Genomic DNA, 55,331 nt, shown 5'->3' with positions numbered 1-55,331 from the left:
GCAGCACGACCGGCTCGCCCTTGGCATCGGCGTTCTTCAGCGCGGCGTACCACGGCTTCTTCGGGTCGTAGAACAGCGGCAGGGTGATGGTCTTGGCGTTCTTGAAGGTCGGCAGCTGGACCTGGCGGCCGGTCGGGTCCTCCAACAGGGTGCCGCTCCAGTACTGCTGTTCGCCACCGGCGGTGGTCGGGTCGCCCTGCTGGTCCAGGTCGATGAAGGGGCCGGCCTTGCGCAGCACGCCGGCGCCGCTGGTGCCCGGGAACAGCACGTTGTCAGTGGTGTCCACGCCCAGCAGTTCAACGCTGCCGGTCGCGGCGGCGCCGGCGCGGGTGGCGCGGTTCTTCAGGGCCGGCCAGCCCGGCAGGTCGACCACCAGCACGTCACCGGTATCGACGCTGTTGGCGGCAACGCTGGCCAGGGCCGGATGGGCCTTGGAGACGGCAGTGGTGGCGATGGGGGTGGCAGTGACCGGTGCGAAGCCGAACTGGGTGCCCTTGGGAAGCTTGAGTGCCATGTTGCATTTCCTCGTTCTGATTGGAAAAAAAAGACCCGGCGCGAGCCGGGTCCGGGGTACGTGGAGCGGTGGAACTAGGGGTCGGGGTACCACAGCCCGATATCGAGCCGCGCCCCGTATTTGCGGATCGCCGGCTCATGGACGGCGACCGCTGCACCGAAGGATTCGGCCTTCGGCAGTCCGGCACACACCTGGTCTTCGATCCTGCGCACCAGGGTGTTTGCCTGTTCCCGGCTGTCGGCCCACACGGTCAGCTGCACGCGGGCGTGCTTCTGTTCGGGCGTGCTGCCTTCGTTGAACCACAGCGCCTGCCCGCCTGCCTGCCGGTAGACCGCGCAGGGGTAGATGACAGGCTCGGGCGGGGTGTCGGGGTAGAGGCGGCCCTGCAGCAACGGGCCGAGCAGCTGCTGCAGCTGCACTTCGTAACTCATCGTGGTGTCCTCATGGCGATCGGCTCAGGCCGTGCCGGCCCGCTGCTCGGTGAACAGCACCGCCGTCTGCCCCAGGGCATGGTCGGGGGCGACGCCGGTGATGTCGAAGGTGTGGCCGTCATGCACGATGCGCATGCCGACGGTGATGCCCGCCCGTCGCGCCGGCGGCAGGCGCACCTGGAAACGCTGGCGGCGGATGGAAGCAGGCAGGCCACTGTCCAGCAGCAGCCGCTGCCCGGCATCGGCCGGATCGGCAGCAACCGCAGCCCAGAGGTCGGCCACGGTCACCCAGGCCTCCAGCGGCTGGCCCCAGGCATCGGCACGCCCATCGCGGCGCTCGATGCGGATGCGGCGATTGAAGTGGCCGGCGTTCATGGCGTGCCTGCCAGCCGGTAGGGATCCAGCAGCGCGGCGGCGCCGAACGGCAGTTCAACGGCGATGGCCGCGGTGCCGGCCGACGGTGGCAGGGCATGCACGGACACGACCACCGCTTCGCGATGGGCATACAGGTGGCCCAGCAGCAGGCGCACCGCTGCGCGGATGCTGTCGTTGGCCGGCAGGCCCTGCAGCAGGCGTGCCCCGCGCGCGGTGGCGACGGCCAGGCGGCGGTCGGCCACATCGCGCATGGCCTTGGCCTTGGCGGCATTGCCTTCGGCCGTGGCGGCGGCAACCGCGGCATCATGCCCGGCCACCGCCGCCGCCATGTCCTGCGGGAACTGGTCCAGCGCCTGGTCCAGCGCGGTCTGGTCATCAAACAGGGAGCGACCCAGGTAGGCCGACGCCGCATCCGTGGCAGCGGCCAGCAGGTCGCCCAGGATCGCGTCGTCGTAGTCGCCATCGATACGGCAGTGCACGCGGCACTGCTCAAGTGTCAGCAGGGGCATCGAGCCCTCCTTCGTTGGTGGATGTCAGGTGCCCCGGCCCTGCGCGCACGGCAACCGCCCGCGCAGTCGGCAGGACGGCGCGGCAGCACAGGGTCGGGGCGGAAACGGATCAACCCCTGCCAGGACGGCGGGGCGGGACACGATGACGGGCAGGGGCGGAACGCCCTGACGAAAAAAGCCCCCGGGGTCGCCGGAGGCTTCTATGTCATCGTGGTTGAAAAGATACGCGGCGGGTGTGCACCCGTCAATCGGCAAACCGTCACCAGAAAAGTGACCTGCCGGACGGTGGCGGGGCGGTGGTCACAGCGGTGTCGGCGCGGCTGGCTAGAATGCATGCCATGGCCACTTCCCCTGCCCGTCCCCCGTTCTTCGATACGCGCAGCGAACAGGGCGTGCTGCGTATTTCCATCGCCTTTTCGCTCGCGGTGGCACTGGCCGGCGTGGTGTTCGGCCTGCTGGCCAATTCCTCGCTGATCATCTTCGATGGCATCTACGGGCTGATCGATGTGGTGATGACCTGGCTGTCGCTGCTGGTCGCGCGGTTGATCGCGCTGTCCACCCAGACCGATGCCCTGCAGTCGCGGCTCAACCAGCGCTTCACGATGGGTTTCTGGCATCTGGAGCCGATCGTGCTGGGGGTCAGCGGCACGCTGATGATCGGTGCGGCGCTGTACGCGCTGGTCAATGCGGTGGATGCCCTGATGTCCGGCGGCCGCCACATCGCGCTGGGGCCGGCGATCCTCTTCGGCGTGGTCTCGCTGCTGGCCGAAAGTGCGTTCGGCCTGTTCGTGCTGCGCGCGAACAGGCGCATCGGTTCGGACTTCATCGCCCTGGATGCGAAGAACTGGATCATCGCCGCCAGCATGTCCGCCTGCTACGTGGTCGCTTTCATCGGCGGCATGCTGGTGCAGGGCACGCACCTGGCCTGGGTCGGGCCGTACATCGACCCGGCCATCCTGGCGGTGGTGTGCCTGTTCGTGATGGTCGCCCCGCTGGGCACCGTGCGCCAGGCCGTGGCCGGCATCCTGCTGGTCACCCCGGCCGACCTGCAGGCGCATGTGGATGCCGTCGCGCGCGAGGTCGTGCAGCAGCATGGCTTCATCGAACACCGCAGCTATGTCGCGCAGGTCGGCCGCGGCCAGCAGATCGAACTGTTCTTCGTGGTCCGCGCCGATGACCCGCCACGGCCACTGGCCGAGTGGGACCAGCTGCGCGATGCGATCGGCCATGCGCTGGGCGAGGAATCGCCGGACCGCTGGCTGACCATCATGTTCACCACCGACCGGGAATGGGCGATCTAGCCTCCACGGCACCAATCCGTACGATGTGTCATGTTTGACGGACGCCACATCACCCTTCGTACCGATCCTTCCGGCAAAGTATCTCTCACCGGCCACCCCGGCCATTTCTGACAGGAGCACCCCGATGTCCATCGAAAAGGTTCTGTACACCGCCCAGGCCACTGCAACCGGCGGCCGCGAAGGCCGTGCCGTGTCCTCCGACAACGTGCTGGACATCCAGCTGTCGACCCCGCGCGAGCTGGGCGGCGCCGGCGGCCCGGGCACCAACCCGGAACAGCTGTTCGCTGCTGGCTACTCGGCCTGCTTCCTGGGCGCGCTGAAGTTCGTGGCCGGCCAGGCCAAGGTCGCGCTGCCGGCCGACACCACCGTCACCGGCCGCGTGGGCATCGGCCAGATTCCGACCGGTTTCGGCATCGAAGCGGAGCTGACCATCACCGTGCCGGGCGTGCCGCGCGAGCAGGTCGAAGAGCTGGTGCAGAAGGCCCACATCGTCTGCCCGTACTCCAACGCCACCCGCGGCAACATCGACGTGACGCTGATCGTTGCCTGATGGCGACGGGGTCGGCCCCCTTCTGCATGACGACAGGGGGCTGATCCCAAAAAAATGGGCGGATGCCGGCCGAAACCGGGCATCCGCCCATCCCACCCCGGGTGGGCCCCGGCACGTGGCCGGGGACGCATTCGCTTACTTCTCGCTCGCGATGAGCTGCACCACGCTGGAGAAATCCAGCTTGCCGCGACCGGCCTGGTGGTTCATCGAGTACAGGTTGCGGGCCAGTTCGCCCAGCGGGATCGAGGCGCCCACGCCCATCGCCGCCTCCACCGCCAGCCCCATGTCCTTGAGCATCAGGTCGCTGCCGAAGCCGCCGCTGTAGCCGCGCGAGGCCGGCGCATTTTCCAGCACGCCCGGCCACGGGTTGCACACTTCGGTGGCCCAGCTGCGGCCGGTGCTGACGGCCATCATCTGCGACAGCACCTTCGGGTCCAGTCCGTGCGCCACGCCCAGGGCGATGGCTTCACCGGTCACCGCCATGATCACGCCCAGCGCCATGTTGTTGCACAGCTTGGCGACCTGGCCGGCACCGCTGGCACCGACGTGGAAGATGTTCTTGCCCATCGCCTGCAGCACCGGGCGCGCGCGTTCCAGCGCATCCTCTTCGCCACCGACGATGAAGGTCAGGGTGCCGGCCTGGGCACCGGCGGTACCGCCGGACACCGGCGCGTCGATCATCTGCAGGCCGCGTGCCGCAGCGGCCTCGGACACCTTGCGCGCGCTGGCCGGCGCAATGGTGCTGCAGTCGATGACCAGGGCACCGGCTGGAATCGCGGCGAGGATGCCGTCATCGCCCAGGTACACGCCTTCGACGTGGCGGCTGGCGGGCAGCATCGAAATCACCACCTCGGCATCGGCCAGGGTGTCGCGCGCCGACGCGGCCGCGCTGGCACCGGCATCGACGGCGGCCTGCACCGCGGCCGGGACCAGATCGAACACGCGCACGGTGTGGCCGTTCCTGACCAGGTTGGCGGCCATCGGGCCACCCATGTTGCCCAACCCGATGAATGCAATGTGGCTCATGCAAGGCTCCTTTCAGCAAGGGGAGTGCCCAGGTCGGCCAGCGGATGCGCGGTGCCGGCCCAGGGGGAAGCGAAGAAGGTGTCGGCCCACGCAGCGCTGGCCTCGGCCAACGAGGCCGGGTTCCACGACGGGTTGCGGTCCTTGTCGATCAGCAGCGCGCGGATGCCTTCGGCGAAATCGCCATGGGCCGCGCAATGCAGGGCGACGATGTACTCCAGCCGGTAGACGCTGGCCAGATCCTGGCCGGCACTGCGGCGCTGCAGCTCGAAGGCCAGACGCGCCGAACCGGGGGCACCGGCGGCGAGGGTCTTCTGGGCGGCCTGCAACCAGGCATCATCGGTCTGCAGGGCGGCAATGCGCGCGACGATCGCCTCGAGGTCATCGCCTTCGCACAACGCAGTCACCTGGGCGGCGTTGGCCAGCAGCGGGCCAGTGGGCGCATCGCTGGCAAAGGACTGCAGCAGGTGCGACAGGCGCTCGTGGTTGTGCGCGGCATCGGCCGACCACGCGACCTGCAGCAACGCGTCGAACACCGCGCTGCGACGTTCTTCGGCCACGTGCACGTCGGCCAGGCCCGCGTAGATGGCATCGCCCGGGTTGAGCAGCGCGCCGGTCAGGGCCAGGAACAGGCCACCGTTGCCCGGCACGCGCGGCAGCAGCCAGCTGCCGCCGACATCCGGGAACAGGCCAACGGTGATTTCCGGGAAGGCCAGCTTGGAACGCTCGCTGACCACGCGGTGGCTGGCACCGGACATCAGGCCGATGCCGCCGCCCATCACGATGCCGTGGCCCCAGCACAGGATCGGCTTGGCGTAGGTGTGGATGAGGTAATCGACGCGGTACTCGACGTCGAAGAACTCGGCAGCGTAGTCGTTCTGGCGGATGTCGCGGTGGCCGGCCTCGCGGAAGGCGACCATGGCCTTGTACAGGCTGTGCAGGTCACCACCGGCGCAGAATGCCTTTTCGCCTGCACCCTGCAGCACCACCATCGCGATGCCGTCATCGTCGGCCCAGGCGCTCAACTGCTTCAACAGCAGGTGCGCCATCGGCAGCGAGAAACCGTTGAGCGTGCGCGGCGCGTTGAGGGTGGCGATGCCGATGCGCGTACCATTACTGGCAGCGCGCTCTTCGAACAGCACCGGCGCGTCGTCGGCAGCGGTGTCGGTGGTCATGCGTTCTTCCACTGCGCGGCGCGCTTTTCCAGGAAGGCGGTCACGCCCTCGACCTGGTCGGCGGTGTCGAACAGATCGACGAAGGCTTCACGCTCGGCCACCAGCGCCGAGGCGTGGGTACCGGTGCGGGTGGACTGCACCAGGGTCTTGCAGGCGGCGATGCTGGTCGGGCTCTGCTTGCCGGCCTTGGCCGCCCACTCAAGTGCCAGTGCCTTGGCTTCGCCCTTGCCGACCTTTTCTTCGGCCAGGCCAATGCGCAGCGCGGTCTCGGCGTTGATGCGCTCGCCCAGCAGGATCATGCGCTTGGCCCAGCCCTCGCCCACCAGGCGCGGCAGGTTCTGGGTGCCACCGGCGCACGGCAGCAGGCCGACGGTGGCCTCCGGCAGCGCGACCTGGGCGTGCTCTTCGATGATGCGCAGGTCGCAGGCCAGCGCACATTCCAGGCCGCCGCCCATCGCGTAGCCGTTGATCGCGGCAATCGACACCCCACGGAAACCGGACAGCGCTTCAAAGGCTTCGCCGAAGCGGCGCGCGGCCTCGCGTGCGGCGGCCTTGTCGCCCGAGGCGAACTGGTTGAGGTCGGCGCCGGCGGAGAAGAACTTCTCGCCGTCACCGGTGATCACCAGTGCGTAGATCTCACGGTCTGCGTTCAGCGCGCCGACCAGGTCGCGCAGCGCCGACAGGCTGTGCACGGTCCAGGTATGCGCCGGCGGGTTGTGCAGGGTGACCACGGCGGTGTGACCATCGGCCTCGACCTTCAGGCCCACGTGCTCCTGGGTACGCCAATCCTTCATCGCAGTTCCTCTTCGGTGTTGAGCAGGTGACGGGCAACGATCACCCGCATGATCTCGTTGGTGCCTTCCAGGATCTGGTGCACGCGGCAGTCGCGCAGCAGGCGCTCGATCGGGTATTCGCGGATGTAGCCGTAGCCGCCGTGGATCTGCAGGGCTTCATTGCAGACGTTGAAACCGGCATCGGTGGCAAAGCGCTTGGCCATCGCGCACCACACGTTGGCATCGCTGGCACCGGCGTCGAGCTTGCGCGCGGCGGTGTGCACCATCTGCCGGGCGGCGACCAGTTCGATGGCCATGTCGGCCAGCTTGAACTGCAGTGCCTGGAACTCGGCCAGCGCCTTGCCGAACTGGCGGCGCTCGCCCATGTAACGGCGCGCGGCATCCAGTGCACCCTGCGCGGCGCCCAGCGAGCAGGCGGCGATGTTGATGCGGCCGCCGTCGAGCCCCTTCATCGCCAGCTTGAAGCCGCCACCTTCCTCTCCCAGCAGGTGGCTGACCGGCACGCGGACGTTCTCGAAGGTGATGCCCCGGGTGGGCTGGCTGTTCCAGCCCATCTTCTCTTCCTTGCGGCCGAAGCTGATGCCCGGCAGGTCCGACGGCACGGCGATGGCACTGACACCTCCGGCACCGGGGCCACCGGTACGTGCCATCACCACCAGCAGCTCGGTGGCACCGGCGCCGGAGATGAAGGCCTTGGCGCCGTTCAGCACAAAGTGGTCACCCTCGCGCACGGCCGTGGTCTTCAACGAGGCCGCATCGGAACCGGCACCCGGCTCGGTCAGGCAGTACGAGGCCAGCTTGAGGCCGGCGGCCAGGTCCTGGCCCCACGCTTCGCGCAGGCTGTCCTGGCCCCACTTGGACACCATCCACGAGGCCATGTTGTGGATGCTGATGTAGGCCGCGGTCGACGGATCGACCGAGGCGAGCTCCTCGATGACGACGGCGGCGTCCAGGCGACTCAGGCCGCTGCCGCCGACTTCCGGGTCCATGTACAGACCGCAGAAGCCCAGTTCACCGGCCTTGGCGATCGCCTCGCGCGGAAAGATGCCCTCCGCATCCCATCGCGCGGCGTGCGGCGCCAGTTCGGCCTGTGCGAAGTCACGCGCTGCCTCGCGGTAGGCCTGCTGCGCTTCTTCCAGTTCCGTCGTCATCGAGTGGCTCATGGCGGCTCCCTGCTTACTTGAGGCTGATCGTGGTGTTGACGCCGTGGCTCAGCGTTTCGTCATCGAACCAGCGCGCGGTGACCGTCTTGGTCTGCGTGTAGAACAGCACCACCTGCTTGCCGTACGGACCCAGGTCACCCAGCTTGGAGGCGCGCGAACCGGTGAAGGAGAACAGCGGCACCGGCACCGGGATCGGCACGTTGATGCCCACCTGGCCGACGTCGATGTCTTCCTGGAACTTGCGCGCGGCCGCGCCGGACTGGGTGAACAGTGCGGTGCCGTTGCCGTTCGGGTTGCTGTTGACCATCGCGATGGCGTCTTCCAGCGTTTCCGCTTCGAGGATGACCAGCACCGGCCCGAAGATTTCCTCGCTGTAGATGCGCATGTCGGTGGTGACACCGGCAAAGATGGTCGGGCCGACGAAGTTGCCCTTCTCGAAGCCATCGACCTGCGGGTTGCGGCCGTCGAGCACCAGCTTGGCGCCCTGCTCCACGCCCGAAGCGATCAGGCCTTCCACGCGCTCGCGGGCGGCGCAGGAAATGACCGGGCCGACATCGGTGCCGGATACGGTGCCGCCGCTGACCTTCAGGGTCTTGGCCTTGCTCACCAGGTCCTGCACCCAGTTGCGTGCTTCACCGACCAGTACCAGGGTGGAGGCGGCCATGCAGCGCTGGCCAGCGGCACCGAAGGCGGCGCCGACCATCGCGTTGAGGGTCTGTTCCTTGTTGGCATCGGGCAGCACGACGGCGTGGTTCTTGGCGCCCATCATGCACTGCACGCGCTTGCCGGCCAGCGAGGCGCGGTTGTAGACGTGGGTGCCGACGCGGGTGGAACCGACGAACGACACGGCCTTGATGTCCGGGTGATCGCAGATCGCGTTGACCACCTCTTCGCCACCGTGGACGACGTTCAGCACGCCCTTGGGAATGCCCGCTTCCAGCGCCAGTTCGACCAGGCGCATGGTGACCATCGGGTCCTGCTCGGACGGCTTGAGGATGAAGGTGTTGCCGGTGGCAATCGCCATCGGGAACATCCACAGCGGGATCATCGCCGGGAAGTTGAACGGGGTGATGCCGGCGCACACGCCCAGCGGCTGCATGATGGTGTAGGTGTCCACGCCATTGGCCACGTTGTTGGCCAGTTCGCCCAGCTGCAGGTTGCCGATGGCGGCGGCATGCTCGACCACTTCCAGGCCGCGGAACACATCGCCTTCGGCGTCGGGCAGGGTCTTGCCCTGCTCGGCGGTGAGGATGTGGGCCAGCTCGCTCATGTGCTCGCGGATCAGCTGCTGGTACTTCAGGAAGATGCGCGCGCGGGTGCCGATCGGGGTCTTGCGCCAGGTCTTGAAGGCTTCCTTGGCGGCCGCAACGGCGGCATCCACTTCGCCGGTGGTGGCGAACGGCACCTTGGCCAGCACGTCCTGGGTGGCCGGATTGACCACGTCCTGCCAGTGGGAAGTGGCCGATTCGATGAACTGGCCATCGATCAGCATGCGGATACGGGGCGCTGCAACAGTCATGACGACAATCCCACGGGCTCGAAAGATGCTTGGCATTATTCACAGCGCCCACCTCGATTTCCGGGCTGAATCCGCTTAATCTGGCCAACACGCCAGACGATTCATGTTAATTCTGTGAATTATTCAGCCACCCAGCGACAACTTGGCCTGCGCCTGCTGCGGCTGCGCGAGCAGCGCGGCTACAGCCAGGCCGAACTGGCGCGGGCGCTGGGGCTCTCGGCCAGCTACCTGAACCAGATCGAGCGCAACAAGCGCCCGCTCACGCCTGCGGTGCAGAAGAAACTGGGTGAAGTGCTGGGCGATGTTTCGCCGCTGTTCGACGACGATGAGCCCGCCGCGCTGCAGGAAGCGCTGGGGGAGACGCTGCGCGACCTGGGCCTGGGCGACGTCAGTGCCACCGAGCTGCGGGCGCTGGCCGGCAACCTGCCGCAGGTCAGCCGCGCCCTGCTGGACCTGCACCGCCGCCACCGCGCCCTGCGCGAACACGCCGCCGCGCTGGAGTTCCAGCTGGGTGAGCCCGGCACCGCTGCGGGCAGCCTGCCGGCCGGTGACCAGGTGCGCGAGTTCTTCAACCGCATGCACAACCACATTCCCGAACTGGACGAACTGGCCGAGCAGCTGTTCGGCGAGTGGGGGCTGTCGCCCGGCCACGTGGCCCCGCGCCTGCGCCAGCTGCTGGCCGACCGCCACGGCGTGCTGGTGGAAGTGGCCGCGCTGCAGGCCGGCCGCGAGAAGCGCCAGTACGACGCCGCCACCCGCACCCTGTGGCTGCCCGACTACCTCGAACCGGGCCAGCAGGCGTTCCAGATGGCCGCCGAACTGGCCCTGCGCGGCTACCTGCCGCAGATCGATGCGGTGGTGGCCCGCACCGGCTTCGACGATGACGCGCGCATCGCCCAGGCCCGCATCGGCCTGTCCAACTACTTCGCTGGCGCGCTGGTGATGCCCTACCTGCGCTTCCTGCGCGCGGCCGAGGCCAGCGGCTATGACATCGAGCTGCTGGCACACCAGTTCGGCGTCGGCTTCGAGGCGGTCTGCCACCGCCTGAGCACGCTGGCGCGGCGCAGCGCGCCGGGCCTGCCGTTCTTCTTCATCCGCGTGGACCGGGCGGGCAATGTGTCCAAGCGCCACTCGGCCACGGATTTCCACTTCTCGCAGGTGGGTGGTTCCTGTCCGCTGTGGATCGTCTATGAAGCCTTCAACCAGCCGGGCCGCATCCTTACCCAGACCGCGCGCATGCCCGATGGCCGCCGCCATTTCTGGCTGGCGCGGCAGGTCAGCAGCGGCCCGGTCGGGCATGGGCAGCCGCGCAAGACGTTTGCGGTGGCACTGGGTTGCGACCTGCAGCATGCCGAGCGGCTGGTATATACGCGCGGGTTGGACATCCACAGCCCGGGCAACTCGGTGTCGATCGGGCCTGGCTGCCGGGTGTGCCCGCGCGAGGACTGCATGCAGCGCGCGTTCGCGCAGTTGCCGGGAAGGTAGGCTTGGTTCGGCAGGGCTGCGCCCTGCACCTGCCAAAGCAACGGCAACGGCAACGGCAAAAGCTTGCATTCCGTGGGATGGCGGGGTGGGTCCGGTGGCGGGGGACGCCGTAAACCCGTCCTTGGGGGCTTGGCCGCGGCATCCATGCCGCGGACACCCCCGCCACCGGACCCACCCCGCCTTCGACAGTTCTCCGCGATCTGTTGTAGATCCACGCCATGCGTGGATGTGCTTCGATGCATGTTCGATTTCGATGGGGCTCCATCCACGCAGGGCGTGGATCTACTAAACCTTTCGTGCGTTCGCTGCATCCCAATCGGGATGCCCGTCCTGGAGAAAGCCATGTTCCTGCTGCGCCCGTGCCTGGCCCTGCTGCTCACTGCCGTCGCCGCCCCTGCGTGGGCGACCTTTTCCATCGCCGCCTGCAACGATGCGGGTGACTGCGGGGTGGCGGTGGCCACCCACAACCTGGCCGTCGGCGGGGTCGGCGTGCCGTGGGCAGAGGCGAAAGTCGGTGCGGTCGCCAGCCAGTTCGAAACCAACCCGACCTACGGATCGAAGGGGCTGCAGCTGCTGGCCAAGGGCCGCACGCCGGCACAGGTGCTGGCGCAGCTGCTGGCCGAGGACGGTGACTTCGATGGCACCACGATCGCCGAGCGTCAGGTCGGGCTGGTCAGCGCGCGCGGTGGCAACGCGCACTACACCGGCGCCACCGCGCAGCAGGCCGGCTGGGCCGGCGCGCTGGGCGAGGGCAAGGTGAGCGTGCAGGGCAACGGCCTGGCCGGGCCGGAGGTGCTGGAGGCCATGCAGCGCACCTTCGCTGCCACGCGCGGTACACTCGCCGGCCGCCTGCTGGCGGCACTGGAAGCAGGCCAGGCGGCAGGCGGGCAACGCAGCGGCCAGTGGTCGGCCGCGCTGCTGGTACGCACGCCCGGCGGCGACTGGCAGGATACCGACCTGCGCGTGGATGCCGACCCGCGTGCGGTGGCACGGCTGCGCGAGCTGTATGACATGCGGCTGTCCAACGAGGCGATCATCCGCGCCGAGCAGCGCTGGGAGAAGGGCGATGTGGCCGGTGCGCGCGCTGCATTGGCCACGTCGCTGTCGCTGGCCCACGGTTGGGACCGCACCTGGGCGCGTGCTGCGCGGTTGGCGATGGCACACGGTGATACTGCACTCGCACGCGAGTACCTGGCCGGACTGCGTGCGCTCAACCCCGGGTGGGTGAAGCTGGAACTGGCCTTGCCGCTGTACGCCCCACTGCAGGGGGATGCGGTGGTGGAGGCATGGCGGTAAGGCCCGGCAGCATCCACGCATGGCGTGGATCTACATCACTTGGATGCCCACGCCATGCGTGGATGCCTCCTGCTCAATAGATCGGGGTCACCTTCATCTGCGGCAACGGCCGTGGTGCGCCATCGGTCAGGTCCGGGCCAAGGTCATCCCAGGTCCGGCCCTGCTCCACCATCAGCGCCCACAGCTGCTGTGAGGCCACCCGCTTGTCTTCCGAACCCAGCTTGTAGGACGGCGGCGAAGGCTGGCCGGACGCCACCATCGAATAGGCCGCGCTGTAGGACAGCACCTGCTGCGCCGGATCGTCGGTGCGCGCCACCTCCAGCGTGTAGCGCTGGTAGGCCGAGGCCAGGTTGCGCCAGCGGATCCAGTAGTGGTTCTCGAAGGAGAACGTGCAGAAGCGCGTGCCGGCCAGGCTGCCCTTGTCGGCGATGCGGGTCAGCACCTCCTGCGGCATGTCCAGGTTCAAGCCGCCTTCGTCGCCCTGCAGCGAGACATGCACGATGCGGTCACGGTAACCCGGTGCGCGGGCCTGCAGCAGATCGCGCCAGTTCTGCATGGTCGCCACCACCGCGAACAGGAAGCGCGACAGTTCCGCCGCTGCCAGCGGCGTGGCGATGGCCTGGTAGGTGCGCTGCCAGCCATGCCGGTTCTCGGTGGGCAGGTACACCGACCGCTCCAGTGCCTGCCGGCTGTCGGCCTCGTGCACCTGCTCGGCATGCTGTGGGTAGACCAGGTTGATGGCGAAGGTCGGCCAGCGCGGCAACGCCGCATCGAACAGGTGGATGGGGAAGTTGCTGCTGATGCCGCCATCGGAGAACCAGCAGACACGGAATGCGGTGATCACCGGGCCGCAGGCCTGCCCGGCGCTGGTCAGCCCTTCCATGCTGTCGGCCACGTTGTGGTCGGCATCACCGGCGGCCACCGGCGTGGGTTCGCAGCGGCGCTCGCGGCGGGCCGGTTCATGCAGCGGCACCGCGCTGATCAGCAGCGGGAAACTCAGGCTCATGCGGGTGGCCACCAGTACCGGCAACCGCGCACCGTCGGCCAGTGCGTAGTACTGGCGCCCGTCCACCTGCAGCGGCGGGCCTGCTTCGGCCACCAGCCAGGCCACCACGCTGGCCGGGAACAGGCGCTCGAATTCTTCGCGCAGGAACCAGAACTGCGACTTGCCCAGCGGCAGCGTGCGCGGCTCGTTGTGCGAGACGCAGGTAGTGATCATCTGCAGGGTGATCGCATGCGCGCTGGCCGGCTCGTCGGCATAGCGCGGGGCGTCGTGCAGGTCGGCAAAGGTCAGGGGGGCATCCAGCGGTTTGCCGGACAGCTGCTGCAGGCAGGCGTGCAGCCACTCGGTCAATGCCGGCGTGCGCGGATCGCTGCCCAGCCCGCTGCACAGGCCCAGCAGGTTGCGCCGGGCCACCCGGGCCACGCGCAGCAGGGCACCGGCTACGCCGGCACCGTAGGCGCACAGCAGCGAGGGCAGCAGGGTGGCGGCGATGCCGCCCCAGCCACCGCCCCACCAGCCCAGGCCGAGCAGCAGCGCCAGCGATACCAGCACTTCCAGCGGCGCGATGGTGAACACCGCCGCCGCCAGGCACAGCAGCTTGCGTGGCAGGCCCGCCTTGCCGGTCAGCATCACCAGCAGCCGGTAGGCCGCCCGGGCGCCGGGCGCCGGCTGGAACAGCCGATAGATGAAGCCCTGGCGCGACAGCTGCGCCGACACCGCCGCCAGGCCCGCATAGCCGGCCTCATCAGGCAGGGCATGGCCGGCCTGATGACGGCGGTCGCCCAGCGCGGCCGCCGCCGCCACCGCCGCGGCAATGGCCCCGGCCGAGGTGCCGCCGATGCTCTTGAAACGGTATTGCCGGGCCAGCGCCAGTACCGCATTGGGGTACACGATGCCGCTGGTGATGCCGCCTTTCATGACCAGATCGCAATACTTGTCTGCCACTGCCCTGCCCCCGCTGCCGACTGTGCCCGAGACGATGCCTGCCAACGCCAAGGATGCAGTATGACGCGAAGCCTTCTCACGGCCTGAGAACCCGGCCACGGTCATGTGCGGCCGGCCGCTTGCCGTGGGGCCATGCACACGTCTCACCGAACATTCATGCGGGGACCGCCACGACCCGCCGGCGCACGTTCATCGCAGGCTGCGGCGCGGCCGCCGTCACCAGCGCCTGCATACGACACCCGCCCGTTGGAGGCCAGCGGGGTGGCGCGGACCGGGCCAGGACGCCCATCAACGCTGCGCCGGACAGAGCGCCACACGCTTGCTGCGGGCGTCGATCAGAACAACCGATTCCCGCAGGGCGTGCGCACCGATCACCGCCTCGGGGTAGCGATCCGACACGCGCACGTCGAGGCCGTGCAGCGTCAGGCCGCCGACCCTCAGTGGGACATCCAGCCGTGCACGCCCGCTCTCGATCCGGCCATGAGTGAGCGTCAGTGGGTCGTCTGGGGTGACGGCGCCGCTGGACACCTGCGTGTACAGTGCCGTGGGCAGCACCAGGGCCACGTTCGCGCCGGTATCCAACTGTGCTTCGGCTGCCACAGTGCCGACCTGCACGGGAATGCGGAAGGCACGCGTGTAGGCCAGCGTACCCGGCTGCTCCGGCAGAAGCCCGAGGTCGCGGCGGAAACGCAGCCGCTTGCGCGGGAAATCGAGTACCAGCAAGCCGTCATCGAAGAAATCGCGTGCCAGGATGCCATCGAAGGCAGCGGCGGCGGACTGCCGGGCGTTGTAGTCGCGGGTGATTGCCACTACCCGCTGGCGGCGCACGTCTCCAAGGGCAAGCGAATCAACGCGGACCGTGGCGGCATCGGCGGTACGCATGCCGTCGGAATGAGCGGCGATGTCACCGGACGGCAGGTGCAGCGCGCGCACCAGCCGGGCATCGGCACGCGCCACGCCGCTCGCGCCGGTATCGACGGCGAAGCGGAACGTGCCCGCGTCATTGACCTGTACCTGCAGGTAGATGCGTCCATCGACACCCTCGAACGGAACATCAATGAGGGTTTCACCGGGCGCCGTGGCCAGTGCACATGCCGGGCCAGGTGAAGGTGCTGCAGGGGCCCATCCGGAGAGGCAGAGCAGCCCCATCGCCCCTGCGGACAGCCAGTGGTGTCTGGCACGGGTCGGGGCAGCGGGATTTCCGGTGCGGTGGTCCGGGGGCGTTGCGGCAGTGCTGTCCATGAACAGGGCTCCAGGGGTGTCCTGCAGCATGGATGCCGGACGGTCCGGTCCGGTTGCGCCCGCCGGACCTTGACCATTGCCACCAACGGGTCCACCCTGCCCACGCCGAAGGTATCCATCCTGTCGCCACGGCGGAGGGATGGATTTAAACGGGAATCCGGTGAAGGCGCATCGCGCCCATTCCGGAGCTGCCCCGCAGCGGTGAATGGAAACGAATCCTGCCAACAGCACTGGGCGCACGCCTGGGAAGCGGCAGGTAGTAGGTGGGCTGCGGCCCGTGTCCATCAGCCCGAATACCAGCCCCGGCCGGGGGACACGACCGTCCCCTGACTTCACCTGGACGCTCCGTGGGGAGGGTGCCGGGGCCGTCGTTGTCCTGCGCGCGCAGGCGACGCAGCCACGCGCGCCCTTTTCACGGTATCCGGCCAGACCTGTTTCCCCGCCGATGCAGGGGCCGCCGCCGTTGCCGGCAGCCCTTGCGGTACCTGACCATGACCGAGTTCCAACGCCCCACCCTGAGCCTGCCCGAGAACGGCAAGCGCCTGCTGCTGCACTCGTGCTGCGCGCCCTGTTCGGGCGAAGTGATGGAAGCCATCACCGCCTCGGGGATCGACTACGCGATCTTCTTCTACAACCCCAACATCCACCCGGTGAAGGAATACGAGCTGCGCAAGCAGGAGAACATCCGCTTCGCCGAGCAGCACGGCATTCCCTTCATCGACTGCGACTACGACACCGACAACTGGTTCAGCCGTGCGCGTGGCATGGAAAACGAGCCCGAGCGCGGCATCCGCTGCACGATGTGCTTCGACATGCGTTTCGAGCGCACCGCGCTGTATGCACACGAGCACGGCTACGACACCATCAGTTCCTCGCTGGGCATCTCGCGCTGGAAGAACATGGCGCAGATCAACGATTGCGGTGTCCGTGCCGCCTCGCGCTATGAAGGCCTGCAGTACTGGGACTACAACTGGCGCAAGGGGGGCGGTGCCAGCCGCATGATCGAGATCAGCAAGCGCGAGCAGTTCTACCAGCAGGAATACTGCGGCTGCGTGTACTCGCTGCGCGATGCCAACCGCCACCGCCGCGAGACCGGCCGCGAGCGCATCAAGATCGGCCTGCTGTATTACGGGCAGGACAACGAGGCAGCGCAGGGCGATTGACCTGCGCCAGCGGGGCGGCCACGCTGGTCGCCCCCACTGCCCTGCCGGACCTGCCATGACCGCCCTGCCCGCCGATGTCGCCCTGCTGGTGATCGACCTGCAGCCGGATTTCATGCCCGGCGGCGCGCTGGCCTGCGAGCAGGGCGATGCCCTGGTGGCACCGATCGCCGCGCTGCTGGCGCAGCGTCGCTACACCACGGTGGTGGCGACCCAGGACTGGCACCCGGCAAACCACGCCTCCTTTGCCAGCCAACACCCCGGCCATCGCCCCTTCGAGGCCATCCTGCTGCACGCCCAGCCGCAGACGCTGTGGCCGGACCACTGCGTGCAGGGCACGTCCGGTGCCGCCCTGCACCCGGGCGTGGACTGGAACGCCGCCGACCTGGTGCTGCGCAAGGGCACCCGCCAGCAGGTGGATTCGTACAGCGCGTTCCGCGAGAACCACGGCCCGGAGGGCAGCCGCCCCGCCACGGGCCTGGCCGGCTGGCTGCACGAGCGCGGCATCCGCGAGGTCCATGTCTGTGGGCTGGCGCGCGACTACTGCGTGCTGTGGAGCGCACAGGATGCCGCCGAGGCGGGCTTCAACGTGACGTTCCTGTGGGAGCTGACCCGCCCGGTGACCGAAGCCAACGATGCGATGGTGCGCGAGGCGCTGGGCAAGGCCGGCATCGGTATTGCCTGACGATCTTCTGCCGGGCATGGCCCGGCGCTGCCTGTGGCGGTGACCGGACACGCACGCTAGCGGAACACCACCGTGCGATGCCCGTTGAGCAGGATGCGGTGCTCCACGTGCCGGCGCACGGCACGGGCCAGCACCAGCGATTCGGTATCGCTGCCCAGCCGCACCAGTTCGCGCGGCGCCATCGCATGGTCCACGCGCGCCACGTCCTGTTCGATGATCGGGCCTTCGTCCAGGTCCTCGGTCACGTAGTGCGCGGTGGCACCGATGATCTTGACCCCGCGCGCGTGCGCCTGGTGGTACGGCTGCGCACCCTTGAAGCTGGGCAGGAAGCTGTGATGGATGTTGATCGCCTTGCCGGCCAGCGCACGGCACAGGGTGGGCGACAGGATCTGCATGTAGCGCGCCAGCACCACCAGGTCGATACGCTCGCGCTCGACCAGGTCGATGATCTGCTGTTCCTGCGCCGCGCGCGTGTCCGCACTGACCGGCAGGTGGTGGAACGGCACCTGGTAGGACGCGGCCAGCGGCGCGAAATCGGCATGGTTGGAGGCCACCGCGGCGATGTCCACTTTCAGCTGGCCGCTGTGCGCGCGGAACAGCAGGTCATTGAGGCAGTGGCCCTGCTTGCTGACCAGCACCAGCAGCCGCGCGCGGCGGCGGCCATCGTGCAGCTGCCAGTCCATGCCGAAATCAGCCGCCAGCCCACTCATTGCCGCATGCACGGTATCCAGCGGCAGCGTGGCGTCGCGGTCGAAGTGGACACGCAGGAAGAAGCGGCCACTCTCCTCATCGCCGAACTGCTGGGCATCGAGGATGTTGCAGCCGTGGTCGAACAACAGCCCGGATACGCGATAGACGATGCCGGTACGGTCGGGGCAGGACAGGGTGAGGATGGAATCAGGGCGCATCGCCCGAGTGTAGGGCAGCGCCCTCGCCATTGGCGCAATGCTCTCAGATGCAACCGATGCTCAGTGCGGGTGCACGGTCAACGCCACCAGGCGCAGTACCAGTGGGCGCACCAGCAGCACGCCGCAGAATGCCACCGGCATGGCCAGCTGGTAGGCGGCCAGCACCCGGGCAGCGTAGCCGGCGCCGAGGCCGGCGTTGGCGGCGGTGATCACCAGGCACATCAGCAACGCCATCAGGCTGGCCATGAAGAAAGCGAACACGAACGGCGTGCTGCGGGCGTGCAGCTTCCAACGACGGGGGGAGGCAGGGGGCATGTGCGGACGCGTGAAGCATGGAGCGGCCGCAGCCTAGCCGGCCGGCGCCGCGTGCACAGCGCTGCCAGGCTTCGGCCAGTCCCAAGCCACGCTTGGGGGCTTCCATGGCAAGCTGGGAGGTCATGAACCTGTTGCAGCTGATCCGCAGTTTCACCCGCACCGCCGAGGCCGGCAGCATCGCGGCCGCCGCGCGCACGCTGGGCATCAGTGCCACGGCGGTGGGGCAGAACATCACCCGCCTGGAAACACACCTGGGCGTGCGCCTGTTCAACCGCAGCACGCGCCAGCTCGCGCTCAGCGAGGCCGGGGCGCTGTACCTGGCGCAGGTGCGGCATATCGAAGGCGACCTGGCGCGGGCCGAGGCCGCGGTCACCACCGGTGACATCGCGCCGGCCGGGCCGCTGCGCATCGCCTGCAGCCGCGCCTTCGGGCGGCATGTGCTGGCGCCCCTGCTGCCGGCGCTGCAGCAGCGCTACCCGCAGCTGCAGCTGGAACTGAGCCTGTCCGACCACGCGGTGCGCCATGCCCAGGAGGCGGTGGATGTGAGCATCCGCATCGGCGAGCAGCTGGACGATCGCCTGGTGGCGCGGCCGCTGGCGCGGGTGCCGTTCGTGCTGTGTGCGGCGCCGTCCTATCTGGCCGCCGGCACGCCGGCCAGCGTTGCCCAGCTCGCCCGCCACCCTGCACTGCGCTACCGCTTCCCTACCGATGGCCGGCCGCTGCCATGGCTGCTGGAGGACACGACCCGGCGCATCGACGCGGCGATGCAGCCGGGCATGGTCTGCGATGACATCGACGCGCTGGCCGAACTGGCCGCCGCCGGGGGTGGCATCACCCGGCTGGCGGCATTCGTGGCCGAGCCCTACCTGCGCGATGGCCGCCTGCAGGCGCTGCTCACCGATGACCCGCGCGGGCGGCTGGCACCGATGGAGGTGTTCTTCTGCGTGAGCGACCGCCGCGACTTCACCGCACGCATCCGTGCGCTGCATGCCCACCTGCAGGCCGGCCTGCCACCGGCCTGGCGGGTCTGAGCAGGCTCAGCGCGGCACGAACAGGTTGCGCACGCCGCGCGGTTCGCAGCGCAGGTACTGCGGTGACGGCACCACGCTGTCGCCCAGTGCGGCGGCGGCATGCCACGGCCAGCGCGGGTCGTAGAGCATGGCCCGGGCCAGGGCCACGGCATCGGCCTGGTTGTGGCGCAGGATCGATTCGGCCTGTTCCGGCTCGGTGATCAGGCCCACCGCGATGACCGGCATGCGCACCTTGGCCTTGATCGCCTGCGCGAACGGCACCTGGTAACCCGGACCGACGGCGATCTTCTGCCGTTCGTCGAGGCCGGCACTGGAGACGTGCAGGAAGTTGCAGCCTCGCGCCTCCAGGATCTGCGCCAGCGCCTCGCTCTGGGTGACATCCCAGCCGCCCTCGACCCAGTCGCTGGCCGAAAGGCGCACGCCCACGGCGATCCGGTCCGACACCGCTTCACGCACCGCGTCGAACACTTCCACCAGCAGGCGCAGGCGGTTGGGCAGCGAGCCGCCATAGCCATCGGTGCGCTGGTTGCTCAGCGGCGACAGGAACTGGTGCAGCAGGTAGCCGTGCGCACCGTGGATCTCGATCAGGTCGAAGCCCAGGCGTTCGGCGCGCACCGCGCTGGCAACGAAGGCGGCGACGATGCCGGCGATATCCGCTTCATCCAGCACCTGCGGCGCCGGGTCACCGGCATGGAACGGCCGCGGCGAGGGCGCCACCACCGGCCAGCCACGGGCATCATCGGCGGGAATCTGGCCGCCGCCCTCCCACGGCCGCGCGCTGGATGCCTTGCGCCCGGCATGGCCCAGCTGGATGCCCAGCGGCATCGGCGACCAGCGCCGCACGCTGGTCACCACCTGTGCCAACGCCGCTTCGGTGGCGTCATCCCACAGGCCCAGATCGGCCCAGCTGATGCGCCCGCGCGGCTCGACCGCAGTGGCTTCCAGGATCAACAGCCCGGCACCGGACTGCGCCAGGTTGCCCAGGTGCATGGCATGCCAGTCGTTGGCACGGCCGTCTTCGGCCGAGTACTGGCACATGGGTGGAATGACGATGCGGTTGGGCAGGGTCAGCGGACCCAGGGAAAGCGGTGAAAACAGCTGGCTCACGGTAGCGACGGCGGCAGGGGAAAGGGGGAGCGTATTGCAGCGCTGTCACGCCGCCGGATCAACCCTTCGGGTGGATCGCTGTTTCGCGGCGGGCGATGCGGTGATGGCCTGGAGGGGATGGGGCTGGCGAGCCAAGGAGCGGGCGGGCGATCACGCCACCCAGCCCGCCAGGGCGTCGGCGCAGTCGCGCTCGTCCTTGAACTGCAGCAGGTCATCGGCGCGGGTGCGGCCCCGGTTCAGCGCAGCCACCGGCAGGCCTGCCTTCGCGGCGGCCTGTACGAAGCGGAAACCGGAATAGACCATCAGCGAAGAGCCGACCACCAGCACGGCATCGGCGCGCTGCAGGTGGTCGTGCACGCGCGCGACGCGCTCGCGTGGCACGTTCTCGCCGAAGAACACCACATCCGGTTTCAGCAGGCCCCCACACTGCGGGCAATCGGGCACCACGAACGCCGAGAAATCGGTCTCCAGGTCGGCGTCGCCATCCGGAGCGATGCCCGCCTCCAGCGCGTCCCAGCCCGGATTGGCCTCGCGCAGGCGCTGCTGGAACGCTTCGCGCTCGCTGCGGCGCTCGCAGCCCATGCAGCGCACCTGGTCCAGGCGGCCATGCAGGTCGATCACGTTCTGGCTGCCCGCGCGCTGGTGCAGGCCGTCCACGTTCTGGGTCAGCAGCAGCTCCAGCGTGCCGCGGGCTTCCAGCGCCGCCAGCGCCTGGTGGGTACCGTTGGGCCGGGCCAGGCCGAAGCGCGGCCAGCCCAGCAGGCTGCGCGCCCAGTAGCGCTGGCGGGTGGCCACCTCGCCCATGAAGGCCTGGTAGGTCACCGGCGGGGTGCGCTTCCACTGGCCGTCGGTATCGCGGTAATCGGGAATGCCCGAGGCGGTGCTGCAGCCAGCGCCGGTCAGCACGAACAGGCGCTGGGCGCGGTCGATGAAGTCGGTCAGCGGCGGGGTCATGGCAGGCAGATGGGGGCGCAGGTGCGCCCCCGCAAGCCAGGTTCAGGCCGCCGGCAGCGCCGGCACGGCAATGGGGTGGCCATCGGCATCCAGCGCGATCATCACGAAGTGGCCGCGCGTGCACAGCTTGCGCTCGCCGCTGTGCAGGTCCTCGGCGATCAGCTCGACCTCGACCTTCATCGAACTGCGGCCGACTTCGACGATGCGGCCCACGGTTTCCACCATGTCGCCGACGCGGATCGGCAGCTTGAAATCGACCTGGTCGCTGCGCGCGGTGACCACGGTGCGGCGCGAATAGCGGGCGGCGGCCAGGAAGGCCGCCTTGTCCATCCAGGCCAGTGCCTGGCCGCCGAACAGCGTGCCCAGGTGGTTGGTGTGGTTGGGGAAGACGATTTCGGCCATGCGCACTTCGATCGGCGGCACGGTGTCGGGGATGGGGGTCATGGCGTGGGGCCAGGGTGTGGGGAGGGCTGCGATTTTACGGCAGGGCCGTGAATGGCGGCCGTCAAGGCGGCTGTCGGCCCTGCCCTCCCGGCACCGGGCAAACAAAAACCCCGGCCGGGGCCGGGGTTTTCGCGGTACCGCTGACCGGTCCGGTCAGAAGTTCATGTCGAAGGCCACTTCGCCCTGCACGCCGACCTGGTAGGCCGAGACGCGACGCTCGAAGAAGTTGGTCAGTTCCTGCACGTCCTGCAGTTCCATGAACGGCAGCGGGTTGCGCACGTTGTACTTCTTTTCCATGCCCAGCTTGGCGAAGTGCTGGTCGGCGCAGTGCTGCAGGTACTGGCGCATGTCGCGGGTGGAAATGCCGGCCACGCCGCCGGACAGCACGTCCTCGGCGAACTGCACTTCGCATTCGATCGCTTCGGCCAGCATGTCATAGACCTGCTGCTTCATTTCATCATCGAACAGGTCCGGCTCTTCCTCACGCACCACGCGCACCGATTCGAAGGCGAAGTCCATGTGCGCGCTCTCGTCGCGGAACACCCAGTTGGTGCCCGAGGCCAGGCCCGGCAGCAGGCCGCGCGAACGGAAGTAGTACACGTAGGCGAAGGCGGCGAAGAAGAACAGGCCTTCGATGCAGGCGGCGAAGCAGATCTGGTTGAGCAGGAACTGGCGGCGCTCGGCACGGGTCTCGATGCGCTTCAGGTCCTGGATCGAGTCGATCCACTTGAAGCAGAAATCGGCCTTCTTCTTGATCGAGTCGATGTTTTCCACCGCGGCGAACGCCTTGACGCGCTCTTCCGGGTCCGGCAGGTAGTTGTCCAGCAGGGTCAGGTAGAACTGCACGTGCAGCGCTTCTTCGTACAGCTGGCGCGACAGGTACATGCGCGCTTCGGGCGCGTTGAGGTGCTGGTACAGGTTCAGCACCAGGTTGTTGGACACGATCGAATCGCCGGTGGCGAAGAACGCGACCAGGCGGTGGATCAGGTGGCGCTCACCCGGCGACATCTTGCTGTGCAGGTCGGTGATGTCGATCTGGAAGTTGATCTCTTCCACCGTCCAGGTGTTCTTGATCGCGTTCCGGTACATGTCATAGAACTGCGGGTAGCGCATCGGGCGCAGGGTCAGTTCAAAACCGGGATCGAGCAGCATCTGCTTGGGCGTGTCGGCCATGGGGAAAGATTCTCCTGAGAAAAATTGCGTGGGCTGGAGTTCCAGCCCACGCTTATGCAAGCTTATTTGCGCTTGCGGACGCGAATTGCGAAAGCTTTGAGACCCTTGGATGCAGCGAAAATTCGCTGCCCATTCTTCAGGGTGATGAACGCCGTGAAGATGGTTTCAAAGTCGTCGTCGCTGTCCTGGCTACCGTTGGTAGTAGACATTGTCGGCTCCTAAGTGTCGTTTAGACACATGAATTCGAACGTCACTACAAACTTTTCCAAAAACGCCCCTATGATTTGCCGTCAAGGGGAGTAATAATCACCAAACTTCCTCAACGAAGTGCCTGGTGGGAAAAGACTAAGCAACGCGACGTCCTTGCAGTTGCTTAGTTTTGATCTCAGGTAAAAGGGACCAAGTTTGCCGCTTGGTCCCTTTTTTTTGGTTTTTACTGGCAAGCCTCGCAGGCTTCCGGGTTTTCCAGCGAGCAGGCCACGGCCTCGGCCGGGGTGTAGGTGCTCACCGTGGTCTTGGCGATCTTGGTGGCCGGGCGCGAGCGCAGGTAGTAGGTGGTCTTGATGCCCTGCTTCCAGGCGTACATGTACATGGAGGACATCGCGCCGATGTTCGGGCTTTCCATGAACAGGTTGAGCGAAGCGGACTGGTCGATGAAGGCACCGCGCTCGGCCGCCATGTCGATCAGCGCGCGCATCGGCAGTTCCCACGCGGTGCGGTAGACCTGGCGCAGCGCTTCGGGAATCTGGCTGACGCCCTGCACCGAGCCTTCGGCCAGCTTGATGGTGTCGCGCATTTCCGGCGTCCACAGGCCCAGCTTCTTCAGTTCACCCACCAGGTAGCGGTTGACCTGCAGGAAGTCGCCGGACAGAGTTTCACGCTTGAACAGGTTGGACACCTGCGGTTCGACGCACTCGTAGCAGCCGGCGATCGACGCGATGGTCGCGGTCGGGGCGATGGCGATCATCAGCGAGTTGCGCAGGCCATGCTCCTTGATGCGGGCACGCAGGGCATCCCAGCGCGCGGTGTCTTCCGGCACCACGTTCCAGGCGTCGAACTGCAGTTCGCCGCTGGCGGCACGGGTGTCGTTGAACGAGGGGTGCTTGCCGCGTTCCTGGGCCAGTTCCACCGAGGTTTCCAGCGCGTGGAAGTAGATCGTTTCGGCGATCTTCTTCGACAGGGCGCGGGCTTCGGCGCTGTCGAACGGCAGGCGCTTGCGGAAGAACACGTCCTGCAGGCCCATGCAGCCCAGGCCGACCGGACGCCAGCGCAGGTTGGCGCGGCGGGCGGTTTCGATCGGGTAGAAGTTCAGGTCGATCACGCGGTCGAGCTGGCGCACGGCCAGGCGCACGGTCTCGGCCAGCTTCTCGAAATCGAACTCGTTGTGCTCGTCGAAGTGGTTGCCCAGGTTGATCGAACCCAGGTTGCACACCGCGGTTTCATCGTTGGAAGTGACTTCCAGGATTTCGGTGCACAGGTTGGACAGGTGGATCACGTTGCCCGGACGCAGGGTCTGGTTGCTGGCGCGGTTGCACTTGTCCTTGAAGGTCATCCAGCCGTTGCCGGTCTCGGCCAGCGTACGCATCATGCGGGCATACAGCTTGCGCGCGGAGATGGTGCGGTTGGCCTTGCCCTGGGCTTCGGCCTGCAGGTAGGCGGCCTCGAAGGCTTCGCCGTACAGGTCGGTGAATTCGGGCACCACGCGCGGGTCGAACAGCGACCATTCCTGGTCGGCTTCCACGCGCTTCATGAACAGGTCCGGCACCCAGTTGGCCAGGTTCAGGTTGTGCGTGCGGCGGGCTTCGTCACCGGTGTTGTCGCGCAGTTCGAGGAAGTCCTCGACGTCGGCGTGCCAGGTTTCCAGGTACACGCAGGCCGCGCCCTTGCGCTTGCCACCCTGGTTCACCGCGGCCACGGACGAATCCATGGTCTTCAGCCACGGCACGATGCCGTTGGAATGGCCGTTGGTGGACTTGATCAGCGAGCCGCGCGAACGCACGCGGGTGTAGCTCACGCCGATGCCGCCGGAGAACTTGGACAGCTGGGCGATGTCGCCGTACTTGGAGTAGATCGATTCCAGCGAATCCTGCGGCGAATCCAGCAGGAAGCACGAGGACAGCTGCTCGTGGGTGGTGCCGGAATTGAACAGGGTCGGGCTGGACGGCAGGTAGTCCAGGTTGCCCATGCGCTTGTACAGCGCCAGGGTCTCGGACACGTCCTCGCTCAGCGCGCTGGCGATGCGCAGGAAGAACTGCTGCGGGGTCTCGATCACCTTGCGGGTGTGCGGGTGGCGCAGCAGGTAGCGGTCGTACAGGGTACGCAGGCCGAAGTAGTCGAAGTGCAGGTCCAGCGAGATATCGATGGCGTCGTTGAGCTTGCGCGCGTTGGTCTGCACGAAGTTCAGCAGGCGGTCGTTGATCAGGCCTACTTCGTGGCCACGGCTGACCGACTGCGAGAAGGCGTAGATTTCCTGGCCGGACACTTCCTTGGCGATGTAGTTGGCCAGCAGGCGCGCGGCCAGGCGGCCGTATTCGGGTTCTTCACCGATCAGCAGGGCGGCGGTGCGGATGGACAGTTCGTCCAGTTCGCGGGTGGTGGCGCCGTTGTACAGGCCGGAGATGGTGCGGGTGGCCACGCGCATCGGATCGACGGCGTGCAGGCCTTCGGAGGAACGCTGCACCGCGCGCACGATCTTGTTCAGGTCCACCAGTTCGGTCGTGCCATTGCGCTTGGTCACGCTCATCGCGTTGGCCGTCGGCGGCGAGGTCAGCAGGAACTCGCTTTCCTTATCGATGGTGGCGCTGGATTCGGTGGTCACGGCGGTGTCCTCTTGGCGTGATTTGGGGGGTGCACGGTGCATCGGGTAGCGCGGCCCGGGACATGACAGCCCAGGATGGCAGGACGGCGTCGCAGGGAATGAGACCCTGCGCCAGCCGCTGCCGGTGGCGGTCGCGGGAAGGTACTGCCCTGGACCCGTCACTTGGGGTCGCTGCGACCGACGGCCACAAGATAGTGGGGGTCCAGGTGCCCGTCAACGCCAAATGTAGTGAAATTTGGTAATCCCTTGCAGCGCAAGGATCATGCCATCAACGGCGCGATTGGACGCTTCGGACCTGCCGGAACGGGCTGCGCAGTCAAGCCCGGAACACGTCACGGCGGTGGTACAACGCGCCGCGAAAACGGAACAATGACAGCTTCACATGACCGTGACGAAACTGGCCAGGGACAACCCTGTGGATAGGTGGTGGGCAGCCGGTGGATGGACGCCCCAGGGGCGGGCCCGTGTGACTTCCGGCCGGTGACGGCCCGCGCGCGGGCGTGGATGCTGGTGGCCTGCCCCCGCAAGGAATGCCCCATGCCACTGCGCCTGACTGCCCTGGGCCTGCTGCTGGCCACGGCCATCGCGCCGGCGCGCGCGGCCGAAGCACCGACGCTGCGTTCGGACGCGTGCGGCATCCGGACCGACTATGACGTGCTGGTGGACAGTGGCGGCATCTGGCTGCGCCATGGGCCGCAGGCCCCGCACGAGGTGGCCTTCCACGATGGCGTACTGAGCCTGGACGGCACGATCGTACCGGTCAGCGACGCCGACGCCGTGCGCCTGCGGCAGCTGGAGGCCGGCGGGCGCCAGTTGATGCCCGCCGCCACCGCGCTGGCCCACGAGGTTTCCGGAATGACCTTCGAGGTGTTCAACGGGGTCTATGAAATGCTCACCGGCACCGCCAACAGCCGCAAGATCCGCAAGCTGCGCAGGCAGGCCGATGCCTGGATCGATGGCAGCCTGGGCCGTGGCTACTGGGAACAGGACACCTTTGGCGAGGGGTTCGACCAGCATGTGGAGGCCATGGCCGAGTCGCTGGCCGGGTCGATGGCACGCAGCGTGATGTGGCAGGTCGTCACCGGCCGCGCCGGTGCCATCGAGAAACGCGCCGAGCGCAAGGACAAGGAACTGGACCAGCGCCTGGAAGCACTCGGCCCGCAGCTGGAGGCGCGGGCCCGGGCCCTGTGCCCGCTGGTACAGGCCCTGGCCGACACCCAGGATGCGCTGGAAGTGCGCTACCAGGGCCAGCCGCTGCAGCTGCTGCAGCGCACCGACGCCGTGCAGGTACCCGCCGGGCAACCCCGCCAGGGCCTGCATGTGTCAGCCGGGCCGGATGAACACCCGCGCGGGAACTCGGTGGCGCCGGTGCGCTGACGGCCCGGGACCGCGAAGGCCACCACAAGCCGCCTTCTAGGCCCGGTGCGGGGTACCCAGGTACTCGGCGCTCTGCATTTCGATCAGGCGCGAGGCGGTGCGCTCGAACGCACCCTGCAGGCGCTGGCCGGTATACAGCTCGATCGGCGAGGTGCTGGCGGTGCACACCAGGTTGACGTGGCGGTCGTACAACTCGTCGATCAGGTTGACGAACCGGCGTGCGGCGTCTTCGTTCAGGCGGTCGAAGGCCGGAATGCCCCCCAGCAGCACCGTGTTGAACTCGTGCGCGATCTCGATGTAGTCCGAGGGGCCGCGCGGGCCCTCGCACAGGGCGGCGAAGTCAAACCAGGCGATGCTCTTGCCGCGGCCGCGCACCGGAATCTTGCGGCCTTCGATCTCGATGTTGCCGGCCCTGGCCGGCTGCGCGCCGCTCAGTTCGGCCCAGCGCGCGGCCAGCCAGTCGTCGCTGTCGGCCGCCAACGGCGCGCGATAGACCGGCGAGCGGGTCAGCGCACGCATGCGGTAGTCCTCGGTCCCCTCGGCGTACAGCTCCACGCAGAAGCGCTGCAGCAGGCCGATGGCCGGCAGGAAGCTGTCGCGCTGCAGGCCGTTGAGGTACAGGTTCTCCACCGCCGTGTTGGAGGTGGTCACCAGGGTCACGCCCTCGGCGAACAGCCGCTCGAGCAGGCGTGCCAGCAGCATCGCATCGCCGATGTCGGTGACGAAGAACTCATCCAGCACCAGCACGCGCAGGTTGCTGCGCCATTCCTGGGCGATCCTGGCCAGCGGGTCGCTCTGGCCCTGGTGTTCGCGCAGCCGCTCGTGGATGCCGCGCATGAAGCGGTGGAAGTGGGTACGGTACTTCTGCTTGACCGGCAGGCCGTCGTAGAACAGATCGACCAGGAAGGTCTTGCCGCGGCCCACGCCGCCCCAGAAATACAGGCCCTTGACCGGCTCGGGCTTTTTCCAGAACGCGGCCAGGCGGTCCAGCCAGCCATCATCGGCATCGTCCAGCAGGGCCAGGTGGATGCGGTCCAGCTCGGCCAGCGCCGCGTGCTGGGCCGGGTCGTCCTGCCACTCGCCCCGTGCTGCGCCGGCGGCGTAGCGTTGCGAGGGGGTCAACACCGCCTCGTTCATGCCGCGCCGTCCAGCCAGTGCTTGACCCCGTGGGTCACCGCGCCGCGCAGGTCGATCAGCTTGCGGTGGAAGAAGTGGCTGGTATCGGGCATGCGCACCAGTTCATGGGGGGCACCCACCGTCGGCAGCCAGTCATAGACCGCCTGCGGATCGACGATCTCGTCCTGTTCGCCCTGGATGACCAGCCAGCGGGCCGGCGGCTGCACGCCGGAAAAATCCCAGCGGCCGGCCGGCGGTGCGACCGAGATCAGCGCTTCCGGCTGCAGGTCGGCGGCGGCCTTCAGCGACACGAACGCACCGAAGCTGAAGCCGGCCAGCCACAACCGGTCCTGCGGGCGCTGCGCACGCACCCAGGCGACCACGGCCTTGAGGTCATCCTGCTCGCCATTGCCATGGTCGAACTCCCCGGCCGAGGTGCCGACGCTGCGGAAGTTGAAGCGCACCGTGGTGATGCCCTGCGCGCGCAGAGCGGTGGCGACCATGGTCACCACCTTGTTGTGCATGGTGCCGCCCTCGGTGGACAACGGGTGGCAGACGACGGCCACGATCGGCCGCGCCGGTACGTCGGCGGCCGGCAGGTCGACCACACCATCCAGCGGGCCGGCCGGACCGGCCAGGGTCAGGCTGCCGGATTCGGTGGGAAAGGCGGGAGCGGGGGAATTTTGCATGGCACCATGATAACGCCCCCCACCACTGCCCTGCCCCCGCCCCATGCTCTCCCTTTCCCTGGCCGTGCTCTGCAGCGTGCTGGTCTCCGTGCTGCTGAAGCTGGCCGCGCGGTACCGCCTGGATGTGCCGCAGATGATCACCTGGAACTACCTGGTGGCCGCCGCACTGACCGCCACCGTGCTGCAGCCGCCGCTGGACAGCCTGCGCAGCCCGCATGCCCCGTGGCCTGCGCTGCTGGTGCTGGCGGTGGTGTTGCCGTCGATCTTCCTGGTGCTGGGACGTGCGGTGGCGGTGGCCGGCATCGTCCGCAGCGATGTGGCCCAGCGCCTGTCGCTGCTGCTGTCACTGGTGGCCGCCTTCGCGTTCTTCGGGCAGAGCGCCACCGCCTGGAAACTGGCCGGGCTGGGGCTGGGGCTGGTGGCGATGGTGGCCATCAGCCTGCGCCCGCGCGGGCCGGCCGTGGCGGCATCGGCGGGCAGCTGGCGCTGGCTGGTCGGCGTCTGGATCGGCTTTGCGGCGGTGGACATCCTGCTCAAGCAGGTGGCGCTGTCGGGCACGCCATCGATGGCCGCGCTGCTGGCCTGTTTCAGCATCGCCTTCGGGCTGATGCTGGCACTGCAGCTGTGGCGCCACCTGCGCGGCCACAGCCGCCTGGCCTGGCGCCATGCTGCCGGTGGCGGCCTGCTGGGCCTGCTCAACGGCGGCAACATCCTGTTCTACGTGCACGCCCACCAGGCGTTCCCGGACAGCCCGGCGACGGTGTTCGCCGGCATGAACATCGGCGTGGTGGTGCTGGGCGCGGTGGTCGGCATGGCCGCCTTCGGCGAATCGACCACGCGCTGGAACCGCGCCGGGCTGGCGCTGGCGGTACTGGCGATCGGCCTGATCGCCTGGGGGTGAGCCGCCGGGCCTGGCCCGGCGACACCTTACTTGTCGAAGCCCAGCAGCAGCGGGTCGTGATCGGAGCTGCGCCACGGGCCCGGCATGTTGCGCTGTTGGTAGCCGGCGCTTTCCGGCTCATCGGCGTTGATGTGCCATTCGGCGGCACCGCCCAGGCGGCGGGCCATGCCGGCGCTGAGCAGGGCATGGTCGAGGCGGCCGGTATAGCCGTTGTAGACGTAGCTGTAGGGGCGTTCAACCCGGGCCACGGCGAAGGCGTCCTGCCAGCCCAGCCCGCGCAGGGTGCGGATCGGGTCTTCCATCGCGTAGGCGTTGAAATCACCCAGCAGCACGATGTCCTTCACCTTCAGGCGGCCGGCTTCGGCCTTCACCCACTGGTTCAAGCGCTTTGCCGAGTCCACGCGGGTGGCGTTCCAGCAGCCCTGGCCATCGTTCTGGTCGGCATCGGCGCCGCTGGCATCGCGGCAGCCCTTGGACTTGAAGTGGTTGGCGACCACCATGAACGGCTCGCCGGTGGCCGCGCGGAAGGCCTGCGCCAACGGCACGCGGCTGTGCTCGACGAACGGGCCGCCCTCCAGCGTGACCGGTGCGCCGACCGGGGTCAGCCTGCCCTGGCGGTAGATGATGCCGACGCGGATCGGGTTGTCGCCCGGGCCCTTGCCGGCATCGACGAAGCGCCAGTCGCCACCGGCACCGATGTCGGCGTTGAGCGCGTTGACCAGTTCGGCGATGGCCGACTGCGGCCCGTAACCGTCGTTTTCCAGTTCCATCAGCGCGGCCACGTCGGTGCCCAGCGCATTGATGGTAGCCACCAGCTTGGCCACCTGCGCCTTGTGCTGCTCCAGCGTGCGCGCACCGCGCAGGGTCGGGAAGCCGCCGCCCTGGCCATCACCGTTGAAGAAGTTCTCCAGGTTGAACGCGGCCACGTGCAGGCGACCAGCGACTGCCGGCGGGGTGCTGGCGCGCTTGAGCATCGGCACCTCCAGCACGCCCTCGACCTGCAGCTTGACCTGGCCCTGTGCATCGATGCGCACGATGCCTTCAACGTTGCGCAGCGGCAGGCCGACGCGCAGGTCGGCCCCCTCCGGAAGGTAGGCGACGGGGCCAGGGTCACGGGCATCGCTGCCATCGTCCAGCACCAGGCGGCGGCGCGCGTTGTCGGCCATCACCTGGGCGATGCCGGCCGTGCCCGGCGCGGCCACTTCGGTGGGCTGCCACAAGCGTCCATCGAAGGCCACGACCAGTTCACCGAAGCGTTCCAGGCCATCGCTGCCGGCCAGGGTCAACGGCGCGGCAATGCGTACGCGCTGGCCTTCCAGGCGGCGCCAGTCCGAGGGCGCGCTGGTGAGGACCACGGTCGCACCGGTACGCGGGGCCGGGCTCGACGCCGGTGCGGTCTGTGGCTGGGCCTGGGCGAAGGCAACCCCCGGCAGCAGCAGGGACAGGGCAAGGGCAAGGGAACGGCGGCGCATCGGTTCACGACTCCACGGAAAGGCGCACAGACTACCGCGCCAAGGTGACCGCTGGCCTGCGCGGAAGGTCATGGGCCCGACCCGGCAAAGCCGGATGCCGGGGCCACGGCGCGCTATTTCTTCAGGTTGGCCAGCATCCAGTCCACGGTGGCGTGGATCTGCTCCTCGGTCAGGGCCGGGTTGCCGCCCTTGGGCGGCATGATGCCGCCATCCGGGCCGGTGTAGCCCTCGATGGCGTGCTTGTACAGCGTGTCCTTGCCCTGGCCCAGGCGCTGGTCCCAATGGGCATGGTCCAGCGTGGGCGCCTGGCCGACACCGGTGGTGTGGCAGGCGGTGCACAGGTTGTCGAAGATCACCTTGCCATCGGTGGTGCCGCCGTAGGCAACCTGCGATGCGGCCTTGGCCAGTGCGGCGGCCTTGGCCGCCGCCTGCGCGGCGGCACCGGTGCTGCCGGCATAGACCGCTCCGGCCGGGGCGATGCGCTGCTCGGTGCGCTTGGCCGCCACCGGTGACACTTCCGGCGGAATGCGGGTGTGCAGGTAGGCGGCAAGGAGGATGAGGCCGAGGGTGATGGCCATCAACAGCGCGATCACCATGGAGAAGCGTTTCAGGAACTCCAGATCGTAATTCCGCACTCTTCGTTACCCCTGGCTGGTAGTCGTTGGACCACGGCTGAGCGACTGCGTGTCCGGTCGAGTATAGAACGCACTTCGCGCGCGACAACAGACATGAATGCTGGTGCGGCGCAGCATGCTGCCCCGCCCGCGTGCGGGCAGCACCGGTCCGCGGCCGGCGGGTGCGCAGCACGCTGGACGCCGCCGGGTGCCGTGCTACCGGTTCACGGGGGCACCGATCGACCGCAGGCAGTAGCTGCAGATGGCTTCAACCAGCGCAGCCTCGTCGCGGTGGGCCTCGCGGCTGGGCGCGGTCGGGCCGACCAGCGCTTCAGTGAAGGCACCGACCAGGCAGGCGGCGGACACATGCGCATCCTGCGCGGGCAGTTCACCGGCCGCCACGCCCTCTTCGACCAGGCGCAGGAACACATCACCGAAGGCCCGCCGGCCGCGCATGCGCTCGGCTTCCACGTCCGGGTCGACCGGTTCGACGATGAAGGCGTGGGCCAGCCCGGGCCCGGCCAGGGCGCGGCGGACGAACGCGGTCACGGCCTGGCGCAGGCGCACGGTGGCCGGTTCGGGGGCGCTGGCGATGCGCTCCATGATTTCCACCTCATGCGCCACGGCGGCGTTGAGCACTTCCACGAACAGTTCGGCCTTGGACGGGAAATGGCGGTAGATCAACCCGGTGGAGACCCCGGCCTGGGTGGCCACGGCCGTCACCGGGGCGGCCCGCCAGCCGCCGGCCGCGACCAGTTCACGGGTGGCCAGCAGGATCCGCTCGCGGGCCCCGGCCAGGCGTTCTTCCATCAAGGGTGAGCGTTTGTAGGCCATATCCTGAGTCTTATTTCAATAATTGAATTGTAGTTCACTTTTTACCCGAACCCCGCTACGCTGGGCCCGACGCCCGTGCGGGCCGCTGCCGTGAACAGCGACCTGCCCCCCTTCCGGGTGCGCCTTCTTCCCCCGCCCTGAGTTGTGGAGCTGCCCGCATGCACGTGCCATCCCTGAACTTCGATCTTGGCGAAGAGATCGACCTGCTGCGTGAGAGCGTGGCCCATTTTGCCGCGACCGAGGTCGCCCCGCTGGCCGCCGAGGCCGATGCGACCAACCAGTTCCCGCTGGCCCTGTGGCGCAAGTTCGGCGAGCAGGGCCTGCTGGGCATGACCGTGGAAGAAGACTACGGCGGCACCGGCATGGGCTACCTGGCCCATGTGGTGGCGATGGAAGAGATCTCGCGCGCCTCCGGTGGCATCGGCCTGTCCTACGGCGCCCATTCCAACCTGTGCGTGAACCAGCTGCGCAAGAACGGCACCGAGGCGCAGAAGCAGCGCCTGCTGCCCGACCTGTGCAGCGGTGCCAAGGTCGGCGCACTGGCAATGAGCGAACCGGGTGCCGGCTCGGACGTGGTATCGATGAAGCTGCGCGCGGACAAGCGCGGTGAACGCTACGTCCTCAACGGCAACAAGATGTGGATCACCAACGGCCCGGATGCCGACGTGCTGGTGGTCTATGCCAAGACCGACATGGCCGCCGGTGCCAAGGGCATCACCGCCTTCCTGGTGGAAAAGGGCATGGCGGGCTTTTCCACCGCGCAGAAGCTGGACAAGCTGGGCATGCGCTCCTCGCCCACCTGCGAACTGGTGTTCCAGGATTGCGAAGTACCCGAAGAAAACGTGCTGGGCCAGGTCGGCGGCGGCGTGCGCGTGCTGATGTCCGGCCTGGACTACGAGCGCGTGGTGCTGTCCGGCGGCCCGCTGGGCCTGATGGCCGCGGCCATGGACGTGGTGATGCCGTACGTGCACGAGCGCCACCAGTTCGGCGAAGCGATCGGCAGCTTCCAGCTGATCCAGGCCAAGATCGCCGACATGTATGTCGGCCTGGGCGCCTGCCGTGCCTATGTGTATGCGGTGGCACGCGCCTGCGACCAGGGCCGCACCACCCGCCAGGACGCGGCCGGTGCCATCCTGTACGCCGCCGAGAAGGCCACCTGGCTGACCGGCCAGGCGATCCAGATCCTGGGCGGCAACGGCTACATCAACGAGTACCCGACCGGCCGCCTGTGGCGCGATGCCAAGCTGTATGAAATCGGCGCCGGTACCTCGGAGATCCGCCGCATGCTGATCGGCCGCGAACTGTTCCAGCGCACCCTGTAAGAAGGCCCCCGCGATGACCTCACTGACCAGCCAGCTGCAACCGGGCAGCGATTCCTTCCAGGCCAACCACGCGGCGATGCAGGCCGTGGTCGATGACCTGCACGCCACCCTGGCGCGTACTGCGCTGGGCGGCAGCGAGGCCGCACGGGCCAAGCACACCGCGCGCGGCAAGCTGCTGGTGCGCGACCGCATCGATGCCCTGCTCGACCCCGGCAGTGCGTTCCTGGAGATCGCGCCGCTGGCCGCGCACGGCATGTACGACGGCGCGGTGCCCGCCGCCGGCGTGGTGGCCGGCATCGGCCGGGTCAGCGGCGTGGAGTGCGTGATCGTGGCCAACGACGCCACGGTCAAGGGCGGCACCTACTACCCGATGACGGTCAAGAAGCACCTGCGCGCGCAGGAGATCGCCGAGCAGAACCACCTGCCGTGCATCTACCTGGTCGATTCGGGCGGCGCCTTCCTGCCGCTGCAGGACGAGGTGTTCCCCGACCGCGACCATTTCGGCCGCATCTTCTACAACCAGGCCAACCTGTCCGCGCAGGGCATCCCGCAGATCGCCTGCGTGATGGGCAGCTGCACCGCCGGCGGCGCCTACGTGCCGGCGATGAGCGATGAAACGGTGATCGTGCGCGAACAGGGCACGATCTTCCTCGGTGGCCCGCCGCTGGTGAAGGCGGCGACCGGTGAAGTGGTCAGCGCCGAGGACCTGGGCGGGGCCGATGTGCACACGCGCATTTCCGGCGTGGCCGACCACATGGCCGACAACGACCTGCAGGCCCTGGCGCGGGTACGGGCGATCGTCGCCCAGCTCAACTGGCGCAAGCCCGAGCCGGCGATGGCGCTGCAGCCGCCACAGGCACCGCTGTTCCCCGCCGAGGAACTGTATGGCGTGATTCCGGCCGATACGCGCAAGCCCTTCGACGTGCGCGAAGTGATCGCGCGGCTGGTCGATGGTTCGCGCTTCGATGAATTCAAGCCGCGCTACGGCAGCACGCTGGTGACCGGCTTTGCCCACCTGCACGGCTACCCGGTGGGCATCATCGCCAACAACGGCATCCTGTTCTCCGAGTCCGCGCTCAAGGGCGCGCACTTCATCGAGCTGTGCACCCAGCGCAACATCCCGCTGGTGTTCCTGCAGAACATCACCGGCTTCATGGTCGGGCGCAAGTACGAACAGGGCGGCATCGCCAAGGACGGGGCCAAGCTGGTGATGGCCGTGGCCTGCGCCAGGGTGCCCAAGTTCACCGTGGTGATCGGCGGTTCGTTCGGTGCCGGCAACTACGGCATGTGCGGCCGCGCCTATTCGCCCAACTTCCTGTGGATGTGGCCGAACGCGCGCATCGGCGTGATGGGCGGCGAGCAGGCCGCCAGCGTGCTGGCCACGGTCAAGCGTGATGGCATCGAGGCCAAGGGTGGCCAGTGGCCGGCCGAGGAGGAAGATGCCTTCAAGGCGCCGATCCGCGAGCAGTTCGAGCAGCAGGGCCACCCGTACTACGCCAGTGCCCGCCTGTGGGACGACGGCGTGATCGATCCGGCCGATACCCGCCGCGTGCTCGGCCTGGCCCTGTCGGCCAGCCTCAACGCCGCCCCCCAGCCGACGCGCTTCGGCGTGTTCCGCATGTGACCCGTGCCATGACCGAGCCTGCCGCCATGTTCACCAAGATCCTGATCGCCAACCGTGGCGAGATCGCCTGCCGCGTCATCGCCACCTGCCGCCGCCTGGGCATCGCCACCGTGGCGGTGTATTCCGAGGCCGACCGCAACGCGCGCCATGTACGCCTGGCCGACGAAGCCATCGCCATCGGTGCCGCACCGGCCAGTGAAAGCTACCTGCGCAGCGATGCCATCCTGGACGCCGCACGCCTGACCGGCGCGCAGGCGATCCATCCCGGGTACGGCTTCCTGTCGGAGAATGCGGGTTTTGCCGACGCCTGCGCCGCCGCCGGCATCACCTTCATCGGCCCACCGGCCAGTGCGATCCGCGCGATGGGTGACAAGAGCGCGGCCAAGGCGCTGATGGCCCAGGCCGGCGTGCCGCTGACGCCCGGCTACCACGGCGAGCGCCAGGAGCCTGCGTTCCTGCGCACGCAGGCCGATGCCATCGGCTATCCGGTGCTGATCAAGGCCAGCGCCGGTGGCGGCGGCAAGGGCATGCGCAAGGTCGAGCGCAGCGAGGACTTCGTCGATGCGCTGGCCAGCTGCCAGCGCGAGGCCCGCGCCGCGTTCGGCAACGACCACGTGCTGGTGGAGAAGTACGTCGAGCGCCCGCGCCATATCGAAATCCAGGTGTTCGGCGATGGCCACGGCGATGCGGTCTTCCTGTTCGAGCGCGACTGCTCGGTGCAGCGCCGCCACCAGAAGGTGCTGGAGGAAGCCCCGGCACCGGGCATGACCGCCGAGCGCCGCGCGGCGATGGGCAAGGCCGCCGTCGATGCCGCCCGCGCGGTGGGCTACGTCGGTGCAGGCACGGTGGAATTCATCGCCGGTCCCGAGGGTGATTTCTACTTCATGGAAATGAACACCCGCCTGCAGGTCGAGCACCCGGTGACCGAATACATCACCGGGACCGACCTGGTGGAATGGCAGCTGCGCGTGGCCGCCGGCCAGCCGCTGCCCAAGCGCCAGGACGAGCTGTCCATCCACGGCCACGCCATCGAAGCCCGGCTGTATGCCGAGGACGCCGACCGCGGCTTCCTGCCCTCCACCGGCACCCTGCGCCACCTGCGCCTGCCCGTGCCATCGGCGCACGTGCGCGTGGATACCGGCGTGGAGGAAGGCGACAGCATCACCCCCTACTACGACCCGATGATCGCCAAGCTGATCGTGTGGGACGTTGACCGCGCAGGTGCCCTGCGCCGCATGCGCCAAGCCCTGGCCGACTGCCAGGTGGTGGGCGTGACCACCAATGCCGGCTTCCTGCGCCGCCTGGTCGGCACCGACTCGTTCACCCACGCGGTGCTGGACACCGCGCTGATCGAGCGCGAGCACGACGCCTTGGCTGCCGGCCAGGACAGTACCGATGCCCTGTGGGTGCTGGCCGCGATCGCAGTGGTGGCCACGCCGGTGGCCGCCACCCATGACGCGCGCGATCCGCATTCGCCATGGGCTGCGCGCGATGGCTGGCGCCTGGGCCGTGCCGCACCGCGCGTGCTGCCGCTGCAGCAGGGCGATCACCGCCACACGCTGCGGGTATGGCCCCTGGCCGAGGGCTGGAACGTGCAACGCGACGACGGTGCCATCGTCACGGTACCGGGCCACAGTGACGCCGGCACGGTGACCGCGCAGCTGGAGGGCCAGCGCTGGCGCGTGCAGGGCCGCCTGGACGGCGACCAGCTGCACCTGTTCACCGCACAGGGGGCGCACCGCTTCACCGTGCATGACCCGGTGGGCGAATCGGAACAGTCCGCCACCGATGCCGGCAGCCTGCTGGCCCCGATGCCGGGGAAGATCGTCGCCACGCTGGTGGCGGCCGGCGCCCAGGTCAAGCGCGGCACACCGCTGGTGGTGCTTGAGGCAATGAAGATGGAGCACACCCTGCAGGCGCCCGCCGATGGCACCGTGCATGGCTTCCGCGTGCAGGCCGGCCAGCAGGTGCTGGACGGGGCGGTGCTGGTGGATTTCGAGGCGGGCTAGGCCGGCTGCGGCACGCGCGGCGGATCGAATTCGGCCGTCTGCCGGACCGCCGCGCGCCAGCCAACGCCGCATACCGCCACGGCGCCCTGGCCAGTGCCATCCAGGCCGAACGCCGCATCCACATCGGCTTCGTTGATGGCTGCCGTGATGAACGCGCCCAGCCCGGCCTCGGTCGCACAGGTCTGCACGGCCTGGGCGATGTGGCCGGTATCCAGCACCAGCGCGCGGTAGGCCTTGCTGTGGTCGCGGTACTTCCAGAAACTGCGCTCGAAACGCGGTGCCAGGACCAGCAGTACCGCCGCATCGGCGAACCACTGCTGGCCGGACAGCAGCCGGCGCGACAACGCCGGCAGGTCGGCTGCCGCGGGCGATGGCAGCCGGAGCAGCGCATGCTGTACCGGGTGGTAGTGGTACAGGCCCGGCACCAGGTCCTGCACGCGCTGTACCAGCAGGAACACATCGGTGGCGTGCAGCCCCCCGCCCGAAGGGACGTTCTTCTTCAGGAACACCGCATCGGCATCGACCTCGACCTGCGCATGGGCCATGACCGTGCGCTGCAGCAGCTGTGCCAGCAGCGGCAGCGGCAGGTGGCGTGCCGTGTCGAAGTTGCGGCAGGTCGAACGCTGTGCCAGCAGTGCATCGAAGCCGGTCTGCTCCTGCAGCGGCAGCCCCTGGTAGTGCCCCGGCCGGGCGTGCACGGCCGCCGGCGGCGGACCGAACATGCGCCGCAGCCCTGCAGCGGTATCCAGGCCGCGCGCATGCATGTCGGTCACGCTGTCCACCCCGCCCCATCGCGAGTGCGCGTGTGCCACCGCCATCGGTGTCCACCAGTGGCCCTCGCGCAGCTGTTCATCGCCTTGGCATGCCAGCCGGTGGGCCGGGTCGTCACTGAGCAGCAGCCCCTTTTCAAGCAGCCCCGCGATGATCGCAGCGTCGGGCGTGCCGACCGGACATTCCATCCACGTGCCGGCGCCGATGCTGCCCAGCACGCGCATGTCCTCGGCATCCACCTCCACCGGCTCGCGCTGATGCGCCGCCCGCGCCAACCAGCGCGGCTGCACACGCGTGGCCATGCTGCCGCGGACCAGCGCAGCCAGATCGACCGAGACCACATCGTGCGGTTCCAGCAGCAGGTGGGCACAGCGGCGGATTCGCATCGGACGTTCCTCAAGGGCGGTGACGCAGATACAACGGCCGGCGACGCCGATGCTTGAGCGCTCAGGTCACGCGCATCGGCGCCGATATCAACAGTTCATTTCCCTGGAAATCCCTACATGTCCCCGACGCCCACCTCCGGCACCCTGTCCCCGGCCGACGCCGCCCTGCTGCTGGACCACCTGATCGGTGATGCAGCGTTCCGCAGCCTGTTCGTGACCGATGCGCTGGCGGCGCTGTCCTCCATCGGCATCGATCCGGGCAGCCACACCGCCTGCCTGGCGGTGGATGTGCTGGCCACGCCGGAAGAACTGCAGGCGGTGCGCACCGCGCTGGAGGCCTACCTGAGCGGCTCGACCTCGGCGATGAACATCATCTTCTGCTTCGAGGCCGGCAAGATCGGCGAAACGATCAGCTGACACCGCTTCACGGTGAACCCGGGGCGCTCCACGGGGCGCCCCAGGTCGCCACATCGTGCACGTTGAGCGGCTGCCAGACCTGCATGGCCGGCACCTCGGCAATGGCCAGGCCCCGGTGGCGGGTCAGCCATTCCTGCTGCTGCTTCACTCCCGCCGGGTCGTTGCGTGCCTGGTGGGCATGCAGCATCACCACATGGGCCTGGAACGGTTCGCTGCCATCCAGGATCGGCGCCAGGATCCGCAGTGCTCCGTCGGCATCGCCGCGGCCCAGCGCATCCATTGCCTGCACCACGCGCAACCGGTGCTGGGTAACCGGGCTCTTCTGCGCGCGCAGGACCGCCGCGTTGTCGCGCAGCAGCTTGGCGGCCAGCGCGGGCTGGCCATCACGCTGCGCAAGGTAGGCCACCGCCAGCAGCTGCAGCGTGCGGTCGGCAAGATTGGGGTGGTCACGGTCGGCCAGCAATGCCTGCAGCTGCGTGCCCAGCCCGGCCAGCTGCTGGCCGCTGCCGGCTTCGCACAGGCTGGCCACCGTGGCATGCATCAGCTGCCGCTGGATCTGGTAATCCACCAGTACCGGGCGCAGGGTATCGGCGCGTACAGCGGCACGCATGGCACTGCAGTCGCCGCGATCGGCGGCCAGCAGCATGCGCGCGCGCAGGAACATCAGCTTCTGCAGGTCATCACGGCCCTCGCCCAGGCTGTCGAGCATCTGCCCGGCCTGCGCATAGCGGCGCAGCGCCACCAGCACGTCCACCTCGCTGTCATCGGCACCGATGCCACGCAGGCTGGCCACTTCCCTGAGCGTGGCCAGCGCCCCTTCGGCATCGTTGCGCGCCAGCTGGATGCGCCCGACCATCACCATCGGCCAGGATCGCAGGTGGTCCTGCGGCACCGATGCACCGCGTGCGAACGGTTCGGCTTCGGCAAACCGGTTGTCCAGCACCAGGTACCAGGCGGTGTTGGACAGGCCGGCGAACGAATCGGGATACATGCCGGCCAGCACCCGCCAGGTATCCAGCGGCCAGCCACCCGGCTCCAGCTCCGCCTGCCAGCCGCGTACGTACAGGCGCTCGCGATGTGGCAACCGCGGCGCCAGTGCCAGCGCCTTGTCCAGGTACCGGCGTGCTTCGGCGCGGTCGGACACGCGGGCGTAGTGACGCGCGATCGATGTATAGGCCAGGGCGAATTCCGGGTCGAGTTCGACCGCGGACTGGTACAGCTGCAGCGCTTCATCGAAGCGGCGCTTGGACAGCGCGCGTTCGGCCAGCGCATAGGCACGCAGCGCGCGCAGGTTGTGGGTGGAGGCCATCGGCAGCGGCAAGGAAGCCGACAGCCCTGCCATCGATTCACCCAGCCCGCCGCGCAGCTTTTCCACCACCGTGCCGGCGGCCGCGATCGCCCCGTCCCGGGCATCGGCATGGGCCGCGTAGCGCGTGACCACCTGCGCGGTCGCCGGGTCGACCACATCCACGGCGATGTCGTAGCCACCGGCGCGGTTGACGACCGAGGGCATCAGCACGGCGCGTGCGCCTTCGCGGTTGGCCACGTCCACGGCCATCTTCAGATCCAGCGGGCTGTCACCGGGAACGCGGGCCATTTCCAGGCTTTCGCTGATCTTGCCCTCCGCCAGCACGTTGATGTGGCGGGACTGTTCCAGGCCCACCAGCAGGGCCTGGCGCAGCGAGGCATCGAACACCGCTTCACCGGTGCCGTTGCGCACATCACCAAGCACCACCCAGTCACGTTCGGCAAACGCGATGGCCGGTGCCGGGCGTGCCAGCAGCCAGGCACCGGCCACCAGTGCGATGACCAGCGTCGCCTGCGCCGTCATCACCATCGGCCGGCGCCACCAGGGCATGGCCCGCACGGCCTTGGCGCTGCCGCGCGGGCGTGACGGCATGTCACTGTCTGCCGCGTGCACGCCGAATACTTCCATCGACTGCGCCACGCCCTTGAAGCGCCAGCGCCCGAACGACCGCCATTTCAACCCATGCCCCGCCTCGCCCAGCGCGTCGACCGCGCGGCGCACCATCGATTCGACGGCGGCCGACACCAGCAGCTGGCCCGGCCGCGCCAGCTGCATCAGCCGTGCGGCCATCGGCTTGGCCAGGCCTTCCACTTCCAGCGGCTTGGCGCCCAGCGCGATCGATTCGGCGCTGTTGTTCCACAACAGCACTTCCCCCACGTGCAACCCTGCGCGTGCACGCAGCAGGAGGGTGCGGCGGCTGCCCAGCGCCTGCAGGCCACGCTGGTAATCCAACGCGAAGCCAAGCGCATCCACCGGGCGTTCGAACAGCATGAACAGGCCGTCGGAACGATCGATCTGCTGCCCGTTCCAGCGCTGCTGCAGGGCCACGACCAGGCGGTCATGGTCCTGGAACAGCTCGGCAGCGGCGGCATCGCCCATGCGTTCCACCAGCAGGGTGGAATCGCACAGGTCGGTGAACAGCAGGGCACGCAGCTGCGTGGTGTGCGGGGTCGACGTTCCCGTGTCGCCGTTCATCCTGGGTCTCCGCTCAGGTACTGTCCGGGCCGTCGGTCCAGCGCATGCAGTTGCCGCCGGCGCGCTTGGCCTGGTACAGCGCCCGGTCAGCGCGAGCGTACCATTCGCTCCAGTCCGCGTCCGGGTGCAGCAGGCTGGCGCCGATGCTGACCAGACTCACATGGGGCGTTCCGTGGCCACGCTCGAGCAGGCCATGCACCGCGCTGAGCAGGAATTCGGCGGCGTGCTGCACGATGCCATGGTCGGCCCTGCGCAGCAGCAGGCAGAACTCATCGCCCCCCAGGCGGCAGGCCAGGTCGTCTTCGCCGGCCATCGAGCGCAGGATGTTGCCCATGCTCTGCAGCACGCGGTCGCCGGCCTGGTGGCCATAACGGTCATTGACCTGCTTGAAGTGGTCGCAGTCGATCAGCAGCAGGCCCTGCGGCCGGCCATCGGGCTGCCGGCGCGACTCCTGCAGGTACAGGGTCAGGCCGCGCCGGTTGTGCAGGCCGGTAAGGTCGTCGGTGCGCACCAGCTCGCGCGTGTGCGACAGCTGGTGGGTGGTGATGTACAGGTTGTCCAGCGCCGTTTCCAGATCATGGTTGCGGCGGCGCAGCTGTGCGATCAGCGCCTGTTCGTTGGCCACCATCCGCATGATCGTGCGGCGCAGGAAATAGGCCACCAGGCCGGGGTCGGCCTCGACCAGGCGGTGGAAATCGGCCTGGCCCAGCTCGACCACCTCGGTATCCACCAGCGCGCGGGCACCGGCACTGCGCAGGTGGTCGCCGACCAGCAGGCCCAGTTCACCGAAGAATTCGTTGCGGCCCAGGGTCTTGACCACCAGGTCTTCGCCGAAGTCCAGCTCGATCTGGCCATCAAGCACGACATACATGCGCTCGCCCCGGTGGCCGCGCAGGAACAGCCAGTGCCCGGCCGGAAGCTGGCGGCGCTGGCCAAAGCGGACGAAAAGGTCGGCTTCACCATCGGTCAGAACGGCATGCACGATTTCGGCCATCGCCACCTGGGCGATACCGGTCGTCACCTCCACATTCTCGGCCGCACCCCTGCCGGTCATTCCCTGCACCCGCCGCCAGACGTCCCCTGGTGAGCCGCGGAGCATAACACCCTTTAAAGTGTGCGCCATATCGCATTTTGTCTTGAATGCGCTCGCCACGCGCTGGATGGCCAACGGCGGCGATGCTGGGCTGAACGAGTCAGCAATGTGCAGGCAACGGAAGATAACGTTTCCATGCGCGCAGACACAACGACGGCGGCAGGTCCCCCGACCTGCCGCCGTCGCCCGGCCCTTCCCTGGCCGCCCTGATCTGCCGCCGCTCAGGCTGCCCGTTCGCCCTGGAACTGCTCTTCCTCGGTCGAACCGGTCAGCGCCGTGGTCGAGGACTGGCCCTGCTGGATCGCCTGGGTCACCGCATCGAAATAGCCGGTGCCCACTTCACGCTGGTGCTTGACCGCGGTGAAGCCACGCTCGGCCGCTTCGAACTCGGCTTCCTGCAGCTCCACGAACGCGCTCATCTGGCGGCGCGCATAGCCGTGGGCCAGGTTGAACATGCCGTAGTTCAGCGCGTGGAAACCGGCCAGGGTGATGAACTGGAACTTGTAGCCGTAGCTGCCCAGCTCCTTCTGGAACCTGGCGATGGTGGCGTCGTCCAGGTTCTTCTTCCAGTTGAAGCTGGGCGAGCAGTTGTAGGCCAGCAGCTTGCCGGGATACTTCGCGTGGATCGCCTCGGCGAACTTGCGGGCGAATTCCAGGTCCGGCTTGCCGGTCTCGCACCACACCAGGTCTGCATAGGGGGCATAGGCCAGGCCGCGGCTGATCGCCTGGTCCAGGCCGTTGCGGGTCTTGTAGAAGCCCTCCACGGTGCGCTCGCCGGTGGTGAACGGCTGGTCGTTGCCGTCGATGTCGCTGGTCAGCAGGTCGGCAGCTTCGGCATCGGTGCGCGCGACCAGCAGGGTCGGCACGCCCAGTACGTCGGCGGCCAGGCGCGCGGCGTTGAGCTTCTCGATCGCTTCGCGGGTCGGCACCAGCACCTTGCCGCCCATGTGGCCGCACTTCTTCACCGAGGCCAGCTGGTCCTCGAAGTGCACGCCGGCCGCGCCGGCCTCGATCATCGCCTTCATCAGTTCGAAGGCATTGAGCACGCCGCCGAAGCCGGCTTCGGCATCGGCCACGATCGGCTGCAGGAAGTCGATGTCATCCTTGCCTTCGGCGTGGTGCAGCTGGTCGGCGCGCAGCAGCGTGTTGTTGATGCGCTTGACCACCGCCGGCACCGAATCGGCCGGGTACAGCGACTGGTCCGGGTACATCTGCCCGGCCAGGTTGGCATCGGCGGCCACCTGCCAGCCGGACAGGTAGATCGCGTTGAGGCCGGCCTTCACCTGCTGCATGGCCTGGTTGCCGGTCAGCGCGCCCAGCGCGTTGACGAAATCCTTTTCGTGCAGGTACGTCCACAGCTTTTCCGCGCCCAGGCGGGCCAGCGAATGCTCCACGTGCACGGTGCCGCGCAGGCGCACCACGTCGGCGGCACTGTAGTTGCGCTTCACACCCTGCCAGCGCGGGTGGGTGTCCCAGTCGTGCTGGATCTGTTCGGCAGTGGGCAGCTTGCTCATGTCTTTCTCCAGTTCGGTTCGTGCGTGCAGCGGGGAGGGAAACGGCGGGAAACGCGGGCGGCAGTCAGTCGATGCGCGCGTAGGCCGGCAGGGTCAGGAAATCGGTCAGTTCATTGCTGCGGCTCAGCTCGGCCAGCAGGGCGATGGCTTCGCCGATGCGCGCGCCACCGGGCAGCGCGCGGGTGTCGCCCAGCCGGGCCGGCAGCTGCGCGAGGGTGGCATCGAGCAGGGCCAGGTCGATCGCGGTGCCATCGTCAAGCTGCTGGCCCGGCGTATGCAGCCACTGCCACAGCTGGCTGCGGCTGATCTCGGCGGTGGCCGCGTCCTCCATCAGGTGATGGATCGGCACGCAGCCGTTGCCATCCAGCCAGGCCGCCAGGTAGCGCACGCAGACTTCGACATTGCCCTCGAAGCCAGCGCGGGTGATGGTGCCCGGCGGGCGGGCGATCAGCTCATCGCGACCGGCACGCACGTCCTGGCGCAGCACGCCGTGCTGGTTCGGGGTGGGCATGTGTTCGTCGAAGATCGCCATCGCCACCGGGATCAGCGCCGGATGCGCGACCCAGGTGCCGTCGTGGCCGGCGGTCACTTCGCGCAGCTTGTCGGCGCGCACGCGCGCCATCGCCTGCTCGTTGGCGGCAGCATCGTTGTTGATCGGAATCTGCGCGGCCATGCCGCCCATCGCGTGCGCACCGCGACGATGGCAGGTCTGGATCAGCCGTTCCGAATAGGCCTTCAGGAACGGCTGGGTCATGGTCACCTGGCCACGCTCGGGCAGCACGCGGTCGGCGTGGCGGCGGAAGGTCTTCAGGTAGGAGAAGATGTAATCCCAGCGCCCGCAGTTCAGGCCGACGATGCGTTCGCGCAGGGCGTGCAGGATCTCGTCCATCTCGAACACCGCCGGCAGCGTTTCGATCAGCACGGTCACCTTGATCTGGCCATGCGGCAGGCCGAGCATGCCTTCGATGTGCGACAGCGCGGTCTCCCACAGCGCGGCCTCTTCCATGCTCTGCAGCTTGGGCAGGTAGAAGTACGGGCCACGGTCACGGGCCTGCAGGGTGCGCGCGTTGTGGAAGGCGAACACCGCCGCATCGAACAGGCCACCGGCCAGCGGCTGGCCGTCGATGGCCACGTGCTTTTCGTCCAGGTGCCAGCCGCGCGGGCGCACGATCAGCACGGCCTGCTCCTCGTACGGGCGCAGGGTGTAGTGCTTGCCATTGGCGGCGGTGAATTCCAGATCACCGCGCACCGCCCCGATCAGCGACTGCTGCCCGGCCAGCAGGTTGCGCCAGGTGGGCGAGGTCGAATCCTCGAAGTCGGCCATGAACACCTTCGCGCCGGAGTTCAGCGCGTTGATGACCATCTTCGGGTCGGTCGGCCCGGTGATCTCCACGCGGCGGTCCTGCAGCGCGGCCGGCAGCGGCGCCACGGTCCAGTCGCCCTGGCGGATCGCAGCGGTGTCCGCGCGGAAGTCCGGCAGGCCGCCCTGGTCGAAGAACGCCTGGCGCTGGCGGCGGGCCTGCAGCTGTGCCTGCCGGCCCGGTTCCACGGCACGGTGCAGCGACACCAGCAGGGCCAGCAGCGGGGCCGGCAGCAGGGTGTCCTGCCCGGCGACCCGGGTCGCCAGGGAAATCCCGGGCGTGGCCTTGGCCGGCGGCGTGGAGAAGGCGGAAGCAACGGCTGACATGGGAACACTCCAGCGGTGGGGGACGCCTCCACGGTGCCGCCGGAGCGGAGTATTTGGCAAAACAGTTTTTGCAATGTTCTTCATAAGTTGTGCTTATACTCATGACGCCATGACCACGCGCACGCCCTCAAGTCCGCGTTTTTCCTACAAATCCGATCGGCTCAAGCCGCTGCGGGCGTTCTGCCAGACCGTCCGCCTGGGTTCGGTCTCACGGGCGGCTGAGGCGCTGTTCGTCAGCCAGCCGGCCATCAGCCAGCAGCTGCAGGCGCTGGAACGCGAACTGGGCGTGCCGCTGTTCGAGCGCAGCGGGCGCCGGCTGGTGCCCAGCCGCGAGGGCCAGGTGCTGTATGAAATGGCGCAGCCGCTGGTGGAAAGCCTGGATGGGCTGGAGGCGCGCTTCCAGGACAAGGTGCGCGGGCTGGACGCGGGCGAACTGAACATCGCCGCCAACAGCTCGACCATCCTGTACCTGCTGCCACGCATCGTTGAACGCTTCCGCCAGTGCTACCCGGATGTGCGACTGACCCTGCACAACGCGATCAGCGCCGACGGCACCGACCTGCTGCGCGAGGATGCCGCCGACCTGGCGGTGGGGTCGATGACCGATGTACCGGCCGACCTGAGCTATGCCCCGGCCTATCGCTTCGAGCAGGTGCTGATCGCACCGCATGACCACCCGCTGGCCCAGGGCGAACTGGACCTGGCCGAGGTGGCGCGCTATCCGCTGGTGCTGCCGCCGAAACGGCAGATCACCTACCGGCTGGTGGACCAGGTGTTCCAGCGCCACCGCATCGCCTACACCGTCGCGCTGGAGGTGGGTGGCTGGGAGGTGATCAAGCAGTACGTGGCGATGGGCATGGGCATTTCCATCGTGCCGGCGCTGTGCCTGAACGATGCCGACCGCGAGCGGCTGGCCGCGCGTTCGATGAAGGCGTGGTTCCCCGAACGCAGCTACGGGGTGATCGTGCGCCGGGGCAAGGCGCTGTCCGCGCAGGCGCGGGCCTTCATCGACCTGATCCAGCCGGAGCTGTTCAGCCCGCGCGATTACGACCAGAGCGGGCATTCGGAGCGGTGAGGGGGTGTTGGGCAGGGCTGCTGCCCTGCACCTGCCGAAGCCGAAGCAACAGCAAAAGCCGGTTATCCGTGAGATGGCGGGGTGGATCCGGTTGCGGGGGGCGCCGTGAATCCGTCCATGGAGGCCCGGTCGCGCCATCCATGGCGCTCACGCCCCCACAACCGGACCCATCCCGCCTTCGACAGTTTTCCGCAGTCGGTCTGGACGGCATGGCCTGCTGTTGGTAGGTGTCGACCTTGGTCGACACGGTAGATCCACGCCATGTGTGGATGACGTACGAATGATCTGGCCCCATTTGGGGCTGGCGATGCATAGACTGGCCCCATGCCCATCGAACTCCGCCACCTGCGCTACTTCCTGGCCGTTGCCGATACCCTGCACTTCGGCCAGGCGGCCGAGCGGCTGGGCATATCGCAGCCGCCGCTCAGCCAGCAGATCCGCCAGCTGGAAGACCTGATCGGTGCGCGGCTGTTCGTGCGCAGCCATCGCCGGGTACAGCTGACGCCTGCGGGCGAGCTGCTGCAGGAACGTGCACGCGCCATCGTGCAGCAGGTGGAAACGGCGGTGGATGAGGTGCAGCGTGCACAGCGCGGCGAGCAGGGTGAGCTGCATATCGGTCTCACCCGGGCCACGCCGCTGTCGCCGCAGATTCCACGTTCGATCCTGCATTACCGCCAGCAGTATCCGCAGGTGCGGCTGCAGCTGAGCGAAATGAACACCCTGCAGCAGATCGATGCGCTGCTCGATGGTTCATTGGACGTGGGCATCATCCGCAAGCGCGCGCTGCCCCCGGAACTGGTGGCGCACACCCTGTTCGTCGATCCACTGGCGTTGATCGTGCATGCCGACCATCCTGCCCTGCGACGGCTCTCGAAACAGGGCACGCTGTCGCTGCGCGACTTCGCGCAGGAGCCGTTCGTGGCGTTCCGGCGCAGCGCCGGCGCGGGCATCCATGACCACATGATCGCGTTGTGCGCGGCTGCCGGGTTCACGCCGCGCATCGTGCAGGAAGCGGGTGAAGCCTCGACACTGATCAGTCTGGCCGCCGCGGGCCTGGGCGCGGCGATCCTGCCGTCGTCGTGCGATCACATCCGGGTGGAAGGATCGCGCTTCGTGGCACTGGCCGATGCTGGCGCGCATTCGGAAGTGCAGCTGGCCTGGCATCGCGAACGGGTAACGCCGTTGATCCGCAATTTCGCCACGCTGCTGCGCGGGGCGTTCGCCGGGGTGTGAGCAGAATTGAATCCGGTAGACGCCAACCTTGGTTGGCTGCCCTGCCAGAGCGCCGACCAAGGTCGGCATCCACCAGAGCAACACCACACCCGTGCGGAGCGCGCGTCGGGTCAAGCCGGCCGCCCCTGCAGCATTGGTAGACGCCAACCTTGGTTGGCCGCCCTGCCAAAGCGCCGACCCAGGTCGGCATCCACCAGAGCAACACCACACCCGTGCGCAGCGCGCGTCGGGTCAAGCCGGCCGACCCTGCAGCGTTGGTAGACGCCAACCTTGGTTGGCCGCCCTGCCAGAGCGCCGACCACGGTCGGCATCCACCAGAGCAACGCCACACACGTGCGGAGCGCGCGCCGGGTCAAGCCGGCCGACCCTGCAGCGTTGGTAGACGCCAACCTTGGTTGGCCGCCCTGCCAGAGCGCCGACCAAGGTCGGCATCCACCAGAGCAACACCACACCCGTGCGCAGCGCGCGCCCGGTCAAGCCGGCCGACCAGACAGCATTGGTAGACGCCAACCTTGGTTGGCCGCCCTGCCAGAGCGCCGACCACGGTCGGCATCTACCGGATGCCGTGCAGGGTCAGGCCATTACCGGCTGCGTGGCACGCTGCTGCAGCATCCAGACGATGCCACCGCCGGCCAGCGTCAGCACCGCGGTGAACGCGCACACGCCCGGCCAGTCCCAGGCGCTGTAGGCCAACCCGCCCAGCGCGCCCAGCACGCTGGAGCCCAGGTAGTAGGCGAACAGGTACAGCGCCGAGGCTTCGGCGCGCATGGCACCTGCACGGCTGCCGACCCAGCTGCTGGCCACCGAATGGCCGCCGAAGAAGCCGAAGGTCACCAGCGCGATGCCGACCGCCATGGCCGGCAGCCACGGCAGCGCCAGCAGCACGATGCCGGCGGCGATCAGCGCGAAGGAGATCGCCAGGATGCGGCCGCGCCCGTACCGCGTGGCCTGCTGGCCCATCCACGCCGAGCTGAAGGTGCCCACCAGGTACACGCTGAAGATCAGCCCGACCACGGTCTGGCTGAGCCCATAGGGCGGTGCCAGCAGGTGGTAGCCGAGGTAGTTGTAGAGGGTGACGAACACGCCCATCAACACGAACGAGGTGGCGAACAGCCACGGCAGGCCGGGATCGGCGAACAGCGTGCGCCAGCGCGACGGCAGGTGGCGGAGGCCCCCGCGACGGGCCTGGAAGTGGCGCGAGGGCGGCAGCTGCAGCCACAGCAGCACGGTGCTGGCCACGGCGATGATCGAGACCACGCCGATGCCCCAGCGCCAGCCCCAGTGGTCGGCGATGATGCCGGCCAGCAGGCGGCCACTCATGCCGCCGATCGCGTTGCCGCCGATGTACAGGCCCATGGCCAGGCCCAGCGCGCGGCTGTCCATTTCCTCCACCAGGTAGGTCATCGCCACCGCCGGTACACCGCTGAGCGCGAGGCCCAGCAGCGTGCGCAGCACCAGCAGCGAGGCCCAGTCATCGACCAGCGCGGTGCACAGCGACAGCAGCGCCGACAGCATCAGCGCGACGATCATCAACGGGCGCCGCCCCACCGCATCGGACAGCAGGCCGGCCAGCAGCATCGCCACGGCCAGGGTACCGGTGCTGAGCGACAGCGACATCGCGCTGCCGGCGGCCGAGACACCGAAGTGCCGGCTGAACTCCGGCAGCAGCGGCTGCACGGCATACAGCAGGCCAAAGGTGGAAAAGCCGGCCAGGAACAGGGCCAGCGCGGTACGCCGGAACGCCGGGGTGCCCTGCTCGATGCGGGTCGCGGCGGGAGAATCGGCCTGAGCCGGGGACAGGGAGCCGCGCGCGACGGCGGCGGTATCGCCATTCATGGTTCGACAGGCCACGGGGGACGTGGCCGGGTGTGGGGACAAGCGTCAGCCTAGTTCCGCCGATCCAGACGATCCATAACCTGTCAGGTCATGATTGATATGCAGCAAGTATCAATACAGCTTACAGGCGCTGCCACTCAAGGCCATGGCCGCGCCGGTAATACACCGCCACCGCGCGACCGTAGATCCGGTCGGCATCGACAAAGCCGAAGAAGCGGCCGTCGAAGCTGTTGCCACGGTGGTCGCCCAGCACCAGCACCTTGCCGGCCGGCACCTGCATGCCGGTGATGTCCGGGCCGCCGCCCAGGTCCAGGTCCAGCGTGGCCTGGCGCTGGCCAAAGGTTTCGCTGCGCGAGGTACCGACCTGCAGCGGCCGCCCGTTGATGCTCAGGTAGCCATCATGCAGCTGCACCTGGTCACCGGCCACGGCCACCACGCGCTTGATCAGGCGGGTGCCATCGGCCGGGGAATCGAACACCGCCACCTCGCCACGCTGCGGGGTACCCGCCGCCAGCAGGGTGTGGCCGGTGAAGGGCAAGCGCAGGCCGTAGGCGCGCATGTCCACCACCACACGGTCACCCGGCTGCAGGGTCGGCTGCATCGAGCCACTGGGTACTACGTAGTGGTTGGCCAGGGTATCGCGCGCGGCGGCGAGCAGGCCGAGCATCACCAGCAACGGCACGGCTTCCTTCTTCAGCCAGGCCAGCAGGCGGTGGGACATCGGGGGGCGGGCGGCGCTATCCATGGGCGGGTCCAGTGGGTGGATGCAGGTCTGACCACGCGCGGCGCGTGGGGTTCCCGCGTGCCGGCCGCTGACCCTGGCCTGACCGGCGCACGGGGGTTACGCAGGTTTTACGGCCCGGCCCGGCTGCCGGCATCGCACGTTTACGGGCATGGCGCGCATCGTGTGCCCACCGCGCCACAGGCGCATTGCTGAAGGTGTTCCATGACCATCCTGGTGATCCGGCACGCGCCGCCGTCGGCGCCGTCGCCGATGCTGCCCGCGCAGCTGGCCGGCCATCGCGTGCTCTGCACGTCCTGCACGGACCTTGCCGGCCTGCGCCAGTGCCTGTGCCAGCCGCAGGCGATGACGGCGGACTGGGTGGTGATCGATGTCGGCGTGGCCGACGAGATGCAGTGGCAGGATGAAGGCGCGGCGCTGGGCGATGCCATCGAGCACCTGCCGGCCCCGTACATCGAGCTGCAGTCGCCGGCGCAGCCGGGGCTGGAAGCACGCCTGCACCTGCAGCATGGCCCGGCGGCGATCGTGGTCGACCAGCGCAGCCAGCAGGCGGGCTACCCGCTGTCGCTGGCCATCGTCGGCCGCCGCCTGGCAATGGAGGGCTGAGCCATGTCGATCTTCATCATCCGTGGCCCGGAAGCGGCCGGTGCGTTGATCCGTACCGCTGCGCCGCTGCCGGGGCAGGTGCTCAAGTCGCTGGTGCACCGGGCGATCGATGCCGGTACCAGCGTGGCGATCCGTGCGTGTGGTTCGGAACAGGAACTGCTCGATGCGCTGCGCGTGGCCGATCACAGCCGGGGCGAGGTCACCCTGCTCGACCCGGGTGCCTGCGCCGACAGCCTGCGCCTGCAGCGGTTGCTGCCGCACCTGCACAACGCCTACGTGGAAGTGCATGACGATGGCGCGGTGGCCGAGCCGTGCCTGCCGGCCGGGGCCGGCCAGCGGCTGGGGATCGCCGCCGGGTACGGGGCGCAGAGCTATGTGCTGGCGCTGGATATCGCGCTGGACCACCTGGGGTTGTCCGAAGGGGCCAACCGGGTGCACGTGGGGACGTGAGGGGACCGGCCGGGCGGCGCCCGGCACCCGCAGAGGCAACGGCAACGGCAGAAGCCCAAGCAACGGCGGCTGCCCGGAGATGGCGGGGCGGGTCCGGTTGCGGGGGGCGCCGCAACCGGACCCACCCCGCCTTCGACAGTTGGCCGGTGGCCCGGTAGATCCACGCCATGCGTGGATGGGGTGCGGCTACTGCATGATCGTTCGGTGGGACACAAAAAAACGGCGGGGTTTCCCCCGCCGTTTTCGTTTACTGCTTCAGGCCGCGGAACTTCAGCAGCGGCTCGACCGAGGGGTCCTTGCCGCGGAAGTCGCGGTAGAGCTCGGCCAGTTCGACGCTGTTGCCGCGCGAGAGGATCTTGTCGCGGAACTCCTGGCCGTTGGCGGCGGTCAGGCCACCGTGTTCGGTGAACCACTGGAAGGCGTCATGGTCGAGCACTTCCGCCCAGAAGTAGGCGTAGTAGCCGGCCGAGTAACCGCCACCCCAGATGTGGTCGAAGTAGGTGGTGCGGTAGCGCGGCGGCACCTGCGGCAGGTCGATCTTGAACTTCTTCAGCGCAGCGGCTTCGAAGGCGTCCACATCCTGCAGCGGGGCGTCGGCCTTCTGGGTGTGCCAGGCCAGGTCAAGCAGCGCGGCCGACAGGTATTCGGTCGTTGCATAGCCCTGGTTGAAGCTGCGTGCCTTGAGGATCTTGTCCACCAGCTCCTGCGGCATCGCCTCGCCGGTCTTGTAGTGCTTGGCGTAGTGCGCGAACACCTTCGGGTCCAGGGCCCAGTTCTCGTTGAACTGCGAGGGGAACTCGACGAAATCGCGCGAGGTGGCGGTACCGGCGATCGAGGGGTACTTCACGTTCGAGAACATGCCGTGCAGGGCATGGCCGAACTCGTGGAACATGGTGGTGACGTCGTCGAAGCTGATCAGTGCCGGCTGGCCCGCGGCCGGCTTGGTGAAGTTGCAGACGTTGTAGACCACCGGCTTGGCACCGGTCAGGCCGTCCTGCTCGACGAACACGTCCATCCAGGCGCCGCCGGACTTGCTGTCACGCTTGAAGTAGTCGGTGTAGAACAGGGCCAGCGAGCTGCCGTCCTTGTCGAACACTTCGTACACCTTCATGTCCGGGTTGTAGGTCGGAATGTCGGTGCGCTGCTTGAAGGTGATGCCATACAGCTGGTTGGCGGCGTAGAAGACGCCGTTCTGCAGCACGTTGTCCAGCTCGAAGTACGGCTTGACCTGCGATTCGTCCAGGTCGTACTTGGCCTTGCGGACCTGCTCGGCGTAGAAGTCCCAGTCGGAGGCGGCCAGCGTGAAGCCGCCCTTCTGCGCGTCGATGACCTTCTGGATCTCGCCGGCTTCGGTGCGTGCCTTGGCGGTGGCGGCCGGCACGGTGTCGGTCAGCAGCTTGAGCGCGGCAGCCGGGGTCTTGGCCATCTGGTCGCCGAGGTTGTAGTCGGCGTAGGTGTCGAAGCCGAGCAGCTTGGCCTTCTGCGCACGCAGCTGGGCCAGGCGCTGCACGGTCTGCCGGGTGTCGTTGGCATCGCCGCGTTCGGCGCGGGTTTCGGAGGCCTTCAGCACGGCGGCGCGCTGGTCGCGGTCGCTCAGCGAACCGAGCACCGGCTGCTGGGTGGTGTTCTGCAGCGGCAGCAGGAACTTGCCTTCCAGCTTGCGGTCGGTGGCGGCGGCGGCAGCGTTGTTGATGGCGCTGTCATCCAGGCCGGCCAGCTTGGCCTTGTCGTCCACCACCACGGCGGCGGCGGCGGTAGCGGCGACCAGGCGGGTGTGGAACTGCGTGGACAGCGTGGTTTCCTCCACGTTGAGCTTGCGCAGGCTGGCCTTGTCGGCGTCGGACAGCTGGGCGCCCGAGCGCACCAGGTGGTCGTAGTAGTGCTCGACCAGGCGCTTCTGCACCGGGTCCAGGCCCAGGCTGTCACGCTGGTCGTAGATCGACTTCACGCGCGCGAACAGCTTCGGGTCCAGGTTGATTTCGTCCTGGTGCGCGGCCAGCTTCGGCGAGATTTCTTCCTGCACCTTCTGGCGGGCATCGTTGGTATCGGCCTGGACCAGGCCGAAGAAGATGCGCGAGACGCGGTTCAGGGTTTCGCCGCTGCGCTCCATCGCCACGATGGTGTTGTCGAAGGTGGCCGGCTCGGTGCTGTCGACGATCTTGCGCACGTCGGCCAGGTGCTGGCGCATGCCTTCTTCGAAGGCCGGCAGGTAGTCGCTGTCCTTGATCTTGTCGAACTGCGGGGCCTGGAACGGCAGGGTGCTGGCGCTCAGCAGCGGGTTGGTGGCCGCTTCGGCCGGCTGCTGGGTCGGGGCTTTCTGGGTTTCGGACACGGGGGTGGACTCCTTGCCGGAACAGGCCGCCAGCGCAAGGCTGATGGCAGCGGCCAAAACGACGGTACGCGACATGGGGTAAGGCTCCTTGGGCAGGCTTGACCGGGGACAGCCGATCACCCTACTCCTGTTGCCGCCGTCCGGCATGTGCCGGACGTGGCGGCTGTGCCCGGGGGCGGGCGCAGGCTCAGACCGTGCCGCGGGTCTTGCCGATCCAGGGCCGGTAGAACTCGCGGATGCGCGCCATGTCGGCCGCATCGTCACCGCTGGGGGTGAACACCGGGCCGATGCCGATGGTCTTTTCCGGGTAATGGAAATAGGCCGCCAGGATCGGCACGTCGGCCATCCGCGCGATCTTCAGAAAGCCGGCCTTCCAGTCCTTCACGGCCTTGCGGGTGCCTTCGGGGGTGATGGCGAACCACATCTTCTCGTTGTTGCGGATCAGGTCCACCGCCTGGCCGACGGTACCCTGCGGCGAGCTGCGGTCCAGCGGGATCACGCCCAGCTTGTGCAGCAGCGGGCCCAGCGGCCACCAGAACAGCGACGCCTTGCCCAGCACCTTCACCTTCATGCCCAGCGCGATCTTGGCGGCCATGCCCCACAGGCCGTCCCAGTTGGACGAGTGCGGGGCGATGATGAACACCAGCCGGGGGATGTCCGGCAGGGTGCCGGTCACTTTCCAGCCGCCCAGGCGCAGGGTGCAGCGCGCCAGCCAGCGCAGGAAGGCGTTGGGTTTGACCTGCGGCATGCTCGGCGGAACGGCCGGCAGCAACGGTGTCGGGTTGTTCAAGCACTCACTCCCAGTTGC

Annotated in this window: 51 protein-coding genes and 1 riboswitch (2 of these 52 running past the window's edge); of the genes, 17 read left to right on the top strand and 34 right to left on the bottom strand. The window is 68.3% G+C overall.

All coding sequences use genetic code 11. The features are described from left to right. The 4 genes from Q9R17_RS09515 to Q9R17_RS09500 form a co-directional block, all read right to left on the bottom strand. A protein-coding gene (locus Q9R17_RS09515; protein WP_308158170.1) for a phage tail tube protein crosses the window boundary here: on the bottom strand, positions 1-514 show its 5' portion. It extends 146 nt beyond the left edge of the window; the window shows 514 of its 660 coding nt (coding positions 1-514); the start codon lies at positions 512-514; its stop codon lies off the left edge, out of view. A 74-nt stretch (positions 515-588) separates the two neighbouring features. Further along, the gene (locus tag Q9R17_RS09510; protein ID WP_308158169.1) at positions 589-945 is read right to left on the bottom strand and encodes a DUF3168 domain-containing protein; all 357 of its coding nucleotides are present in this window, start codon (positions 943-945) and stop codon (positions 589-591) included. Between the two features lie 24 nt (positions 946-969). After that, positions 970-1,320: a head-tail adaptor protein gene (locus Q9R17_RS09505; RefSeq protein WP_308158168.1), complete on the bottom strand. Its 351-nt coding sequence runs from the start codon at positions 1,318-1,320 to the stop codon at positions 970-972. Continuing rightward, positions 1,317-1,829 carry a head-tail connector protein gene (locus Q9R17_RS09500; RefSeq protein ID WP_308158167.1) on the bottom strand — a complete coding sequence of 171 codons (513 nt, stop codon included), beginning with the start codon at positions 1,827-1,829 and terminating at the stop codon, positions 1,317-1,319. The genes Q9R17_RS09505 and Q9R17_RS09500 overlap by 4 nt, the downstream gene beginning before the upstream one ends. Before the next feature lie 338 nt (positions 1,830-2,167). Between Q9R17_RS09500 and Q9R17_RS09495 the strand changes: the two genes are divergently transcribed. After that, positions 2,168-3,130, top strand: coding sequence for a cation transporter (locus Q9R17_RS09495; protein WP_308158166.1), 963 nt, complete (start codon positions 2,168-2,170; stop codon positions 3,128-3,130). A 124-nt stretch (positions 3,131-3,254) separates the two neighbouring features. Then, positions 3,255-3,680, top strand: coding sequence for an organic hydroperoxide resistance protein (locus Q9R17_RS09490; RefSeq protein WP_308158165.1), 426 nt, complete (start codon positions 3,255-3,257; stop codon positions 3,678-3,680). 135 nt (positions 3,681-3,815) lie between these two features. Here the strand turns inward: Q9R17_RS09490 and mmsB are convergent, their stop codons facing one another. The 5 genes from mmsB to Q9R17_RS09465 are packed head-to-tail and all read right to left on the bottom strand — an operon-like array spanning position 3,816 to position 9,354. After that, positions 3,816-4,706: a 3-hydroxyisobutyrate dehydrogenase gene (gene mmsB, locus Q9R17_RS09485; protein WP_308158164.1), complete on the bottom strand. Its 891-nt coding sequence runs from the start codon at positions 4,704-4,706 to the stop codon at positions 3,816-3,818. Further along, positions 4,703-5,878, bottom strand: coding sequence for an enoyl-CoA hydratase/isomerase family protein (locus tag Q9R17_RS09480; RefSeq protein ID WP_308158163.1), 1,176 nt, complete (start codon positions 5,876-5,878; stop codon positions 4,703-4,705). Before Q9R17_RS09480 ends, mmsB begins: the two co-directional genes overlap by 4 nt. Beyond that, positions 5,875-6,672 carry an enoyl-CoA hydratase gene (locus Q9R17_RS09475; RefSeq protein WP_308158162.1) on the bottom strand — a complete coding sequence of 266 codons (798 nt, stop codon included), beginning with the start codon at positions 6,670-6,672 and terminating at the stop codon, positions 5,875-5,877. Before Q9R17_RS09475 ends, Q9R17_RS09480 begins: the two co-directional genes overlap by 4 nt. Further along, positions 6,669-7,835 (bottom strand): acyl-CoA dehydrogenase family protein, encoded by a 1,167-nt coding sequence (locus Q9R17_RS09470; protein WP_308158161.1) that lies wholly within the window; start codon positions 7,833-7,835, stop codon positions 6,669-6,671. The genes Q9R17_RS09475 and Q9R17_RS09470 overlap by 4 nt, the downstream gene beginning before the upstream one ends. Before the next feature lie 13 nt (positions 7,836-7,848). Then, positions 7,849-9,354 (bottom strand): CoA-acylating methylmalonate-semialdehyde dehydrogenase, encoded by a 1,506-nt coding sequence (locus Q9R17_RS09465; protein WP_308158160.1) that lies wholly within the window; start codon positions 9,352-9,354, stop codon positions 7,849-7,851. 114 nt (positions 9,355-9,468) lie between these two features. Here Q9R17_RS09465 and Q9R17_RS09460 point away from each other — a divergent pair, with 114 nt between their 5' ends. Then, positions 9,469-10,839 carry a short-chain fatty acyl-CoA regulator family protein gene (locus Q9R17_RS09460; protein WP_308158159.1) on the top strand — a complete coding sequence of 457 codons (1,371 nt, stop codon included), beginning with the start codon at positions 9,469-9,471 and terminating at the stop codon, positions 10,837-10,839. A 342-nt stretch (positions 10,840-11,181) separates the two neighbouring features. Next, on the top strand, positions 11,182-12,135 hold the full coding sequence (locus Q9R17_RS09455; RefSeq protein WP_308158158.1) for a DUF1028 domain-containing protein: 954 nt from the start codon (positions 11,182-11,184) through the stop codon (positions 12,133-12,135). A gap of 73 nt (positions 12,136-12,208) precedes the next feature. On the opposite strand, the gene Q9R17_RS09450 is transcribed toward Q9R17_RS09455, so the two are convergent. Beyond that, positions 12,209-14,056 (bottom strand): patatin-like phospholipase family protein, encoded by a 1,848-nt coding sequence (locus Q9R17_RS09450; RefSeq protein WP_308158157.1) that lies wholly within the window; start codon positions 14,054-14,056, stop codon positions 12,209-12,211. Positions 14,057-14,371: 315 nt separating this feature from the next. Next, complete coding sequence (locus Q9R17_RS09445) at positions 14,372-15,325, bottom strand: aspartyl protease family protein (RefSeq protein ID WP_308158156.1); 954 nt, start codon at positions 15,323-15,325, stop codon at positions 14,372-14,374. Between the two features lie 92 nt (positions 15,326-15,417). Then, a riboswitch (cobalamin riboswitch) is annotated at positions 15,418-15,645 on the top strand. A 171-nt stretch (positions 15,646-15,816) separates the two neighbouring features. Between Q9R17_RS09445 and Q9R17_RS09440 the strand changes: the two genes are divergently transcribed. Further along, on the top strand, positions 15,817-16,488 hold the full coding sequence (locus Q9R17_RS09440) for an epoxyqueuosine reductase QueH (RefSeq protein ID WP_308158155.1): 672 nt from the start codon (positions 15,817-15,819) through the stop codon (positions 16,486-16,488). 55 nt (positions 16,489-16,543) lie between these two features. Continuing rightward, a complete protein-coding gene (gene pncA / locus Q9R17_RS09435; protein ID WP_308158154.1) occupies positions 16,544-17,170 on the top strand; it encodes a bifunctional nicotinamidase/pyrazinamidase in 627 nt (208 codons plus the stop codon). Between the two features lie 56 nt (positions 17,171-17,226). Here pncA and purU read toward each other — a convergent pair whose 3' ends face one another. Both purU and Q9R17_RS09425 read right to left on the bottom strand, forming a co-directional pair. Then, entirely contained in the window at positions 17,227-18,078 is an 852-nt protein-coding gene (purU, locus tag Q9R17_RS09430) for a formyltetrahydrofolate deformylase (RefSeq protein WP_308158153.1), read from the bottom strand. 60 nt (positions 18,079-18,138) lie between these two features. Beyond that, complete coding sequence (locus tag Q9R17_RS09425; RefSeq protein WP_308158152.1) at positions 18,139-18,393, bottom strand: DUF2798 domain-containing protein; 255 nt, start codon at positions 18,391-18,393, stop codon at positions 18,139-18,141. Between the two features lie 122 nt (positions 18,394-18,515). Here Q9R17_RS09425 and Q9R17_RS09420 point away from each other — a divergent pair, with 122 nt between their 5' ends. Then, on the top strand, positions 18,516-19,424 hold the full coding sequence (locus tag Q9R17_RS09420) for a LysR family transcriptional regulator (protein WP_308158151.1): 909 nt from the start codon (positions 18,516-18,518) through the stop codon (positions 19,422-19,424). A gap of 6 nt (positions 19,425-19,430) precedes the next feature. Here the strand turns inward: Q9R17_RS09420 and Q9R17_RS09415 are convergent, their stop codons facing one another. The 6 genes from Q9R17_RS09415 to Q9R17_RS09390 form a co-directional block, all read right to left on the bottom strand. Next, complete coding sequence (locus tag Q9R17_RS09415) at positions 19,431-20,531, bottom strand: NADH:flavin oxidoreductase/NADH oxidase (RefSeq protein ID WP_308158150.1); 1,101 nt, start codon at positions 20,529-20,531, stop codon at positions 19,431-19,433. Positions 20,532-20,681: 150 nt separating this feature from the next. Then, a complete protein-coding gene (locus Q9R17_RS09410) occupies positions 20,682-21,485 on the bottom strand; it encodes an NAD-dependent protein deacetylase (protein ID WP_308158149.1) in 804 nt (267 codons plus the stop codon). Positions 21,486-21,527: 42 nt separating this feature from the next. Beyond that, on the bottom strand, positions 21,528-21,929 hold the full coding sequence (locus Q9R17_RS09405; RefSeq protein ID WP_308158148.1) for an acyl-CoA thioesterase: 402 nt from the start codon (positions 21,927-21,929) through the stop codon (positions 21,528-21,530). Positions 21,930-22,082: 153 nt separating this feature from the next. Further along, positions 22,083-23,102, bottom strand: a complete 1,020-nt coding sequence (locus Q9R17_RS09400) for a ribonucleotide-diphosphate reductase subunit beta (protein WP_308158147.1) — start codon at positions 23,100-23,102, stop codon at positions 22,083-22,085. A gap of 62 nt (positions 23,103-23,164) precedes the next feature. Next, entirely contained in the window at positions 23,165-23,311 is a 147-nt protein-coding gene (locus Q9R17_RS09395) for a hypothetical protein (protein WP_308158146.1), read from the bottom strand. Positions 23,312-23,535: 224 nt separating this feature from the next. Next, positions 23,536-25,920, bottom strand: coding sequence for a ribonucleoside-diphosphate reductase subunit alpha (locus Q9R17_RS09390; protein WP_308158145.1), 2,385 nt, complete (start codon positions 25,918-25,920; stop codon positions 23,536-23,538). Positions 25,921-26,457: 537 nt separating this feature from the next. Between Q9R17_RS09390 and Q9R17_RS09385 the strand changes: the two genes are divergently transcribed. Further along, positions 26,458-27,297: a DUF2884 family protein gene (locus Q9R17_RS09385; protein WP_308158144.1), complete on the top strand. Its 840-nt coding sequence runs from the start codon at positions 26,458-26,460 to the stop codon at positions 27,295-27,297. Positions 27,298-27,333: 36 nt separating this feature from the next. On the opposite strand, the gene zapE is transcribed toward Q9R17_RS09385, so the two are convergent. Beyond that, a complete protein-coding gene (gene zapE, locus Q9R17_RS09380) occupies positions 27,334-28,434 on the bottom strand; it encodes a cell division protein ZapE (protein WP_308158143.1) in 1,101 nt (366 codons plus the stop codon). Further along, positions 28,431-29,102: an alpha/beta fold hydrolase gene (locus Q9R17_RS09375; protein ID WP_308158142.1), complete on the bottom strand. Its 672-nt coding sequence runs from the start codon at positions 29,100-29,102 to the stop codon at positions 28,431-28,433. Before Q9R17_RS09375 ends, zapE begins: the two co-directional genes overlap by 4 nt. 43 nt (positions 29,103-29,145) lie before the next feature. Here Q9R17_RS09375 and Q9R17_RS09370 point away from each other — a divergent pair, with 43 nt between their 5' ends. Then, the gene (locus Q9R17_RS09370; protein ID WP_308158141.1) at positions 29,146-30,003 is read left to right on the top strand and encodes an EamA/RhaT family transporter; all 858 of its coding nucleotides are present in this window, start codon (positions 29,146-29,148) and stop codon (positions 30,001-30,003) included. Between the two features lie 26 nt (positions 30,004-30,029). Here the strand turns inward: Q9R17_RS09370 and Q9R17_RS09365 are convergent, their stop codons facing one another. The 3 genes from Q9R17_RS09365 to Q9R17_RS09355 all read right to left on the bottom strand — a co-directional run bounded on the left by Q9R17_RS09365 (position 30,030) and on the right by Q9R17_RS09355 (position 32,923). After that, a complete protein-coding gene (locus Q9R17_RS09365) occupies positions 30,030-31,475 on the bottom strand; it encodes an ExeM/NucH family extracellular endonuclease (protein WP_308158140.1) in 1,446 nt (481 codons plus the stop codon). Between the two features lie 113 nt (positions 31,476-31,588). Beyond that, entirely contained in the window at positions 31,589-32,110 is a 522-nt protein-coding gene (locus tag Q9R17_RS09360; RefSeq protein ID WP_308158139.1) for a c-type cytochrome, read from the bottom strand. A gap of 195 nt (positions 32,111-32,305) precedes the next feature. Further along, positions 32,306-32,923, bottom strand: coding sequence for a TetR/AcrR family transcriptional regulator (locus tag Q9R17_RS09355; protein WP_308158138.1), 618 nt, complete (start codon positions 32,921-32,923; stop codon positions 32,306-32,308). 158 nt (positions 32,924-33,081) lie between these two features. On the opposite strand from Q9R17_RS09355, the gene Q9R17_RS09350 reads away from it, so the two are divergent. The 3 genes from Q9R17_RS09350 to Q9R17_RS09340 are packed head-to-tail and all read left to right on the top strand — an operon-like array spanning position 33,082 to position 37,878. Continuing rightward, a complete protein-coding gene (locus Q9R17_RS09350) occupies positions 33,082-34,245 on the top strand; it encodes an isovaleryl-CoA dehydrogenase (RefSeq protein WP_308158137.1) in 1,164 nt (387 codons plus the stop codon). Between the two features lie 13 nt (positions 34,246-34,258). Continuing rightward, entirely contained in the window at positions 34,259-35,869 is a 1,611-nt protein-coding gene (locus Q9R17_RS09345) for a carboxyl transferase domain-containing protein (RefSeq protein WP_308158136.1), read from the top strand. A gap of 26 nt (positions 35,870-35,895) precedes the next feature. Then, positions 35,896-37,878, top strand: coding sequence for an acetyl/propionyl/methylcrotonyl-CoA carboxylase subunit alpha (locus tag Q9R17_RS09340; protein WP_308158318.1), 1,983 nt, complete (start codon positions 35,896-35,898; stop codon positions 37,876-37,878). Here Q9R17_RS09340 and Q9R17_RS09335 read toward each other — a convergent pair. Next, complete coding sequence (locus Q9R17_RS09335) at positions 37,875-39,035, bottom strand: putative peptide maturation dehydrogenase (protein WP_308158135.1); 1,161 nt, start codon at positions 39,033-39,035, stop codon at positions 37,875-37,877. The genes Q9R17_RS09340 and Q9R17_RS09335 overlap by 4 nt on opposite strands. A 117-nt stretch (positions 39,036-39,152) precedes the next feature. Between Q9R17_RS09335 and Q9R17_RS09330 the strand changes: the two genes are divergently transcribed. Next, the gene (locus Q9R17_RS09330; RefSeq protein WP_308158134.1) at positions 39,153-39,452 is read left to right on the top strand and encodes an NHLP-related RiPP peptide; all 300 of its coding nucleotides are present in this window, start codon (positions 39,153-39,155) and stop codon (positions 39,450-39,452) included. Positions 39,453-39,459: 7 nt separating this feature from the next. Here Q9R17_RS09330 and Q9R17_RS09325 read toward each other — a convergent pair whose 3' ends face one another. The 4 genes from Q9R17_RS09325 to aceB form a co-directional block, all read right to left on the bottom strand. Further along, positions 39,460-41,955 (bottom strand): putative peptide modification system cyclase, encoded by a 2,496-nt coding sequence (locus tag Q9R17_RS09325; protein ID WP_308158133.1) that lies wholly within the window; start codon positions 41,953-41,955, stop codon positions 39,460-39,462. Between the two features lie 13 nt (positions 41,956-41,968). Continuing rightward, positions 41,969-43,009, bottom strand: a complete 1,041-nt coding sequence (locus tag Q9R17_RS09320; protein ID WP_308158132.1) for a GGDEF domain-containing protein — start codon at positions 43,007-43,009, stop codon at positions 41,969-41,971. Between the two features lie 260 nt (positions 43,010-43,269). Then, the gene (gene aceA, locus Q9R17_RS09315; RefSeq protein WP_308158131.1) at positions 43,270-44,562 is read right to left on the bottom strand and encodes an isocitrate lyase; all 1,293 of its coding nucleotides are present in this window, start codon (positions 44,560-44,562) and stop codon (positions 43,270-43,272) included. A gap of 64 nt (positions 44,563-44,626) precedes the next feature. Next, on the bottom strand, positions 44,627-46,249 hold the full coding sequence (gene aceB / locus Q9R17_RS09310; RefSeq protein WP_308158130.1) for a malate synthase A: 1,623 nt from the start codon (positions 46,247-46,249) through the stop codon (positions 44,627-44,629). 109 nt (positions 46,250-46,358) lie between these two features. On the opposite strand from aceB, the gene Q9R17_RS09305 reads away from it, so the two are divergent. Both Q9R17_RS09305 and Q9R17_RS09300 read left to right on the top strand, forming a co-directional pair. Further along, positions 46,359-47,324, top strand: a complete 966-nt coding sequence (locus Q9R17_RS09305) for a LysR family transcriptional regulator (protein ID WP_308158129.1) — start codon at positions 46,359-46,361, stop codon at positions 47,322-47,324. Positions 47,325-47,648: 324 nt separating this feature from the next. Beyond that, positions 47,649-48,557, top strand: coding sequence for a LysR family transcriptional regulator (locus Q9R17_RS09300; protein ID WP_308158128.1), 909 nt, complete (start codon positions 47,649-47,651; stop codon positions 48,555-48,557). A gap of 573 nt (positions 48,558-49,130) precedes the next feature. Here Q9R17_RS09300 and Q9R17_RS09295 read toward each other — a convergent pair. Both Q9R17_RS09295 and lepB read right to left on the bottom strand, forming a co-directional pair. Further along, positions 49,131-50,393, bottom strand: coding sequence for an MFS transporter (locus Q9R17_RS09295; protein ID WP_308158127.1), 1,263 nt, complete (start codon positions 50,391-50,393; stop codon positions 49,131-49,133). 121 nt (positions 50,394-50,514) lie between these two features. Continuing rightward, positions 50,515-51,138, bottom strand: coding sequence for a signal peptidase I (gene lepB / locus Q9R17_RS09290; RefSeq protein ID WP_308158126.1), 624 nt, complete (start codon positions 51,136-51,138; stop codon positions 50,515-50,517). A gap of 201 nt (positions 51,139-51,339) precedes the next feature. On the opposite strand from lepB, the gene Q9R17_RS09285 reads away from it, so the two are divergent. Both Q9R17_RS09285 and Q9R17_RS09280 read left to right on the top strand, forming a co-directional pair. Beyond that, complete coding sequence (locus Q9R17_RS09285) at positions 51,340-51,741, top strand: hypothetical protein (protein WP_308158125.1); 402 nt, start codon at positions 51,340-51,342, stop codon at positions 51,739-51,741. Between the two features lie 3 nt (positions 51,742-51,744). Beyond that, positions 51,745-52,191, top strand: a complete 447-nt coding sequence (locus Q9R17_RS09280; RefSeq protein ID WP_308158124.1) for a 3-dehydroquinate dehydratase — start codon at positions 51,745-51,747, stop codon at positions 52,189-52,191. A 247-nt stretch (positions 52,192-52,438) separates the two neighbouring features. Here the strand turns inward: Q9R17_RS09280 and dcp are convergent, their stop codons facing one another. From dcp to arfB, 3 genes are all read right to left on the bottom strand, one after another. Further along, positions 52,439-54,598, bottom strand: coding sequence for a peptidyl-dipeptidase Dcp (gene dcp, locus Q9R17_RS09275; protein ID WP_308158123.1), 2,160 nt, complete (start codon positions 54,596-54,598; stop codon positions 52,439-52,441). Positions 54,599-54,710: 112 nt separating this feature from the next. Then, positions 54,711-55,271: a lysophospholipid acyltransferase family protein gene (locus Q9R17_RS09270; RefSeq protein ID WP_308158317.1), complete on the bottom strand. Its 561-nt coding sequence runs from the start codon at positions 55,269-55,271 to the stop codon at positions 54,711-54,713. Between the two features lie 46 nt (positions 55,272-55,317). Continuing rightward, positions 55,318-55,331: the end of an alternative ribosome rescue aminoacyl-tRNA hydrolase ArfB gene (gene arfB, locus Q9R17_RS09265; RefSeq protein ID WP_308158122.1), read on the bottom strand. Its footprint extends 418 nt past the window's final position; only the last 14 of its 432 coding nucleotides appear in the window; its start codon lies beyond the right edge, outside the window; the stop codon is at positions 55,318-55,320.

It is taken from the genome of Stenotrophomonas sp. 24(2023) (assembly GCF_030913365.1).
GTDB lineage: Bacteria > Pseudomonadota > Gammaproteobacteria > Xanthomonadales > Xanthomonadaceae > Stenotrophomonas.
Note: the sequence above shows the minus strand (reverse complement) of the source record. Positions and strands in the feature narration are given on the sequence as shown.

What these genes read in the sequence shown, in the direction of transcription:
- Q9R17_RS09365 (WP_308158140.1), bottom strand. Translation starts at nt 31,475, where the DNA reads ATGCGCCGCCGTTCCCTTGCCCTTGCCCTGTCCCTGCTGCTGCCGGGG.
- Q9R17_RS09410 (WP_308158149.1), bottom strand. Translation starts at nt 21,485, where the DNA reads ATGACCCCGCCGCTGACCGACTTCATCGACCGCGCCCAGCGCCTGTTC.
- Q9R17_RS09280 (WP_308158124.1), top strand. Translation starts at nt 51,745, where the DNA reads ATGTCGATCTTCATCATCCGTGGCCCGGAAGCGGCCGGTGCGTTGATC.
- Q9R17_RS09285 (WP_308158125.1), top strand. Translation starts at nt 51,340, where the DNA reads ATGACCATCCTGGTGATCCGGCACGCGCCGCCGTCGGCGCCGTCGCCG.
- Q9R17_RS09350 (WP_308158137.1), top strand. Translation starts at nt 33,082, where the DNA reads ATGCACGTGCCATCCCTGAACTTCGATCTTGGCGAAGAGATCGACCTG.
- Q9R17_RS09475 (WP_308158162.1), bottom strand. Translation starts at nt 6,672, where the DNA reads ATGAAGGATTGGCGTACCCAGGAGCACGTGGGCCTGAAGGTCGAGGCC.
- Q9R17_RS09490 (WP_308158165.1), top strand. Translation starts at nt 3,255, where the DNA reads ATGTCCATCGAAAAGGTTCTGTACACCGCCCAGGCCACTGCAACCGGC.
- Q9R17_RS09450 (WP_308158157.1), bottom strand. Translation starts at nt 14,056, where the DNA reads ATGAAAGGCGGCATCACCAGCGGCATCGTGTACCCCAATGCGGTACTG.
- Q9R17_RS09500 (WP_308158167.1), bottom strand. Translation starts at nt 1,829, where the DNA reads ATGCCCCTGCTGACACTTGAGCAGTGCCGCGTGCACTGCCGTATCGAT.
- Q9R17_RS09295 (WP_308158127.1), bottom strand. Translation starts at nt 50,393, where the DNA reads ATGAATGGCGATACCGCCGCCGTCGCGCGCGGCTCCCTGTCCCCGGCT.
- Q9R17_RS09345 (WP_308158136.1), top strand. Translation starts at nt 34,259, where the DNA reads ATGACCTCACTGACCAGCCAGCTGCAACCGGGCAGCGATTCCTTCCAG.
- Q9R17_RS09370 (WP_308158141.1), top strand. Translation starts at nt 29,146, where the DNA reads ATGCTCTCCCTTTCCCTGGCCGTGCTCTGCAGCGTGCTGGTCTCCGTG.
- Q9R17_RS09320 (WP_308158132.1), bottom strand. Translation starts at nt 43,009, where the DNA reads ATGACCGGCAGGGGTGCGGCCGAGAATGTGGAGGTGACGACCGGTATC.
- Q9R17_RS09470 (WP_308158161.1), bottom strand. Translation starts at nt 7,835, where the DNA reads ATGAGCCACTCGATGACGACGGAACTGGAAGAAGCGCAGCAGGCCTAC.
- aceB (WP_308158130.1), bottom strand. Translation starts at nt 46,249, where the DNA reads ATGTCAGCCGTTGCTTCCGCCTTCTCCACGCCGCCGGCCAAGGCCACG.
- Q9R17_RS09455 (WP_308158158.1), top strand. Translation starts at nt 11,182, where the DNA reads ATGTTCCTGCTGCGCCCGTGCCTGGCCCTGCTGCTCACTGCCGTCGCC.
- Q9R17_RS09270 (WP_308158317.1), bottom strand. Translation starts at nt 55,271, where the DNA reads ATGCCGCAGGTCAAACCCAACGCCTTCCTGCGCTGGCTGGCGCGCTGC.
- Q9R17_RS09505 (WP_308158168.1), bottom strand. Translation starts at nt 1,320, where the DNA reads ATGAACGCCGGCCACTTCAATCGCCGCATCCGCATCGAGCGCCGCGAT.
- pncA (WP_308158154.1), top strand. Translation starts at nt 16,544, where the DNA reads ATGACCGCCCTGCCCGCCGATGTCGCCCTGCTGGTGATCGACCTGCAG.
- Q9R17_RS09445 (WP_308158156.1), bottom strand. Translation starts at nt 15,325, where the DNA reads ATGGACAGCACTGCCGCAACGCCCCCGGACCACCGCACCGGAAATCCC.
- Q9R17_RS09330 (WP_308158134.1), top strand. Translation starts at nt 39,153, where the DNA reads ATGTCCCCGACGCCCACCTCCGGCACCCTGTCCCCGGCCGACGCCGCC.
- lepB (WP_308158126.1), bottom strand. Translation starts at nt 51,138, where the DNA reads ATGGATAGCGCCGCCCGCCCCCCGATGTCCCACCGCCTGCTGGCCTGG.
- Q9R17_RS09325 (WP_308158133.1), bottom strand. Translation starts at nt 41,955, where the DNA reads ATGAACGGCGACACGGGAACGTCGACCCCGCACACCACGCAGCTGCGT.
- aceA (WP_308158131.1), bottom strand. Translation starts at nt 44,562, where the DNA reads ATGAGCAAGCTGCCCACTGCCGAACAGATCCAGCACGACTGGGACACC.
- Q9R17_RS09355 (WP_308158138.1), bottom strand. Translation starts at nt 32,923, where the DNA reads ATGGCCTACAAACGCTCACCCTTGATGGAAGAACGCCTGGCCGGGGCC.
- Q9R17_RS09465 (WP_308158160.1), bottom strand. Translation starts at nt 9,354, where the DNA reads ATGACTGTTGCAGCGCCCCGTATCCGCATGCTGATCGATGGCCAGTTC.
- zapE (WP_308158143.1), bottom strand. Translation starts at nt 28,434, where the DNA reads ATGAACGAGGCGGTGTTGACCCCCTCGCAACGCTACGCCGCCGGCGCA.
- Q9R17_RS09335 (WP_308158135.1), bottom strand. Translation starts at nt 39,035, where the DNA reads ATGCGAATCCGCCGCTGTGCCCACCTGCTGCTGGAACCGCACGATGTG.
- Q9R17_RS09495 (WP_308158166.1), top strand. Translation starts at nt 2,168, where the DNA reads ATGGCCACTTCCCCTGCCCGTCCCCCGTTCTTCGATACGCGCAGCGAA.
- Q9R17_RS09305 (WP_308158129.1), top strand. Translation starts at nt 46,359, where the DNA reads ATGACCACGCGCACGCCCTCAAGTCCGCGTTTTTCCTACAAATCCGAT.
- Q9R17_RS09440 (WP_308158155.1), top strand. Translation starts at nt 15,817, where the DNA reads ATGACCGAGTTCCAACGCCCCACCCTGAGCCTGCCCGAGAACGGCAAG.
- Q9R17_RS09510 (WP_308158169.1), bottom strand. Translation starts at nt 945, where the DNA reads ATGAGTTACGAAGTGCAGCTGCAGCAGCTGCTCGGCCCGTTGCTGCAG.
- Q9R17_RS09425 (WP_308158152.1), bottom strand. Translation starts at nt 18,393, where the DNA reads ATGCCCCCTGCCTCCCCCCGTCGTTGGAAGCTGCACGCCCGCAGCACG.
- Q9R17_RS09340 (WP_308158318.1), top strand. Translation starts at nt 35,896, where the DNA reads ATGTTCACCAAGATCCTGATCGCCAACCGTGGCGAGATCGCCTGCCGC.
- dcp (WP_308158123.1), bottom strand. Translation starts at nt 54,598, where the DNA reads ATGTCGCGTACCGTCGTTTTGGCCGCTGCCATCAGCCTTGCGCTGGCG.
- Q9R17_RS09400 (WP_308158147.1), bottom strand. Translation starts at nt 23,102, where the DNA reads ATGGCCGACACGCCCAAGCAGATGCTGCTCGATCCCGGTTTTGAACTG.
- Q9R17_RS09480 (WP_308158163.1), bottom strand. Translation starts at nt 5,878, where the DNA reads ATGACCACCGACACCGCTGCCGACGACGCGCCGGTGCTGTTCGAAGAG.
- purU (WP_308158153.1), bottom strand. Translation starts at nt 18,078, where the DNA reads ATGCGCCCTGATTCCATCCTCACCCTGTCCTGCCCCGACCGTACCGGC.
- Q9R17_RS09420 (WP_308158151.1), top strand. Translation starts at nt 18,516, where the DNA reads ATGAACCTGTTGCAGCTGATCCGCAGTTTCACCCGCACCGCCGAGGCC.
- Q9R17_RS09395 (WP_308158146.1), bottom strand. Translation starts at nt 23,311, where the DNA reads ATGTCTACTACCAACGGTAGCCAGGACAGCGACGACGACTTTGAAACC.
- Q9R17_RS09385 (WP_308158144.1), top strand. Translation starts at nt 26,458, where the DNA reads ATGCCACTGCGCCTGACTGCCCTGGGCCTGCTGCTGGCCACGGCCATC.
- Q9R17_RS09300 (WP_308158128.1), top strand. Translation starts at nt 47,649, where the DNA reads ATGCCCATCGAACTCCGCCACCTGCGCTACTTCCTGGCCGTTGCCGAT.
- Q9R17_RS09375 (WP_308158142.1), bottom strand. Translation starts at nt 29,102, where the DNA reads ATGCAAAATTCCCCCGCTCCCGCCTTTCCCACCGAATCCGGCAGCCTG.
- Q9R17_RS09405 (WP_308158148.1), bottom strand. Translation starts at nt 21,929, where the DNA reads ATGACCCCCATCCCCGACACCGTGCCGCCGATCGAAGTGCGCATGGCC.
- mmsB (WP_308158164.1), bottom strand. Translation starts at nt 4,706, where the DNA reads ATGAGCCACATTGCATTCATCGGGTTGGGCAACATGGGTGGCCCGATG.